Source organism: Streptomyces sp. NPDC059852 (genome assembly GCF_042731455.1).
Lineage (GTDB): Bacteria > Actinomycetota > Actinomycetes > Streptomycetales > Streptomycetaceae > Streptomyces.
Map to the genome: position 1 here is coordinate 1 of NZ_JBHWJK010000033.1, position 55,625 is coordinate 55,625.

The 55,625-nt window shown below is 71.3% G+C and carries 54 protein-coding genes, 2 tRNA genes and 1 riboswitch (1 of these 57 running past the window's edge); of the genes, 20 read left to right on the forward strand and 36 right to left on the reverse strand.

Going from position 1 to position 55,625, the window contains the following annotated elements; genetic code table 11:
* Positions 1–27: 27 nt before the first annotated feature.
* The 4 genes from ACFV46_RS30000 to ACFV46_RS30015 all read right to left on the reverse strand — a co-directional run bounded on the left by ACFV46_RS30000 (position 28) and on the right by ACFV46_RS30015 (position 4,694).
* Entirely contained in the window at positions 28–1,518 is a 1,491-nt protein-coding gene (locus ACFV46_RS30000; RefSeq protein ID WP_385500541.1) for a glycoside hydrolase family 3 protein, read from the reverse strand.
* Positions 1,519–1,527: 9 nt separating this feature from the next.
* Positions 1,528–2,358: a carbohydrate ABC transporter permease gene (locus ACFV46_RS30005; protein ID WP_385500542.1), complete on the reverse strand. Its 831-nt coding sequence runs from the start codon at positions 2,356–2,358 to the stop codon at positions 1,528–1,530.
* Positions 2,355–3,338, reverse strand: coding sequence for a carbohydrate ABC transporter permease (locus tag ACFV46_RS30010; RefSeq protein ID WP_283286261.1), 984 nt, complete (start codon positions 3,336–3,338; stop codon positions 2,355–2,357). Before ACFV46_RS30010 ends, ACFV46_RS30005 begins: the two co-directional genes overlap by 4 nt.
* Before the next feature lie 78 nt (positions 3,339–3,416).
* Positions 3,417–4,694, reverse strand: coding sequence for an extracellular solute-binding protein (locus ACFV46_RS30015; protein ID WP_385500543.1), 1,278 nt, complete (start codon positions 4,692–4,694; stop codon positions 3,417–3,419).
* Positions 4,695–5,051: 357 nt separating this feature from the next.
* Between ACFV46_RS30015 and ACFV46_RS30020 the strand changes: the two genes are divergently transcribed.
* The 6 genes from ACFV46_RS30020 (at position 5,052) to ACFV46_RS30045 (ending at position 12,099) form a co-directional block, all read left to right on the forward strand.
* Positions 5,052–5,816 carry a GntR family transcriptional regulator gene (locus tag ACFV46_RS30020; protein ID WP_376729098.1) on the forward strand — a complete coding sequence of 255 codons (765 nt, stop codon included), beginning with the start codon at positions 5,052–5,054 and terminating at the stop codon, positions 5,814–5,816.
* A gap of 148 nt (positions 5,817–5,964) precedes the next feature.
* Entirely contained in the window at positions 5,965–6,228 is a 264-nt protein-coding gene (locus ACFV46_RS30025; RefSeq protein ID WP_361925920.1) for a DUF3311 domain-containing protein, read from the forward strand.
* Entirely contained in the window at positions 6,225–7,853 is a 1,629-nt protein-coding gene (mctP, locus tag ACFV46_RS30030) for a monocarboxylate uptake permease MctP (protein ID WP_361925919.1), read from the forward strand. Before ACFV46_RS30025 ends, mctP begins: the two co-directional genes overlap by 4 nt.
* A gap of 73 nt (positions 7,854–7,926) precedes the next feature.
* A complete protein-coding gene (locus tag ACFV46_RS30035; RefSeq protein WP_385500544.1) occupies positions 7,927–8,433 on the forward strand; it encodes a GNAT family N-acetyltransferase in 507 nt (168 codons plus the stop codon).
* A 45-nt stretch (positions 8,434–8,478) separates the two neighbouring features.
* Positions 8,479–8,611, forward strand: a riboswitch (cobalamin riboswitch).
* 123 nt (positions 8,612–8,734) lie between these two features.
* Positions 8,735–11,089, forward strand: a complete 2,355-nt coding sequence (locus ACFV46_RS30040; RefSeq protein ID WP_385500545.1) for a ribonucleoside-diphosphate reductase subunit alpha — start codon at positions 8,735–8,737, stop codon at positions 11,087–11,089.
* The gene (locus tag ACFV46_RS30045; protein WP_376729095.1) at positions 11,089–12,099 is read left to right on the forward strand and encodes a ribonucleotide-diphosphate reductase subunit beta; all 1,011 of its coding nucleotides are present in this window, start codon (positions 11,089–11,091) and stop codon (positions 12,097–12,099) included. The genes ACFV46_RS30040 and ACFV46_RS30045 overlap by 1 nt, the downstream gene beginning before the upstream one ends.
* Here ACFV46_RS30045 and ACFV46_RS30050 read toward each other — a convergent pair.
* Positions 12,012–12,251, reverse strand: coding sequence for a hypothetical protein (locus ACFV46_RS30050; protein WP_062668204.1), 240 nt, complete (start codon positions 12,249–12,251; stop codon positions 12,012–12,014). The two genes, ACFV46_RS30045 and ACFV46_RS30050, sit on opposite strands and share 88 nt — an antisense overlap.
* A 92-nt stretch (positions 12,252–12,343) precedes the next feature.
* Between ACFV46_RS30050 and ACFV46_RS30055 the strand changes: the two genes are divergently transcribed.
* Entirely contained in the window at positions 12,344–13,309 is a 966-nt protein-coding gene (locus ACFV46_RS30055) for a helix-turn-helix domain-containing protein (RefSeq protein WP_361925912.1), read from the forward strand.
* On the opposite strand, the gene ACFV46_RS30060 is transcribed toward ACFV46_RS30055, so the two are convergent.
* The 10 genes from ACFV46_RS30060 to ACFV46_RS30105 form a co-directional block, all read right to left on the reverse strand.
* Positions 13,306–14,685: a cytochrome P450 gene (locus ACFV46_RS30060; RefSeq protein WP_385500547.1), complete on the reverse strand. Its 1,380-nt coding sequence runs from the start codon at positions 14,683–14,685 to the stop codon at positions 13,306–13,308. The genes ACFV46_RS30055 and ACFV46_RS30060 overlap by 4 nt on opposite strands.
* Entirely contained in the window at positions 14,682–15,767 is a 1,086-nt protein-coding gene (gene cyc1, locus ACFV46_RS30065) for an epi-isozizaene synthase (RefSeq protein ID WP_376729093.1), read from the reverse strand. Before cyc1 ends, ACFV46_RS30060 begins: the two co-directional genes overlap by 4 nt.
* Before the next feature lie 266 nt (positions 15,768–16,033).
* Positions 16,034–16,684, reverse strand: coding sequence for a peptide deformylase (gene def / locus ACFV46_RS30070; protein WP_361925908.1), 651 nt, complete (start codon positions 16,682–16,684; stop codon positions 16,034–16,036).
* A gap of 74 nt (positions 16,685–16,758) precedes the next feature.
* Positions 16,759–17,739: a hypothetical protein gene (locus tag ACFV46_RS30075; RefSeq protein ID WP_361344814.1), complete on the reverse strand. Its 981-nt coding sequence runs from the start codon at positions 17,737–17,739 to the stop codon at positions 16,759–16,761.
* A gap of 108 nt (positions 17,740–17,847) precedes the next feature.
* Positions 17,848–19,089 (reverse strand): HD-GYP domain-containing protein, encoded by a 1,242-nt coding sequence (locus ACFV46_RS30080; RefSeq protein ID WP_385500549.1) that lies wholly within the window; start codon positions 19,087–19,089, stop codon positions 17,848–17,850.
* Entirely contained in the window at positions 19,086–20,393 is a 1,308-nt protein-coding gene (locus tag ACFV46_RS30085) for an HD-GYP domain-containing protein (RefSeq protein WP_385500550.1), read from the reverse strand. Before ACFV46_RS30085 ends, ACFV46_RS30080 begins: the two co-directional genes overlap by 4 nt.
* 111 nt (positions 20,394–20,504) lie before the next feature.
* Positions 20,505–20,807, reverse strand: a complete 303-nt coding sequence (gene rsrA / locus ACFV46_RS30090) for a mycothiol system anti-sigma-R factor (RefSeq protein WP_151785786.1) — start codon at positions 20,805–20,807, stop codon at positions 20,505–20,507.
* Complete coding sequence (locus ACFV46_RS30095) at positions 20,804–21,499, reverse strand: sigma-70 family RNA polymerase sigma factor (RefSeq protein ID WP_192806204.1); 696 nt, start codon at positions 21,497–21,499, stop codon at positions 20,804–20,806. Before ACFV46_RS30095 ends, rsrA begins: the two co-directional genes overlap by 4 nt.
* Before the next feature lie 257 nt (positions 21,500–21,756).
* Entirely contained in the window at positions 21,757–22,395 is a 639-nt protein-coding gene (locus ACFV46_RS30100; protein ID WP_385500553.1) for an alpha/beta family hydrolase, read from the reverse strand.
* Between the two features lies 1 nt (position 22,396).
* Complete coding sequence (locus ACFV46_RS30105; RefSeq protein WP_385500554.1) at positions 22,397–23,212, reverse strand: SOS response-associated peptidase; 816 nt, start codon at positions 23,210–23,212, stop codon at positions 22,397–22,399.
* Positions 23,213–23,262: 50 nt separating this feature from the next.
* Here ACFV46_RS30105 and ACFV46_RS30110 point away from each other — a divergent pair, with 50 nt between their 5' ends.
* From ACFV46_RS30110 to ACFV46_RS30125, 4 genes are all read left to right on the forward strand, one after another.
* The gene (locus tag ACFV46_RS30110; RefSeq protein ID WP_361925898.1) at positions 23,263–23,985 is read left to right on the forward strand and encodes a M50 family metallopeptidase; all 723 of its coding nucleotides are present in this window, start codon (positions 23,263–23,265) and stop codon (positions 23,983–23,985) included.
* Positions 23,986–24,053: 68 nt separating this feature from the next.
* The gene (gene aroA / locus ACFV46_RS30115; protein WP_385500555.1) at positions 24,054–25,370 is read left to right on the forward strand and encodes a 3-phosphoshikimate 1-carboxyvinyltransferase; all 1,317 of its coding nucleotides are present in this window, start codon (positions 24,054–24,056) and stop codon (positions 25,368–25,370) included.
* Positions 25,371–25,387: 17 nt separating this feature from the next.
* Positions 25,388–26,398, forward strand: coding sequence for a ribosome small subunit-dependent GTPase A (gene rsgA / locus ACFV46_RS30120; RefSeq protein WP_361925894.1), 1,011 nt, complete (start codon positions 25,388–25,390; stop codon positions 26,396–26,398).
* A 129-nt stretch (positions 26,399–26,527) separates the two neighbouring features.
* The gene (locus tag ACFV46_RS30125; RefSeq protein ID WP_151785779.1) at positions 26,528–26,851 is read left to right on the forward strand and encodes a multidrug efflux SMR transporter; all 324 of its coding nucleotides are present in this window, start codon (positions 26,528–26,530) and stop codon (positions 26,849–26,851) included.
* Here the strand turns inward: ACFV46_RS30125 and ACFV46_RS30130 are convergent.
* Entirely contained in the window at positions 26,848–27,468 is a 621-nt protein-coding gene (locus ACFV46_RS30130) for a TetR/AcrR family transcriptional regulator (protein ID WP_376729087.1), read from the reverse strand. The two genes, ACFV46_RS30125 and ACFV46_RS30130, sit on opposite strands and share 4 nt — an antisense overlap.
* 194 nt (positions 27,469–27,662) lie before the next feature.
* Here ACFV46_RS30130 and hisN point away from each other — a divergent pair, with 194 nt between their 5' ends.
* Together hisN and ACFV46_RS30140 are read left to right on the forward strand one after the other, a co-directional pair.
* Entirely contained in the window at positions 27,663–28,463 is an 801-nt protein-coding gene (hisN, locus tag ACFV46_RS30135) for a histidinol-phosphatase (RefSeq protein WP_361925890.1), read from the forward strand.
* Between the two features lie 136 nt (positions 28,464–28,599).
* Positions 28,600–28,992, forward strand: a complete 393-nt coding sequence (locus ACFV46_RS30140) for a CBS domain-containing protein (RefSeq protein WP_361925888.1) — start codon at positions 28,600–28,602, stop codon at positions 28,990–28,992.
* A gap of 71 nt (positions 28,993–29,063) precedes the next feature.
* Here the strand turns inward: ACFV46_RS30140 and ACFV46_RS30145 are convergent, their stop codons facing one another.
* On the reverse strand, positions 29,064–30,515 hold the full coding sequence (locus ACFV46_RS30145; RefSeq protein WP_385500556.1) for a catalase: 1,452 nt from the start codon (positions 30,513–30,515) through the stop codon (positions 29,064–29,066).
* 153 nt (positions 30,516–30,668) lie between these two features.
* Between ACFV46_RS30145 and ACFV46_RS30150 the strand changes: the two genes are divergently transcribed.
* Positions 30,669–31,085 (forward strand): Fur family transcriptional regulator, encoded by a 417-nt coding sequence (locus ACFV46_RS30150; RefSeq protein WP_151785774.1) that lies wholly within the window; start codon positions 30,669–30,671, stop codon positions 31,083–31,085.
* 125 nt (positions 31,086–31,210) lie between these two features.
* On the opposite strand, the gene ACFV46_RS30155 is transcribed toward ACFV46_RS30150, so the two are convergent.
* The 4 genes from ACFV46_RS30155 to ACFV46_RS30170 all read right to left on the reverse strand — a co-directional run bounded on the left by ACFV46_RS30155 (position 31,211) and on the right by ACFV46_RS30170 (position 36,571).
* Positions 31,211–31,284 (reverse strand) — tRNA-Met (locus tag ACFV46_RS30155).
* Positions 31,285–31,341: 57 nt separating this feature from the next.
* Entirely contained in the window at positions 31,342–33,261 is a 1,920-nt protein-coding gene (locus ACFV46_RS30160; RefSeq protein ID WP_361925884.1) for a tetratricopeptide repeat protein, read from the reverse strand.
* A gap of 226 nt (positions 33,262–33,487) precedes the next feature.
* Positions 33,488–33,561, reverse strand: a tRNA-Met gene (locus ACFV46_RS30165).
* Between the two features lie 58 nt (positions 33,562–33,619).
* On the reverse strand, positions 33,620–36,571 hold the full coding sequence (locus ACFV46_RS30170; protein ID WP_361926241.1) for a UPF0182 family protein: 2,952 nt from the start codon (positions 36,569–36,571) through the stop codon (positions 33,620–33,622).
* 167 nt (positions 36,572–36,738) lie between these two features.
* On the opposite strand from ACFV46_RS30170, the gene ACFV46_RS30175 reads away from it, so the two are divergent.
* Positions 36,739–37,281 (forward strand): PPA1309 family protein, encoded by a 543-nt coding sequence (locus tag ACFV46_RS30175; RefSeq protein WP_361925882.1) that lies wholly within the window; start codon positions 36,739–36,741, stop codon positions 37,279–37,281.
* 65 nt (positions 37,282–37,346) lie between these two features.
* On the opposite strand, the gene ACFV46_RS30180 is transcribed toward ACFV46_RS30175, so the two are convergent.
* The 4 genes from ACFV46_RS30180 to ACFV46_RS30195 all read right to left on the reverse strand — a co-directional run bounded on the left by ACFV46_RS30180 (position 37,347) and on the right by ACFV46_RS30195 (position 40,522).
* The gene (locus ACFV46_RS30180) at positions 37,347–38,444 is read right to left on the reverse strand and encodes a PDZ domain-containing protein (protein WP_361925881.1); all 1,098 of its coding nucleotides are present in this window, start codon (positions 38,442–38,444) and stop codon (positions 37,347–37,349) included.
* A gap of 85 nt (positions 38,445–38,529) precedes the next feature.
* Positions 38,530–38,694, reverse strand: coding sequence for a hypothetical protein (locus tag ACFV46_RS30185; RefSeq protein WP_283286296.1), 165 nt, complete (start codon positions 38,692–38,694; stop codon positions 38,530–38,532).
* A 138-nt stretch (positions 38,695–38,832) separates the two neighbouring features.
* A complete protein-coding gene (locus tag ACFV46_RS30190; protein WP_385500559.1) occupies positions 38,833–39,294 on the reverse strand; it encodes a molybdenum cofactor biosynthesis protein MoaE in 462 nt (153 codons plus the stop codon).
* Between the two features lie 109 nt (positions 39,295–39,403).
* Positions 39,404–40,522, reverse strand: a complete 1,119-nt coding sequence (locus ACFV46_RS30195; RefSeq protein ID WP_361344850.1) for an SDR family oxidoreductase — start codon at positions 40,520–40,522, stop codon at positions 39,404–39,406.
* 192 nt (positions 40,523–40,714) lie between these two features.
* On the opposite strand from ACFV46_RS30195, the gene ACFV46_RS30200 reads away from it, so the two are divergent.
* Together ACFV46_RS30200 and ACFV46_RS30205 are read left to right on the forward strand one after the other, a co-directional pair.
* Positions 40,715–42,178 (forward strand): zinc-dependent metalloprotease, encoded by a 1,464-nt coding sequence (locus ACFV46_RS30200; RefSeq protein ID WP_376729083.1) that lies wholly within the window; start codon positions 40,715–40,717, stop codon positions 42,176–42,178.
* Complete coding sequence (locus tag ACFV46_RS30205) at positions 42,175–42,696, forward strand: NUDIX hydrolase (protein ID WP_385500560.1); 522 nt, start codon at positions 42,175–42,177, stop codon at positions 42,694–42,696. The genes ACFV46_RS30200 and ACFV46_RS30205 overlap by 4 nt, the downstream gene beginning before the upstream one ends.
* A 66-nt stretch (positions 42,697–42,762) precedes the next feature.
* On the opposite strand, the gene ACFV46_RS30210 is transcribed toward ACFV46_RS30205, so the two are convergent.
* The 4 genes from ACFV46_RS30210 to ACFV46_RS30225 all read right to left on the reverse strand — a co-directional run bounded on the left by ACFV46_RS30210 (position 42,763) and on the right by ACFV46_RS30225 (position 46,670).
* Entirely contained in the window at positions 42,763–43,518 is a 756-nt protein-coding gene (locus tag ACFV46_RS30210; RefSeq protein ID WP_361925873.1) for an AIM24 family protein, read from the reverse strand.
* Between the two features lie 18 nt (positions 43,519–43,536).
* On the reverse strand, positions 43,537–44,217 hold the full coding sequence (locus tag ACFV46_RS30215) for an AIM24 family protein (RefSeq protein ID WP_062673970.1): 681 nt from the start codon (positions 44,215–44,217) through the stop codon (positions 43,537–43,539).
* 13 nt (positions 44,218–44,230) lie between these two features.
* On the reverse strand, positions 44,231–45,925 hold the full coding sequence (locus tag ACFV46_RS30220; protein ID WP_385500562.1) for a TerD family protein: 1,695 nt from the start codon (positions 45,923–45,925) through the stop codon (positions 44,231–44,233).
* 148 nt (positions 45,926–46,073) lie between these two features.
* Positions 46,074–46,670 carry a M48 family metallopeptidase gene (locus ACFV46_RS30225; protein WP_361925869.1) on the reverse strand — a complete coding sequence of 199 codons (597 nt, stop codon included), beginning with the start codon at positions 46,668–46,670 and terminating at the stop codon, positions 46,074–46,076.
* A 390-nt stretch (positions 46,671–47,060) separates the two neighbouring features.
* On the opposite strand from ACFV46_RS30225, the gene ACFV46_RS30230 reads away from it, so the two are divergent.
* Both ACFV46_RS30230 and ACFV46_RS30235 read left to right on the forward strand, forming a co-directional pair.
* A complete protein-coding gene (locus ACFV46_RS30230; protein ID WP_361925868.1) occupies positions 47,061–48,215 on the forward strand; it encodes a TOMM precursor leader peptide-binding protein in 1,155 nt (384 codons plus the stop codon).
* The gene (locus tag ACFV46_RS30235; protein ID WP_385500563.1) at positions 48,208–49,587 is read left to right on the forward strand and encodes an ABC1 kinase family protein; all 1,380 of its coding nucleotides are present in this window, start codon (positions 48,208–48,210) and stop codon (positions 49,585–49,587) included. Before ACFV46_RS30230 ends, ACFV46_RS30235 begins: the two co-directional genes overlap by 8 nt.
* Positions 49,588–49,597: 10 nt before the next feature.
* Here the strand turns inward: ACFV46_RS30235 and ACFV46_RS30240 are convergent, their stop codons facing one another.
* The 5 genes from ACFV46_RS30240 to ACFV46_RS30260 form a co-directional block, all read right to left on the reverse strand.
* Complete coding sequence (locus ACFV46_RS30240) at positions 49,598–49,807, reverse strand: hypothetical protein (RefSeq protein WP_376729385.1); 210 nt, start codon at positions 49,805–49,807, stop codon at positions 49,598–49,600.
* Positions 49,808–49,938: 131 nt separating this feature from the next.
* Positions 49,939–50,262: a hypothetical protein gene (locus tag ACFV46_RS30245; RefSeq protein ID WP_361925862.1), complete on the reverse strand. Its 324-nt coding sequence runs from the start codon at positions 50,260–50,262 to the stop codon at positions 49,939–49,941.
* Positions 50,259–50,627, reverse strand: coding sequence for a WhiB family transcriptional regulator (locus tag ACFV46_RS30250; RefSeq protein ID WP_062668745.1), 369 nt, complete (start codon positions 50,625–50,627; stop codon positions 50,259–50,261). Before ACFV46_RS30250 ends, ACFV46_RS30245 begins: the two co-directional genes overlap by 4 nt.
* Positions 50,628–50,801: 174 nt before the next feature.
* The gene (locus ACFV46_RS30255) at positions 50,802–51,128 is read right to left on the reverse strand and encodes a hypothetical protein (protein WP_385500564.1); all 327 of its coding nucleotides are present in this window, start codon (positions 51,126–51,128) and stop codon (positions 50,802–50,804) included.
* Between the two features lie 165 nt (positions 51,129–51,293).
* Positions 51,294–53,504, reverse strand: a complete 2,211-nt coding sequence (locus ACFV46_RS30260) for an ATP-dependent DNA helicase UvrD2 (RefSeq protein ID WP_376729386.1) — start codon at positions 53,502–53,504, stop codon at positions 51,294–51,296.
* 183 nt (positions 53,505–53,687) lie between these two features.
* Between ACFV46_RS30260 and ACFV46_RS30265 the strand changes: the two genes are divergently transcribed.
* Positions 53,688–53,930, forward strand: a complete 243-nt coding sequence (locus ACFV46_RS30265; protein WP_062668743.1) for a mycoredoxin — start codon at positions 53,688–53,690, stop codon at positions 53,928–53,930.
* Between the two features lie 102 nt (positions 53,931–54,032).
* On the opposite strand, the gene nudC is transcribed toward ACFV46_RS30265, so the two are convergent.
* Both nudC and ACFV46_RS30275 read right to left on the reverse strand, forming a co-directional pair.
* A complete protein-coding gene (gene nudC / locus ACFV46_RS30270) occupies positions 54,033–54,974 on the reverse strand; it encodes an NAD(+) diphosphatase (RefSeq protein ID WP_361925856.1) in 942 nt (313 codons plus the stop codon).
* A 153-nt stretch (positions 54,975–55,127) separates the two neighbouring features.
* A protein-coding gene (locus ACFV46_RS30275) for a dipeptidase (protein WP_385500565.1) crosses the window boundary here: on the reverse strand, positions 55,128–55,625 show its end. It continues 906 nt past the right edge of the window; 498 of the gene's 1,404 nt are visible here — the last part of the coding sequence; the start codon falls outside the window, past its right edge — the gene reads right to left on this strand; its stop codon occupies positions 55,128–55,130.

A 55,625-nucleotide genomic window follows, 5' to 3' on the forward strand; every position in this document is an offset into this window, starting at 1 on the left:
CCCCCTCGGAGGGGGCCGGCGCCTTCGTCATGGTGCCTGGACGCCCGCGATGACCTCGGCCGCCGCGCGGCCGCAGACGCGGGCCGCGCCGTGGGTGGCGATGTGCAGGGCGCCGCGCGGGGCGGCCTGGGGGACGCCCATCTCGACCACGATCGTGTCGGGGCGGGCCGTGAGCAGGTCGTCCAGGGCCGTCGCCATCCAGGGATGGCGGTGCTCGTCGCGCACGACCGCCACCAGACGGCTGCCGCCCGCCGCCGCCAGCGCCTCGCGGCCGGCGTCCTCGCCGGTGTGGCTGCCCGTGCGGGTGCCGGGCAGGAGACGGCCCAGGTCCGCCGCCACGCCCCACGGGGTCTCGTCGCCCACGGCGATGTTGGCGACCGGTGTGAAGGCCGCGACGTACGGCGCCTCGGTGAGCGGGGTGAAGGACGCGGCGCCCGTCAGCCGCAGGGCGCGGCGGGCGGCGACCAGGCCGATGTCGGGGCGGGCCTCGGCCGGGTCCGCGGTGGCGGTGGCCGTCCAGCGGGCCAGCTCGCGGACGCGTTCGGCGGCCTCCGCGAGCCGTGCCTCGGGGAGCTCGCCCGAGCGGACGGCCGTGACGAGGGCGTCGCGCAGCCGCCGTACCGTCTCGTCGTCGGCGAGGCCGCCGCCCACGCAGATCGCGTCGGCGCCGGCCGCGATCGCGAGGACGCTGCCGCGCTCGATGCCGTAGGTGGCGGCGATGGCCTGCATCTCCATGCCGTCGGTGACGATGAGGCCGGTGTAGCCGAGTTCGCCGCGCAGCAGCTCGGACAGGACGGCGCGGGACAGGGTCGCCGGGCGGTCCGGGTCCAGGGCGGGGACCAGGATGTGCGCGCTCATCATCGCCCGGGTGCCGGCCGCGATCGCCGCGCGGAACGGGGCGAGTTCACGCTCCGTCAGCACCGAGGCGCCGGCGTCGATGCGGGGCAGGGCGTGGTGGGAGTCGACGGCGGTGTCGCCGTGGCCGGGGAAGTGCTTGGTGCAGGCCGCGACGCCCGCCGACTGGAGGCCGGTGACATAGGCGGCGGTGTGCCGGGCGGCCAGGGCGGTGCCGGCGCCGAAGGAGCGCACGCCGATCACCGGGTTGGCCGGGTTGGAGTTGATGTCGGCCGACGGGGCCCAGTTGAGGTTGACCCCGCAGGCGGCGAGGCGCCGGCCCAGTTCGGCCGCGACCTGCCGGGTGAGCTCCACGTCGTCGACGGCGCCGAGGGCGTGGTTGCCGGGGAAGCTGGAGCCGGAGCGCACCTCGAGCCGCGTCACGTCACCACCCTCCTCGTCGATCGCCACGAGGACGTCGTCGCGCTCGGCGCGCAGCTGGGCGGTGAGGGCCGCCAACTGCTCGGGCGAGGCGATGTTGCGGCCGAACAGTCCGACGGAGGCGAGGCCCTCCCCGAGCCGGCGCAGCAGCCAGTCCGGGGCGGTGGTGCCGGTGAAGCCCGGCTGGAGGACGGTCAGGGCATCGCGCGTGAGCGTGTCGGTGCCGCTGGCGATTGTCGTCATCGGGTGGCGTTATCCCTTCACGGCGCCGGCCGTCAGGCCGCTGACTGCCCTGCGCTGCAGGAAGACGAAGAGGATCAGGATCGGGATGGCGAAGAGGGAGGACGCGGCCATGGTCGCGCCCCAGTCGTTGCCGAACGCGGTCTGGAAGCTGGACAGCCACAGCGGCAGGGTCTGCGACTCCGCCTCCTTGTTCAGCACCAGGACCAGCGGGAACTCGTTCCACGCGGTGATGAAGCCGAACAGGGACGTGGACATCAGCCCCGGCGCGAGCAGCGGCAGGATGACCTTGAGGAAGGCCTGGGAGCGGGTGCAGCCGTCGACCATCGCCGCCTCCTCCAGTTCCCGGGGCACCGCGGCGACGAAGCCCCGCAGCGTCAGGATGGTGAAGGGCAGGATCATCATCATGTAGAAGACCGTCAGCGGCAGCAGGCTGTTGAGCATCGACGCGTCCCGGACGATCATGTACATCGCGATGATCATGACCTCCCAGGGCGCCATCTGGGCCAGCATGAAGCCGATGACGAACCCGCGCCGCCCCTTGAACCGCATCCGGGCGAGGGCGAACGCGCCGGCCAGCGCGACGACCAGGGCGAAGGCGACCGCGCAGACGGTGACGATCAGCGAGTTGGTGACGTAGGTCCAGAAGTGGTCGACGCCGGTGGCCCGCTTGAAGTGCTCGAAGGTGACGTCGGTCGGGAACCAGACCGGGTCCTCGGAGATGATGTCGCCGGTCGGCTTGAAGGCCGTGGCGAACATCCAGTACACGGGGAAGACGAAGCCGATGAACAGGACGACGGCCGTGACGTTGGGCCACAGGCGGCCGAAGAATGAGCGCTTCACAGCTCGTCCTCCTCTTGCTTGAGCACGATCCTGAGGTAGTACGCGGTCAAGCCGAGCAGGATCAGGATGGTCAGGACGGCGATCGCGGCACCCATGCCGTAGTGCTGGTTGCCGACGCCCTCGATGTAGGCGTAGACGGGCAGGATCTCGGTGAGCCGGTCGGGGCCGCCGCCGTTGATGGTGAAGACCTGCACGAACGCCTTGAAGACCCAGATGACCTCGAGGAAGGTCGTGGCGTACAGGAAGGGCCGCAGGAACGGCATGGTCACCGTGGTGAAGCTCTTCCAGACGCCCGCGCCGTCCAGGGACGCGGCCTCGTACAGCTCGCTGGGGATGGTGGTCGTGGCCGCGTAGAGGTTGATCGCGACGAACGGGATGGACATCCACACGATCAGCAGGGTGACCACGAAGAACGTGGACATCTGGCTGCTGGTCCAGCTGTAGTCGGCCATCGAGTGCCAGCCCAGCTTGTCGAGCACCCAGTTGACGACGCCGAAGCGCTGGGCGAACAGCCACTGGTAGACGGTGCTCGCGGCGACCACGGGCATCGCCCAGGCCAGCACGAGCCCCATCATGAGCGTCAGCCGCATCCGCTTGCCGAGACGGGCGAGCAGCAGGCCGATCAGCGTCCCCGCCACCATGATCAGGACGACGTTGACCGCCGTGAACAGGATCGAGCGCAGGGTGACGCGCCAGAAGTCCTCGCCGGTGAGGACCTGCTTGTAGTTCTCGACGCCGTTCCACTCGGTGACGTGCTGGATGAGCTGCGCCATGTTGAGGTTCTGGAACGACAGCAGCACGTCCTTCAGCAGCGGCCAGCCGAGCAGCAGCACGGTGGCCGCGCAGGCCGGCAGCAGCAGGAGGTAGGGGACGAACGCGCCCGCGCGCTTCCCCGTCGCGGGTCTGCGCCCGCCGGGGCCCGGCGTCGTCTTCGCCACGTCCACCGGACCGGAGGGCGGCCGTTCGGTCTGCACGGTCATGCTCGCGATCTCTCTTCTCGACCTACCGGAACGAGGGTGCGGGGGCGGCCCGACGGCCGGCCCCCGCACCCGGTGCCCTTACTGCTGCTGCGCGAGGCGCTTGTTGAACTCGTCCTCGACCTGCTTGGCGGCGGCGGCCGGGGACTTGCCGTTCAGCACGGCGGTCATGTACGTCTTCACCGGGTTCGGCGCGTTCTCCACGGCGGCCCACTCGGGGATCAGCGGCGTGGTGCCGCCGCCCGCGGCGGCCGGCGCGGCGGCCTCGGCGACCTCGTTGCCCTTCAGGTTGCTCTGCAGCGACTCCTTGTTGGGGATGACGCCGTTGAGCTTGGCGAGCTCGCCCTCGTAGGTGTCGGACAGGGCGATCTTCAGGAACTCCTTGGCCAGCTCCTGCTTCTTGCTGCCCGCGGCGACCGCGAGGTTGGAACCGCCGAGGAAGACGCCCTCGGGCTTGTCGGCCGTGGCACCGGGGATGGTGAAGTAGCCGATCTCCTTCTCGATCTTCGGGTTCGCCTTGGTGGCGATGCCGGCCTCCCAGCCCATGCCGATGAAGGCGCCGACGTTGCCCTTGCCGAAGACCTCGCCCTGCTGCGGGGTGGCCTCGTCCTTGTCCTTGGGGGCCTTGGACAGGGCCTGGAACTTCTTGTAGGTCTCCATCGCGGCGGCGACCTTGGGGTCGGCGAGGTTGGAGACGTACTTGCCGTCCTGCTCCTTCACGAGCTGGACGCCCTCACCGATGGTGAGGCCGACGAAGTGGTACCAGTTCTGGCCGGGCAGGTAGATCGGCTCGGCGTCGGTCTTCTCGCCGATCTGCTTGAGGTCGGCGTAGAACTCGTCGCGGGTCTTGGGCGTGTCCTTGATGCCGGCGTCGGCCCAGATCTTCTTGTTGTAGAGCACGACACGGTTGGCGAAGTACCAGGGCGCCGCGTACTGCTTGCCCTCGAAGATCGAGGACTCGTTGAGGGACGCCGTCCACTCGCCGCCGATCTCGTTCTTGAGGTCCGCCAGGTCGGCGAGGCCGCCGGTCTTGGCGTACGCCGGGGTCTGGGTGTTGCCGATCTCGAAGACGTCCGGCGGGTTCTCCTCGGAGAGCGCGGTGGTCAGCTTCTGCTGGATGCCGTTCCACTGCTGGATCTCGAACTTGACCTTGGCCTTGGTCTTCTTCTCGAAAGCCGCGGCGACGTCCTTCTGCCACTGGTCGGGCGAGGAACCGTCCATCACCCACACCGTGAGCGTCTGGCCCGCGTAGCCGTCCGCCCCGGCCTTGCCGTCGCCGTCGCCGTCGTCGCCCCCGCACGCCGCCAGGGAGATCATCATGCCCGCGACACCGATCGCGGATATCAGCCTGCGCTTCACGCCACCCTCCTCAGGGATGCCACAAACCCCCCTGCCTCCCCGCACTAGCGATGGGCCGGGACCTGGACCAATGGTGTAGACCAGTACCCGGAGCTTGGACCAGACCAGAAAGGGTGTCAAGGGTGGTGGAATACGCTCCGACCAGCCGTTATGCGACCTACATATGCAGGAACCTTTAAGTAAGAAACCCTCGAAAATGCGGCTCACAGCCGCCATCAGTCGCTATACCACTGAATTCTGTGGACTAGACCAAACGACGCGGCGACGGTATACAGAACAGATCACGGAGCGTACGGGGACAGGCCCCACACGCGCGTGCCACGATGTGAGCCGCAGCCGGAGCCGGGAAGGCGGAGCATGAGCACCGACGTCAGCAGTGCGGAGAACGAGAGCGGCGTCCCCGTCCGTACCGCCCGCGTGCCCAAGTACTACCGCCTGAAGAAGCACCTCCTCGACATGACGGAGACCCAGGCGCCCGGCACCCCGGTGCCGCCCGAGCGCACGCTCGCCGCCGAGTTCGACACCTCGCGCACGACCGTGCGCCAGGCCCTGCAGGAACTCGTCGTCGAGGGCCGGCTGGAGCGCATCCAGGGCAAGGGCACGTTCGTCGCCAAGCCGAAGGTGTCGCAGGCGCTGCAACTCACCTCGTACACCGAGGACATGCGCGCCCAGGGTCTGGAGCCGACCTCCCAGCTGCTGGACATCGGGTACATCACCGCCGACGACCGCCTGGCCGGCCTGCTCGACATCACGGCCGGCGGCCGGGTGCTGCGCATCGAGCGGCTGCGCATGGCGAACGGCGAGCCGATGGCCATCGAGACCACGCACCTGTCGGCCAAGCGCTTCCCCGCCCTGCGCCGGTCGCTGGTCAAGTACACCTCGCTCTACACCGCGCTCGCCGAGGTCTACGACGTCCACCTCGCCGAGGCCGAGGAGACCATCGAGACCTCCCTGGCCACCCCCCGCGAGGCCGGCCTGCTCGGCACCGACGTGGGCCTGCCGATGCTCATGCTGTCCCGGCACTCCCTGGACCGTGCCGGCCAGCCGGTGGAGTGGGTGCGCTCGGTCTACCGCGGCGACCGGTACAAGTTCGTCGCGCGACTGAAGCGGCCGCAGGACTGAGACGACAACACCGCTGCTCAACGGCCCTGTGCCACGCACACGATTCCTCCACATCCGAACCGTGGCCAAGGCCTTCCGCTGCGGTCGCGCCGTCACCTAGATTGCCCGGGCATTTCACAGGCGATCAACAAGGGGACGGAGCCGTCAGATGTCAGATGCCCCAGAAGTGAGCAGAGGCGTGGTGACGCCGACCCGGGTGGTCATCGGTCTCTGCCTGGCCGCGCCCTTCGTGGCGATGCTGTGGGTGGGTTCGTACGCCAAGACCGACCCGCAGTTCATCGGCATCCCCTTCTTCTACTGGTACCAGATGCTGTGGGTGCTGCTCTCGACGCTGCTGACGATGACGGCGTACAAGCTGTGGCAGCGTGACCAGCGCGCCCGCGCCCCGCGGAAGGGCGGTGCGGCGGAATGAACGACGGCGTGAACGGCGTCGCGCTCGGCGTCTTCATCTTCTTCTTCCTGGCCGTCACGGTCATGGGCTTCCTGGCCGCGCGCTGGCGCAAGGCCGACAACGAGCACAGCCTCGACGAATGGGGCCTGGGCGGCCGGTCGTTCGGCACCTGGGTGACCTGGTTCCTGCTCGGCGGCGACCTGTACACCGCGTACACCTTCGTCGCGGTCCCGGCGGCGATCTACGCGGCCGGCGCGGCGGGCTTCTTCGCGGTGCCGTACACCATCCTGGTCTACCCGCTGATCTTCACGTTCCTGCCGCGGCTGTGGTCGGTCTCGCACAAGCACGGCTATGTGACGACCTCGGACTTCGTGCGCGGACGGTTCGGCTCCAAGAGCCTGTCGCTGGCCGTGGCGGTCACCGGCATCCTGGCGACGATGCCCTACATCGCGCTCCAGCTGGTCGGCATCCAGGCCGTCCTGGACGTGATGGGCGTCGGCGGCGGGGAGAGCACCAACTGGTTCGTCAAGGACCTGCCGCTGCTCATCGCCTTCGGCGTGCTGGCCGCGTACACCTACTCGTCGGGACTGCGCGCCCCCGCGCTGATCGCCTTCGTGAAGGACACGCTGATCTACATCGTCATCGCGGTGGCGATCATCTACATCCCGATCAAGCTCGGCGGCTTCGACGAGATCTTCGCCAAGGCCGGCGACGCCTTCGCGGAGCCGAACCCGGCCACGGGCGCCCCGCGCGGGGCGCTCACCCCGCCCGACGCCACCCAGTGGACGTACGCCACGCTGGCGCTGGGCTCCGCGCTCGCGCTGTTCATGTACCCGCACTCGATCACCGCGACGCTGTCCTCGCGCAGCCGTGAGGTGATCCGGCGCAACACCACGATCCTGCCGCTGTACTCCCTGATGCTGGGCCTGCTGGCCCTGCTGGGCTTCATGGCGATCGCGGCCGGGATCAAGGTGCAGAACGGGCAGCTGGCGATCCCGCAGCTGTTCGAGACCATGTTCCCGGCCTGGTTCGCGGGTGTGGCCTTCGCGGCGATCGGCATCGGCGCGCTGGTGCCGGCGGCGATCATGTCCATCGCGGCGGCGAACCTGTTCACCCGCAACATCTACAAGGACTTCATCAAGCCCGACGCGACACCCAAGCAGGAAACCGCGGTCTCCAAGATCGTGTCGCTGCTGGTGAAGGTGGGCGCCCTGGTCTTCGTCCTCACCATGGACAAGACGGTCGCCATCAACTTCCAGCTGCTGGGCGGCATCTGGATCCTCCAGACCTTCCCGGCCCTGGTCGGCGGCCTGTTCACCCGCTGGTTCCACCGCTGGGCCCTGCTGGCCGGCTGGGCGGTCGGCATGGTCTACGGCACGCTCGCCGCGTACGGGGTGGCGACCCCGGCGCAGAAGCACTTCGGCGGCTCCTCCAAGGAGATCCCGGGCATCGGCGAGATCGGCTACATCGGCCTGACCGCGTTCGTGCTCAACGTGCTGGTCACCGTCGTCCTGACGTTCGTCCTGAGGGCCGCGAAGGCCCCCGACGGCGTCGACGAGACGAAGCCGGAGGACTACACGGCGGACGCGGGCGACCCCGGCGTCCAGGTGGAGCTGCCGCCGGCCACGGCGGGCACCTCCCACTGAACCAGCGGGAAGCGGCGGGCCGTCGGAGAAATCCGGCGGCCCGCCGCCCTGTGCCTACGGCAGACTCGGCGGCATGGACATCGTGATCCGGCCGGCGGACCCCGGCGAGTACGGCCTTCTGGGCGAGATCACCGCACGGGCCTACCTCCAGGACGGCCTCCTCGACTTCGGCGAGGACGACGCCTATCTCGGCGAGCTGAAGGACGTGGCCAAGCGCGCGGCGGCCGCCCAGGTGCTCGTGGCCGTCGAGCACGGCCGCGTCCTCGGCGGTGTGACCTTCGTCCCCGACGGCGGCCCGATGGCCGATCTGGCGGGCCCCGGCGAGGCGGAGATCCGTATGCTCGCCGTCGACCACGCGGCCCGGGGCCGTGGCGCCGGCGAGGCGCTCGTGCGCGCCTGCGTGGAGCGCGCCCGGGCCACGGCGGGCTGTGTGCGCGTGATCCTCTCCTCCCAGCGCGCCATGCACGGCGCCCATCGCCTCTACGAGCGCCTGGGCTTCGTCCGCACACCGGAACGGGACTGGAACCCGCTGCCGGAGCTGACCGACCTCACGCTCATCACCTATGAGTTGACGCTCTGACACCAGTACGCCACAACATCTAGGGGTGGCGCGGCAGGCGAGCACAAGATGTATGCTCATGCTCGCTGTCGCCGCAGGGGAATCCGGTGCGAATCCGGAACTGTCCCGCAACGGTGTACTTGTGCATGTCTCATGCGCTTCGTCAGTCCGAGGACCTGCCGACAGTGCGTCCCGGCCACCCGGCCGGTGCGCTCCGACGTCCGGGCCTCGTGGAATGGGCCGGTGGACGCGACGCCCCGTGCGCTCGTGAGCTGCCCCCTGCCCTCCGCAAGGCCCTGTGCCGAGCGAGGGAGAGCCTCACGTGACGATCGCGCCAGCCGAACCGGCCTCAGCGGCGGCCGAACCGGGCAACGACGGTCCCGGTGCCGCGCTGCTGCGGACCCTGACCGAGCTGACCGCCGACCTCCCCGACGCCGACCCCGGCCGGGTCGCCGCCGCCGCGCTGCGCGGCCGGTCCGCCCGGGCCGACGAGACCGAGCTGCGCGAGCTCGCCACCGATGCGGCGGCCGGGCTCATCTCCGAGGACCCCGCGTACAGCCGGCTGGCCGCGCGGCTGCTCACCCTCTCCATCGCCGCCGAGGCGGCCTCGCAGGGCGTCACGACCTTCACCGAGTCTGTCGCGACCGGCCACCGCGAGGGCCTCGTCGCCGACCGGACCGCCGCGTTCGCCCGGACGCACGCCACCCGGCTCGACGCGCTCGTCGACCCCGCCGCCGACGACCGGTTCGGCTACTTCGGGCTGCGCACCCTGCACAGCCGCTATCTGCTGCGGCACCCGCTCACCCGCAAGGTGATCGAGACGCCCCAGCACTTCCTGCTGCGCGTCGCCGCCGGTCTCGCCGCGGACGACACCGCCGGGGCGGTGGACGAGGTCGCCGCGCTCTACCGGCTGATGAGCCGCCTGGAGTACCTGCCGTCCTCCCCCACGCTCTTCAACTCCGGTACCCGGCACCCCCAGATGTCGTCCTGCTACCTCCTGGACTCCCCCAAGGACGAGCTGGACTCGATCTACGACCGCTACCACCAGGTCGCGCGCCTCTCCAAGCACGCGGGCGGCATCGGTCTGTCGTACTCCCGCGTCCGCGCCCGGGGTTCGCTGATCCGGGGCACCAACGGGCACTCCAACGGCATCGTGCCGTTCCTGAAGACGCTGGACGCCTCGGTCGCCGCCGTGAACCAGGGCGGCCGGCGCAAGGGCGCCGCCGCGGTCTACCTGGAGACCTGGCACTCCGACATCGAGGAGTTCCTGGAGCTGCGGGACAACACCGGTGAGGACGCCCGCCGTACGCACAACCTGAACCTCGCGCACTGGGTGCCGGACGAGTTCATGCGCCGGGTGGAGGCCGACGGGTCCTGGAGCCTGTTCTCCCCCGCCGACGTGCCCGAACTGGTCGACCTGTGGGGCGAGGAGTTCGACGCCGCGTACCGCGAGGCGGAGCGCGCGGGGCTGGCCCGCAAGACCCTCCCGGCCCGGGAGCTGTACGGCCGCATGATGCGCACCCTCGCGCAGACCGGCAACGGCTGGATGACCTTCAAGGACGCCGCCAACCGCACCGCCAACCAGACCGCCCTGCCCGGCCACGTCGTGCACTCCTCCAACCTGTGCACCGAGATCCTGGAGGTCACGGACGACGGGGAGACGGCGGTCTGCAACCTGGGCTCGGTCAACCTCGGCGCCTTCGTGCGGGACGGGGACATCGACTGGGAGCGCCTGGACGAGACGGTCCACACGGCCGTCACGTTCCTCGACCGGGTCGTGGACATCAACTACTACCCGACCGAGCAGGCCGGCCGCTCCAACGCCCGGTGGCGTCCGGTGGGCCTGGGCGCGATGGGCCTCCAGGACGTCTTCTTCCAGCTGCGGCTGCCCTTCGACTCCGCCGAGGCCAAAGCGCTGTCCACCCGGATCGCCGAGCGGATCATGCTCGCCGCGTACGAGGCGTCCGCCGGCCTCGCCGAGCGCGAGGGCCCGCTGCCGGCCTGGGAGAAGACGCGGACCGCGCGGGGCGTGCTGCACCCCGACCACTACGACGTCGAGCTCGCCTGGCCCGAGCGCTGGGCCGCGCTGCGCGAGCGGATCGCCGGGACCGGGCTGCGCAACTCCCTGCTGCTGGCGATCGCGCCCACCGCCACGATCGCGTCGATCGCCGGTGTCTACGAGTGCATCGAGCCACAGGTCTCCAACCTGTTCAAGCGCGAGACCCTGTCCGGAGAGTTCCTGCAGGTCAACTCCTATCTGGTCGAGGAGCTGAAGCGGCTCGGCGTGTGGGACGCCCGCACCCGCGAGGCGCTGCGCGAGGCCAACGGCTCGGTGCAGGACTTCGCCTGGATCCCGGCGGACGTACGGGCGCTCTACCGCACGGCCTGGGAGATCCCGCAGCGCGGCCTGATCGACATGGCGGCGGCACGCACCCCGTTCCTCGACCAGTCGCAGTCCCTGAACCTGTTCCTGGAGACGCCGACCATCGGCAAGCTCTCCTCGATGTACGCGTACGCCTGGAAGCAGGGACTGAAGACGACGTACTACCTGCGCTCACGCCCGGCGACGAGGATCGCCCGCGCGGCCCGCGCCACCGTCCCCGTCCAGCAGGTCACCGACCCCGACGCGGTCGCCTGCTCCCTTGAGAACCCCGAGTCCTGCGAGGCCTGCCAGTGATGACCCGTACCCAGAACCTTCTCGACCCCGGCTTCGAGCTGACCCTGCGCCCCATGCGCTACCCGGACTTCTACGAGCGCTACCGGGACGCCATCAAGAACACCTGGACCGTGGAGGAGGTCGACCTCCACTCGGACGTGGCCGACCTGGCGAAGCTGACCCCGGCCGAACAGCACCTGATCGGGCGGCTGGTGGCGTTCTTCGCGACCGGTGACTCGATCGTCGCGAACAACCTGGTGCTGACGCTGTACAAGCACATCAACTCCCCCGAGGCGCGGCTGTACCTCTCGCGCCAGCTGTTCGAGGAGGCCGTGCACGTCCAGTTCTATCTGACGCTGCTCGACACCTACCTCCCCGATCCGGAGGACCGGGCGGCGGCGTTCGCGGCGGTGGAGAACATCCCGTCGATCCGTGAGAAGGCCGGCTTCTGCTTCAAGTGGATCAACGAGGTGGAGAAGCTGGACCGCCTGGAGTCACAGGCCGACCGCCGGCGGTTCCTGCTCAACCTGATCTGCTTCGCGGCCTGCATCGAGGGTCTGTTCTTCTACGGCGCCTTCGCCTACGTCTACTGGTTCCGCAGCCGGGGCCTGCTGCACGGCCTCGCGACCGGCACCAACTGGGTGTTCCGGGACGAGACCATGCACATGTCGTTCGCGTTCGACGTGGTCGACACCGTCCGCAAGGAGGAGCCGGAGCTATTCGACGACCGGCTCGGGGAGCAGGTCACCGACATGCTCAGGGAGGCCGTCGAGGCCGAGCTGCAGTTCGCGCGCGACCTGTGCGGGGACGGCCTCCCGGGCATGAACACCGACTCGATGCGGCAGTACCTGGAGTGTGTCGCCGACCAGCGGCTGACCCGCCTCGGCTTCGCTCCGGTGTACGGCTCCGAGAACCCCTTCTCCTTCATGGAGCTGCAGGGGGTTCAGGAGTTGACCAACTTCTTCGAGCGGCGTCCCTCGGCGTACCAGGTGGCGGTGGAGGGCACCGTCGACCTGGACGAGGACTTCTGAGTCCGGACCGCGTCGCGCTCCTGGGCCTCCCTGATCTGACGGTCGATGCGGCGGTCGTGCACGATCCCGATCACCGACGGGAGGACCAGGAGGACGAACATCCCGAGCACGACGGCCATGGCGAGCAGTGTCTGTGTCTGTTCCGTAGTCATGACACCACTGTCGCGCCGGACACTCCTGTCGAACAGTGGCAGGACTGCCGCGCACCCTCGATTTACTGCCATCCGCGCGGCACAATGGCAGCATGCTGAAGAACGTGGCGGCCGTCCTGCTGGACGGCGTACACCCCTTCGAACTCGGCGTGGTCTGCGAGGTGTTCGGCATCGACCGCAGCGACGAGGGCCTGCCCACGTACGACTTCGCGGTCGCCTCGGCCGAGGGGCCGACGCTGGGCACCCACACCGGTGGGCTGACCCTCTCCACACCGTACGGACTGGAGCGGCTGGAGGAGGCGGACCTGATCGCGGTGCCCGCGGGCGACGACTACGTCACCCGTGACTTCCCGCCCGAGCTGCTGGACGCCCTGGTCAGAGCGGTCGACCGGGGCGCCCGGGTGCTCAGCGTCTGCTCCGGCGTCTTCCTGCTGGGGGCGGCGGGGCTGCTCGACGGGCGGCGGTGCAGCGTGCACTGGCGGCACGCCGAGGAGCTGGCCCGGCGGCACCCCCGCACGACGGTCGAGCCCGACGTGCTGTACGTCGACGAGGGGCCGGTGATCACCAGCGCCGGCACCGCCGCCGGGATCGACGCCTGTCTGCACCTGGTGCGGCAGGAACAGGGCACGGAGATCGCCAACAAGATCGCCCGGCGCATGGTCGTGCCGCCGCACCGGGACGGCGGCCAGGCCCAGTACATCGAGCGGCCGCTGCCCGTCTCCTCGTGCGACACGGTCGGCGAGGTGCTGGCCTGGATGGAACGGCACCTCGACGAGGACGTCACCGTGGAGCAGCTCGCCGAACGCGCGCTGATGTCCCCACGGACCTTCGCCCGCCGCTTCCAGCAGGAGACCGGCACCACCCCCTACCGCTGGATCCTGCGGCAACGGGTCCTGCTGGCCCAGCAGTTGCTGGAGGCGACGGACGAGACGGTGGACGCGATCGCCGGCCGGACCGGGTTCGGCACGGCGGCAGCGCTGCGCCACCAGTTCGTACGGGCCCTCGGGACGACCCCCCAGGCGTACCGGCGGACGTTCCAGGGCCCCGAGGCCGCCTAGCCGCGGGGCATCGTCCGCAGCCTGAGGTCGTGCGGGTGGAGGGTGATGCCGACCCGGGTGCCGTCCTTGGAGCCGGGGGCCTGCTCGAAGCGGTACGACGTCGCCAGGGCCGCCGTGACGAGGGTCAGCAGCGCCATCGAGAAGTGGTCGCTCGGGCACTTGCGGTTGCCGACGCCGAACGGGGCCATGGCGTGCTTCGGCACCTCCTTCGCCCGCTCCGGGAGCCAGCGGTCCGGGTCGAACCGGAGGTGGTCGGCGTACGACCGCGGATCGCGCTGGACCGCGTACGGGCTGTAGACGATGTCGGACCCGGCCGGAATGCGATAGCCACCGAGTTCCGTGTCCGTGACCGCGCGCCGGGTGAGAATCCAGATCGCGGGCCGCAGCCGCATTGCCTCCACGACGACATTGTTGGTGTGCCGCAGGCCGCGGACGTCCTCGAATGCCACCGGCCGTCCCTTGGTCATGGATTCAACTTCCGCCCGCACCTTGTCGGCGTGTTCCGGGTGCTCGGCGAGGACGTGGAGCAGCCACATGATCGTGGATCCCACGGTTTCGGCGCCCGCGGTGAGAATGGCCACGACCTGATCGTGGATCTCCTGCTCCCCAATCGGGTCGCCATTCCCGTCCGTGGCCTCCAGCAATGCCGTCAGCAAATCGTTCGGCTTTTGACCGGATGCCCGGCGTTCGGCGACGATCTCGTCGACGATGAGATGGAAGTCGGCCAGGGCGCCGTTGAATCGGCGGTTGGCCGGAAGGGGCAGCCTGTAAAGCGGCCCGAGCGGGATCACCATCCGCCGGTACATGCCCCGGAAGAGCGTGTCGAGCGCCGCGGACAGCCGTTCGGCGCGCTCGTCCATGTACGCCCCGCGCAGCAGGCAGCGGGCGGCGACGCGCACGGCGATCCGGAACGCCTCGGTGGTGCAGTCGATGATCTCGCCGGCCGTCCAGCGCCCGGTGAGCGCGTGGGCCTCCTCCTCCATGACCGGCGCGTAGCCGGGGATGGCGTCGAGCCGGAAGGCGGGTTGCATGGTGCGGCGCTGACGGCGGTGGCGGGGGCCGTTCGCGGTGGCCACGCCCTCCTTGCCGAGCAGGTCCTCCAGCGACTCCCACAGCGGCCCGGCGATCTCGAAGTCGGTGCTCAGCGCCAGCGCGCCGGTCAGCTCGGGGGTGGTGACGGCGTACAGCGTCTTCGGGCCGAGCTTGATCCGGACGACGTCGCCGTGGTCCCGCAGCCCGGACATGAAGGCGAGCGGGTCGCGGACCATCCGCCAGGCGTGGCGCAGCACGGGGATCCCGCCGCCGGCGAGGGGCGGCTCCCGCAGTTCGGAGGAGGGACGGGAGTCTGTCGTGGGCTGCGTGGACTCGACGGTCATTTCTCACCTGCCGCTTCGTTGCTGACGTACGGGGGCGTGGACCGGTCGTCCCAGCTGTCGACCTTGTACCGGCCGGACTCGTGGTGGAACCAGTAGACGGAGCTGAACCAGTTGCGCATGTCGCCGACGCAGGTGCGCACGGCGGCACCGAGTTCCTTTCCGTGCCGGGTGCCGTCGGAGAGGGAGTCGGCGAATTCCAGGGCCTCGCGTTCGGCGACGAGGAATTCGGAGACACAGGTGTCGACGCGTCGCCGCATTTCCGCGACCGCCTCCTCCAGGGTCAGCCGTTCATGGGTGACGAGACTGATGCCGAGATTGTGGACCTCGTCGCCCGCTATTTCCTTCGGCAGCGAGCAGAGGTCGTTGTACCAGGCGGCGAAATCCTGACTCAGTAATGCGGCCCGCGCATAGGCGGGATGTTTCCGTACCGGGTCCGGGAGTTCCAGCTGAGCGCTCGGCTCCAGCAGATCGGTCCAGATCCGGTGGGCGAAGGTGAGACGGCGCAGCGCGAGGTATTCCTCGACGGTGGGAATGCGGCCCTCGGTGCGGTTCGCGAATTCCCGGTCGTACGCCTCGATCACCGCGTGGAAGTGGCGGGCGAAGCGGGTGTTCCAGGTGGGGGACAGGAACGAGTAGAGCCGCACCAGGCTGTCGGCGAGGCCCGCGACCAGCGGATCGGCGTGCCGGAGGTGGCTCTCGGGCGCGTCGAGGGCGGCGTGCAGCCGCATCCGCAGGCGCCGCCAGTCGGCCGGGCGGCGGTGGACGATGTCCCGGTCGTGCCGGTCGTCCCAGACGAAGAACCACGCGCTGTAGTCGGCTATCGCCTGCAGGACGTCCTCGGGGGCCTCGGTGTAGTACCCCGCCATGAGGTCCGTGTAGCACAGGCCGTCGGCATGCTCTTCGACCTTGTCGGCCGGCATGAGCCGCTTTTCCAGGAGCCAGGTGCGGGTCTTCTCCTGGAGCCGGGGCCAATAGGGATGGAGTTGCCTGGGAAACGCTTCCTCGATCACCGGAAGGGAGAGCGATGGCGGAACCTGTACCGCCGTCGGTGTCGATGTGGTGCCGCGTGAGAAAGCATGCACGAACAAACCCCTCTCAGGCCGCCAGTCGGTCACGCCCCCCACTGCGCCGGGCGTGCACCGTCGTGTATCCCCGCTCTTCCATTCAGCACCACAACTGACCGTTCTGGGAACGGATTTGCATCATTCACTACCCCTACAGGACCGCCGTCCCGCTGTCACCGGGAGAACGCGGTCGAACAGGTGACGGGCATACGAACGGCGCCCGCCCAAGACAGAGGTCACGGGGGGGCGCCGTACGGAAGGTGCCTGTGGGGCGTGCGGGGGTGTCAGTCGTTGGCGACGACCGGGTAGCGCGGCTCGTTCTCGGCCATCTGCCGCAGCGCGTCCTTGCGCTCCCGCTTGGAGAGGCGGTCGATGTAGAGGTAGCCGTACAGATGGTCCGTCTCGTGCTGGAGGCAGCGGGCGAAGTAGCCGGTGCCGCGCACCCGGATCGGGTTGCCCTTCTCGTCCTGGCCGGTCACCTCGGCGTAGTCGGGGCGGGCGAGCGGGGCGTACGCGGTCGGCACGGACAGGCAGCCCTCGTTGCTGTCGTCCAGGCGGCGCCGGTCCGCGGGCAGCTCCACGAGCTTGGGGTTGCAGACGACACCGACATGCCGCACGCCCTCGTCGTCGGGGCAGTCGTAGACGAAGACCTTCAGGTCGACGCCGATCTGGTTGGCGGCCAGGCCGACGCCCTCGGCGGTCCGCTGCGAGGCGAACATGTCGTCGACCAGCTTCTGCAGCTCGTCGTCGAACTCGGTGACGTCCTTGCACTCCTTGTGCAGGACCGGGTTGCCGACGACCGTGATGGGCCGGGAGGTGCCGCGCTCGCGGTACGCCTGCTCGCGCTCCTCGCAGTCCTCCGAGTCGATGACGAAGCCCTCGTCGTCGACGGGGAGCACGCCCGCGTGCTGCTGTTCGGTGTCCTGCTGGGCCATGACAGACGTAAGCCTTTCCTGCACAAACCGGGGATCGGACGGACGGTGATGCTGATACAGGGTACGGCGAATGCTCAGCAGACCTCTTCGAGATCACGCCAGTCACGGCTGTCCGGGCTGTCCGCGACCCAGCCGTCGAGCAGCCCCCGGACCAGCGCGGCCGGCGCGGCGACCCCGCACTCGCGCTCCGGCACCCACAGCTGCCCGTCGGTGCGGTGCCCGAGCGGACCGGGGTGGCCCGGCTCACTGTGGTCGTGCGGGTCCAGATGCTCCCCGTCGCCCTCGTCGGACGGCATCCGCGACTCGGAGCACATCCGGCACAGCAGTCGGACGGACGACGACCAGTCCTCCGCGGCGAACCCGGCGTCGGCGGCGAGCTGCTCCAGGGCGTCCCGGTCGGCCTCGGTGGCCGCCTCGAGGAGCACCACCCAGGTCGGCACCGGAGAGGGCGCCCACAGCTCGATCTCGTCGAAGACCGGGAAGGAGTGACCGGACGACGTGGTGCGCTCCCCGTGGGGGACGCCGTCGTGCAGCACGACCTCGCCCCAGCGGCGCCCGGACGACGGCAGCGGGATCGACAGCACCTCGATCCGGGCGGGGTCCAGCCGCCGCCCCCACACGACCTCGGCCTCACCTTCCGGGGAGAGCCGTACGGCCGCGCTGCCCAGGTCCATCCCGGCCGGCTCACCGGACTCGGTGGCCCCGCCGGGCACCCGCAGGCCGTACGCCTGCCAGGCGCGCCGGGCCAGCGGCCAGTCCTGGAGGGCGGTGGCGGCGATGCCGACGTTCCACCAGTCGGGGGCGCCGGTCTCCCGGTCGAGCAGGGCGACGGCCCGCAGGCCTGCGGCGCGGGCCTGCTCCCAGTCGTGCCGGAACTTGTGCAGCAGGGCGAGGTTGAACCAGGACTCGGACAGCCACGGCTCCAGATCGGCGGCCCGCGTCAGCAGCGCGCCGGCGTCCTCGTACCGGCCGTCGCCGATGAGAGTGAACGCCCGGTCGGTGGCCTGCCGCCAGGAGGCGGAGGGCCGGTGCCGTCCCTTGCCGAAGATCCTCACGATTCCCGCCTGCCAGTTCCGTGGAGTGGGCTGGCTAGTGCTGCCCCCGGACACCCTTTCCTTCGCATCCAACCACGTACGGCTGGAAGGGCGCTCATTACCCATGGGTTACCCAGCCACGGGCATGCTCAGACCGTCCCTGGACAGGACCCGCGCCAGCGATCCGACGACCTCGGGGGCGTACTCCCCCGCCGTCCCCAGGCGCAGCTCCTCCAGGGCTTTCAGTGCACCGCCGGGCCCGGCGTCGCGGGCCTTCTCCTCGTAGGCGTTCACCGCGCGCACGATCCGGGCGGCGACCGGCTGCTCGGCGCAGGGGTCCGCCAGGCGCTCCACGACCAGGGCCACCTGGGGGCTCACCCCGGTCTGCCGGACGACGGCCCCGCCGAGCAGCGCGATCCGCCGCTGCTCCTCGGCGGGCAGCCGGGCCGTGGCCCCGGCCGGCACCGGGTCGACGAGGCTGAGCTGTCCGATGTCGTGCATGAGCGCCGCGTACTCCAGGATCGTGAGCTCCGCCTCGGACAGCCCGAGGTCCCGGCCGACCTCCCGGCTGAGGGCGGCCACCCGGCGGGCGTGCCCGGCCGGGGTGTAGCCGGCGATCTCGGTGGCCCGGGCGAGGGAGGCGATGGTCTGCCGGTAGGTGGTCCGCACGGCGGCGTATCTGCGGAACGACATCTGGGTGAGCAGCAGCGGCACGGAGAAGACCGGCAGCGCCCACAGCCCGACCACGGCGACCGCGAGCGCCATGACCGCGCCCGTCGCGCAGACCGCCGAGCCGATGCCGAGGGTGGCCCGCAGTTCGTCCCGGAGCAGCGGGCCGAACGGCCAGCCGGTGCGGGAGTGCGCGAGGGCCGCGGCGAGCAGGGCGTCGCACAGGAAGGTGAGGGTGAGGACCGCCGCGAGGAGCAGGGCGTAGGAGGTGCCCCGGCCGTGGAAGGCGCCCTGGTTGTAGAGGGGGTGCAGACAGACGGCGGCGAAGCCGGTGGTGAGCACGCGCCGCGCGAGGTGGTCCCGCACGGGCCGGCCCTGTGCGATGTGCGGCACGCTGCCGAGCAGCGAGGCGGCGAGCACGACGCCGACCACCTGGGTCACCCCGTGGTGGGTGGCCTCCCCGCCGGCCTCCCCGAGCAGCGCGTACGACAGGGCGGCCGCGGCGCCGAGGGGGGCGGTCTCCCGGCCCTCGGCGCCGGGCCTGCGGGTCAGTTCGCCCAGGACGACGAGGGCGCCGAAGGCGAGCGCGGTGCCGCGTTCGTCGAGGCCGTCGCGCAGGCAGTCGAGCAGGGAGAGGCCGGCGAGGAGGGCGGCGCCGGTGTGGACGCACCCGAGCAGGAGCGGGGGCCGCGGGGCGGTCATCGGTGGGCCCCGGGGGCGCTGGAGACGGGCGGGCGGGGCGGGGGCGCGCCGGTCTCGTCGGCGGTCACGGCGGGGTGCCAGCCGAAGCGGCGGACGGCCCGGACGAGCGCGGTGACCATCCGGGGGTCGAACTGCGAGCCGGCGCACCGCTCCAGCTCGCGCAGCGCGACGGGGACGGGCCGGGCCCGGGAGTAGGACCGCGTGGACGTCATCGCGTCGAAGGCGTCCGCCACGGCCACCACCCGGGCGGGCTCCGGGATCTGGCTTCCCCTCAGCCCGTAGGGGTAGCCGCTGCCGTCGAGGCGTTCGTGGTGGTGCAGGACGGCGGCCCGGGCCTCGCCGAGGAAGGAGATGCCGCGGACCATCTCGTGCCCGTACTCGGGGTGCAGCTCGATGATCCGGCGTTCCTCGGGGGTGAGCGGGCCGTCCTTGCGGAGCAGCCGGGTGGGCACCCCGAGTTTGCCGACGTCGTGCAGGATGCCGGCGAAGCGCAGCACCTCCACCCGCTCGTCCTCCAGGCCCAGTTCGCGCGCGATCATCATGGAGGCGTGCCCGACGCGCTCGCTGTGGCCCCGCGTGTAGCCGTCCTTGATGTCGACGGCCTGGACGAGGGCGCGGATGGTGGCCTGGTGGGCCGCGTGCTCCCGGTGGTACTGGGCGAACACCCACCACGACACGCACATGGGGAGCAGCACGAGCAGCGCCGCGACCGGGCCGTACGGGCTCTGCCACAGGACGGCCATCATGAGCCCGGCGAGTCCGTGCACGGCGATGGGCGCGAGGGAGCGCGGGAAGAGGCCGCGCCAGGCGCGGCGGGCGGGGACGCGCTCGGCGAGCGCGAGGATGCCGCCGTCGAGCAGGGTGAGGACCAGGCAGAAGGCGACGACGGCGGCCCCGGCGGCGGCGAGCGCGCCGGGGAACTCGGCGGCGGTCACGGCGCCCGGCTCGCCCAGTGCCGCATGGACCTCGGCGGCCGCGCGCACGGCGAGCACGAGCTGGGAGGCCCGCCACAGGCGGCGCATTCCGCGCGGCCGGCGCCCGACGGGCCCGAGCAGCGCGCCCGGCACCGCGACGAGGGCGGCGGCGGGCGGCGGCAGCAGGAACGCCCCGGCCAGCAGCACGGGGTAGAAGGTGCCCGGCAGACGTCCGCGGGCGGCGACGCGTCCCCCGCCCGCGTACAGCGCGGCGAGGAGGGCCACCGCCCACCAGGGCGGACTTGCGAAGGGCACGGGCAGCAGGCAGAGCGCCGCCGCGAGGGCGGCACAGGCGACGTACACGCGCGCCCGTGCCGGCAAGGTCTCCATGCCCGGCCCCTCCCCCAACCGTCACCTGCTCAGCTCACGCGGAGCCTAGGTGGGCCGGGGGGCGGGTGCGGGCGTGTCGCCCGCCATTCGCACGTTCGGGTGACGCGGCGGTCAGGTCTCCTGCGGCGCGGCGGCGACGTCGTGCTCGGGCACGGACTGACCTGAGCGGATCAGGTCGAGCCGGCCCAGCACCTTCGCGCGCAGGTCCGTGGGGACGTCGTCGTGGCCGCAGCAGCGCTTGACGAGCTTCTTCACCGCTTCTTCGAGCCCGTACTTCTCCAGGCACGGCGAGCACTCCTGGAAGTGCTGCTTGAACTTGTCGCGGTCGACGTCCGGCATCTCGCTGTCGAGGAACTCGTAGAGGTGGTCGAGTACCTCGGAGCAGTCCGTCTCGTGCGGCTCTCCGCAGCTCATGAGCCCGAGCCTTTCGCTTCGTCCGACTCTCCGGCGCCGGCCGGGACCAGCCCGCGCTCGCGGGCGTAGTCCTCGAGCATGCCGCGCAGTTGACGGCGGCCCCGGTGCAGCCGGGACATCACCGTACCGATGGGTGTCCCCATGATGTCCGCGATCTCCTTGTACGCAAAGCCCTCTACGTCGGCCAGATACACGGCGATGCGGAATTCCTCGGGGATCGCCTGCAGTGCTTCCTTCACGTCCGAGTCCGGCAGGTGGTCGAGCGCCTGCGACTCCGCGGAGCGCAGACCCGTCGACATGTGCGACTCGGCGCGCGCCAGCTGCCAGTCCTCGATCTCCTCGGCCGCGGAGCGCTGGGGTTCGCGCTGCTTCTTGCGGTACGAGTTGATGAAGGTGTTGGTGAGGATCCGGTACAGCCAGGCCTTCAGGTTGGTGCCCTCGCGGAACTGGTGGAAGGACGCGTACGCCTTGGCGTAGGTCTCCTGCACCAGGTCCTCGGCATCGGCCGGGTTGCGCGTCATGCGCAGGGCGGCCGAGTACATCTGGTCGAGGAATTCCAGCGCGTCCCGTTCGAAGCGCGCGGTGCGCTCCGCGGTCGTCTCCGGGGACGTGCCCACGCCCGTGCCCAGGCCCTCGGGCTGCTCCGCCTGGCCGTTGTCGGTCCCTGCGTCGGTACCGGGAACCGGACCCACCTCCTCAAGATTGCGGGCAGGGCCGAATCCGGCCGTGCCTGAATCGGAGGATAGACGACCTGCCGTGCCTGCCGCCCCTCGAATGGGAGCGGTCTTGGCCGCGTGCAGCACCGTCCAGTCCAGGTCGGCACGGCTGCTGCGACTCGGGCAGAAGGTCGAACCCATGCGGTGGACTTCCTCTCCTACGACGTCGGTGCCGGTGCTCAGCACCGCATGTCCGCCACAACAGAGGCCGGGCCCGCATCATTCCCGAACCTTTACCCCAGTGACCCGGCCCACCCCGCCACGGCGTCCGTGACGAGGGCCACGGCCCCGTCCTGCCCGAGGGGCGCCCGCTTGGGCACGGCGAGGCCGTGATCGGCGTGGGGCACCTCGACCAGTTCGTACGGGCCGTCGGGGAACTCCTCCGGCCTGCCGAAGGGGTCGTTGCCGCCCTGGACGACGAGGGTGGGCACCCCGGCGCCGAGCAGTTCGTCCGCCCGGGACTTCTCAGGCCTGCCCGGCGGGTGCAGGGGGAAGCTGAGCGCCAGCACGGCGTGCGCCCCGAGTTCACGAGCCGTGCGGCAGGCGACGCGGGCGCCCGCGCTGCGTCCGCCCGCGATCACGGGCAGCCCCGGCGCGGCGAGCGCCGGCCACAGCCCCCGCCAGCCGGTGTCCAGGGTCTTCGGCGCGGGCGCCACCTTCCTGCCGGCCACCCGCCAGGGCTGCTCGACGAGGGCGACGCTCACGCCGTGCTCCGGGAGGGTCCGGGCGAGCGCCACGAGGTCGCGGGCCCCGATGCCGCCGCCGGCGCCGTGGCTCACGGCCAGCACGAGCCGGGGCCGGGGCGAGGGGTGCCAGGTGACGCGGGCGTCCCCCGCGTCCGTGGCGATGGTCTCGATGATCTCGGTCGTCACGTCAGAAGAGTGTGCCCTCTTCGGCGCCGTCGAGCTCCTTCAGCAGCTCCGGGCCGTTGTTGCGGACGTTGCTGACGAGGGTGGAGACGGGGTAGGCGCGCATCAGCCCGGACGGCGGCGGCGCGAGCAGGGACCGCAGCTCCTCCGGGTCCTGGCGGGCGGGGTCCAGCCAGGCGTCCCAGCGGTCGGGGGTCAGCATCAGCGGCATCCGGGGGTGGATGTCGGCCAGGGAGCGCGGGCCCTCCTCGGGCGCGACCGCCAGCGGGGCCGTCTCCGCCTCCGTCGTGATCACCGAGCAGGTCACCCACCAGGCCCGCGGGTGGTCGTCCGGCAGGGTCCGGTCCCGCCAGAACTCGTACAGTCCGGCCATCGCGAACACCGAGCCGTCGGCGGGGAGCACGAAGTAGGGCTGCTTGCGCGGCCGTTTGCGCTTCCCCTCCTGCTCCAGGTCCAGCTCCTGGCGGCCGGTGACCCACTCGTAGTAGCCGTCGGCGGGGACGATGCAGCGCCGGGAGGTGAAGGCCCGCCGGTACGACGGCTTCTCGTGGACGGTCTCCGCGCGTGCGTTGATCATCTTGAAGGCGGTCTCGGGCGTCTTGGACCAGCTCGGGACCAGTCCCCACTTCAGCGTGCGCAGCTGACGAACCGGGCGCGGGTCGGCCGCGTCTTTCAGGGGACGGTCGAGGACGACGTGGACCTCCTTCGTCGGGGCCACGTTGTAGTCCGGCTCCAGGGTCTCCTCGGGCTCCCACTTCTCGATTCCGAAGATCGCCGCGAGATCCTCGGGCCCACGACTGGCCGCATACCGTCCGCACATACGTGCCACACTGCCAGATTCCATCCACCCCGAGGGAGCCGATGCCTCACATGGACCGCACCGCATCCGCCTCGCTCGCCTCCCTGTGGGGCGAGGTCTCCGGTACCCAGACCGACCCGGACCTGTGGGTGGTGATCGCCACCCTGGTGGCGGCGCTCGCCGTCGTCGTCCCGCCCGGTCTGTGGCGGCTGTCGCGCAACGCCATCACCATCGCCCACGAGGGCGGGCACGGACTGGTCGCCCTGCTGACCGGCCGGACGCTGACCGGGATACGGCTGCACTCCGACACCAGCGGCCTGACCGTCAGCCGCGGCAAGCCGTACGGCATCGGGATGATCCTCACGGCGGCCGCGGGCTACACGGCCCCGCCGCTGCTGGGGCTCGGCGGGGCCGCGCTGCTGTCCGCCGGGCGGATCACGCTGCTGCTGTGGCTGGCGACGCTGCTGCTGCTGGCGATGCTGGTGATGATCCGCAACGCGTACGGGGCGCTCACGGTGTTCCTCACGGGCGGCACCTTCGTGGTCGTCTCGTGGCTCACGGGACCGCAGGTGCAGGCGGCGTTCGCGTACGCGGTGGTGTGGTTCCTCCTCGTGGGCGGTGTCCGGCCGGCCTTCGAGCTGCAGGCGAAGCGGTCGCACGGTGGGGCGGGCGACTCGGACGCGGACCAGCTGTCGCGGCTCACCCATGTACCGGCGGGGCTGTGGCTGTTCCTGTTCCACGCGGTGTCGCTGTGCGCGCTCCTCGGCGGGGGCCGGTGGCTGCTGGACCTGTGACGCGCTGTGTCACGGGGCGCGGCCCACGGCGCGGCACCGGCGGGACCGCCTGCTTATAAAGTGGGGCCATGGCCCCGAACGACGCATCCACCGCCCTCTGGCCCGCCCCGCACGCGAGCGGAGCCGTCGACGCGACGGTCCACGTGCCGGGGTCCAAGTCGGTCACCAACCGCGCCCTCGTCCTCGCCGCCCTGGCCAGCGAGCCGGGCTGGCTGCGTCGTCCGCTGCGCTCCCGCGACACGCTGCTGATGGCCGGCGCGCTGCGCACGATGGGCGTCGGCATCGAGGAGGGCGTGGGTCCGGAGGGCACCGGCGAGGCGTGGCGGGTGCTGCCGGCGGGCCTGCGCGGCCCGGCCACGGTCGACGTGGGCAACGCCGGCACGGTGATGCGCTTCCTGCCCCCGGTGGCCGCGCTGGCCGACGGCCCGGTCCGCTTCGACGGAGACCCGCGGTCGTACGAGCGTCCGCTGCACGGGGTGATCGACGCGCTGCGCGTCCTCGGTGCCCGGATCGACGACGACGGCCGGGGCGCGCTGCCGCTGACGGTGCACGGCGGGGGCGCGCTGGAGGGCGGCCTGGTGGAGATCGACGCCTCGTCGTCGTCCCAGTTCGTGTCGGCGCTACTGCTGTCGGGTCCGCGGTTCAACCAGGGCGTCGAGGTCCGGCACACCGGCTCCACACTGCCGTCGATGCCGCACATCCGGATGACCGTCGACATGCTGCGCGCGGTCGGCGCCCAGGTGGACACCCCGGAGTCGGGCGGCGAGCCGAACGTCTGGCGGGTCACGCCGGGCGCGCTGCTCGGCCGTGATCTGACGGTCGAGCCGGACCTGTCCAACGCCCAGCCGTTCCTCGCGGCGGCGCTGGTGACCGGCGGCAAGATCCTGATCCCGGACTGGCCGGCCCGCACCACGCAGCCCGGCGACCGGCTGCGCGAGATCTTCACCGAGATGGGCGGCTCCTGCGAACTCACCGAGTACGGGCTGGTGTTCACCGGTTCGGGTGCGATCCACGGTATCGACGTGGACCTCGGCGAGGTCGGTGAGCTGACCCCGGGCATCGCGGCGGTCGCGGCCCTCGCGGACTCCCCCTCCACCCTGCGCGGGGTGGCGCATCTGCGGCTGCACGAGACGGACCGGCTGGCCGCGCTCACCAAGGAGATCAACGAACTCGGCGGTGACGTCACCGAGACCGCCGACGGCCTGCACATCCGCCCGCGCCCGCTGCACAGCGGCGTCTTCCACACCTACGAGGACCACCGCATGGCGACGGCCGGCGCGATCATCGGCCTCGCGGTCGAGGGCGTACGCATCGAGAACGTGGCGACGACGGCGAAGACCCTGCCGGACTTCCCCGCTCTGTGGACCGGGATGCTCGGGGCGTAGGGCTCGGGGACACAGCGATGCGCCGCTACGGCAAGCACACCGACGAGGACGACATCCGCACGCGCCCCGGCCGTCGGAACACCAGACCCCGGACCAACATCCGGCCCAAGCACGAGGACGCCGCCGAGGGCATGGTCCTCACCGTCGACCGGGGCCGGCTGACCTGTCTCGTGGAGGACCGGGTCGTCCTGGCGATGAAGGCACGCGAACTGGGCCGCAAGGCCGCGGTGGTCGGTGACCGGGTGGCCCTCGTCGGTGATCTCTCCGGCAAGAAGGACACCCTCGCGCGGATCGTGCGCATCGAGGACCGCACCTCGGTGCTGCGCCGCACCGCCGACGACGACGATCCGTTCGAGCGGGTCGTGGTGGCCAACGCCGACCAGCTCGCGATCGTCACCGCCCTCGCCGACCCCGAGCCGCGGCCCCGGCTGATCGACCGCTGCCTGGTGGCGGCGTTCGACGGCGGTCTGGAGCCGCTGCTGGTGCTGACGAAGTCCGACCTGGCATCGCCGGACGAACTGCTGGAGCTGTACGGCGCGTTGGACATCCCGTATGTCGTCACCAACCGTGAGGAGCTGGCCGACGGGGCCGCCGCGGACCGGGTGCGCGAGCATCTGGACGGCAGGGTCACGGCGTTCGTGGGCCACTCCGGCGTCGGCAAGACGACACTGGTGAACGCGCTGGTGCCGGAGGACCGCCGGCGGTCGACCGGGCACGTCAACGCGGTGACCGGGCGCGGCCGGCACACCACGACGTCGGCGCTCGCGCTGCCGCTGGGCGGCGCGGACGGCTGGGTGGTGGACACCCCGGGCGTCCGGTCGTTCGGCCTCGCCCACATCGACCCGTCCCGGGTGATCCACGCGTTCCCCGACCTGGAGCCGGGCACCGAGGGCTGTCCGCGCGCGTGCAGTCACGACGAGCCCGACTGCGCGCTGGACGCGTGGGTGGCGGAGGGGCACGCCGATCCCGCGCGGCTCTACTCGCTGCGGCGGCTGCTGGCCACGCGGGAGCGCACGGAGGGCGACTGACCTCCGCGTTGTTTGTCCCCCCACGAGTGCGGTAAGGGCATAATCGCACCGAGCGAGCTCCAAGCCTGGCCAAAGGCTGACGATTCTGACGAAGCGGTCACCGAAACACGGCGTACGGGAGGACAGCACATGGCGTGGCTGCTGGTCATCGTGGCGGGGCTGCTCGAAACCGGCTTCGCCGTCTGTCTCAAACTGTCGCACGGCTTCTCGCGGCTGTGGCCGACCGTCGCCTTCTGCATCTTCGCGCTGGGCAGTTTCGGCCTGCTGACGCTGTCCCTGCGGAAGCTGGACGTCGGTCCGGCGTACGCGGTGTGGACGGGCATCGGGGCGGCGGGCACCGCGATCTACGGGATGATCTTCCTCGGCGACATCGTCTCGACGCTGAAGATCGTGTCGATCTCCCTGGTCATCCTGGGCGTGGTCGGCCTCCAGCTGTCCGGATCGGCCCACTAGGGGGTGTCCGTCAACTGACGGTCCAGCGCCTCCCGTACGAGCTCGGTGACGCCGTCCTCGCCGGGCGGCGGGGCGGCGACACAGGACAGGGCGAGCCGCAGGGCGAGTTCGCAGCCGCGGGCGAGGCCGGCCCGGTCCGGCGGGGCGGTGCCGGACCCGGCGAGCACCGAGACGGCCCGCTCGCGCACCATGGCCACGAAGTCGCCCGGCCCGGGCAGCGGCCCGTCGGCCCTGCGCTGGGCGGGCACGGCCGAGGAGGACGGCACGGCGGACAGCGACGGCGACGGCAGGCGCTCGCTCCAGCAACCGGTGAGCAGGGCGCGGACCAGGGCGTTGTCGCGGGCGAGGCGGGCGGTCCACTCGGCGGTGGCGGTCAGCCGGCCGCGGACGTCGCCGGGGGCGGCGAGGGCGCGTTCGACGCCCGCGAGGTAGGTGTCGGCCTCCCGGCGGACCAGCGCGCGGGCGAGCCCCTCCTTGCTGCCGAACTCGTTGTAGAGCGTCTGCCGGGAGACCCCGGCCGTCGCGGCCACGTCGACCATCCGCACGGCGGACCACGGCCGGCGCGCCAGCGCCGAGTGGGCGGCGTCGAGCAGTGAATCCCGCGCTGCAGGCATCATCGCCTCCTGGGGCGAGCGGCTTAGCGCCCAGATTTGACGGGTGCGGGGGCACTGTCAAGGGTTCGCGACGGCGTACGGGGCGCCCTTCGGCCTGGTGTTCGGAACCCGGGACCGGGCCCCGGGTGGCGCGCGGGGCCGGGTCCGCGCGGGGGCGTGGTGGCCCCATACCGATCACGGCAGATACGGTTCGTTCCATGCCGGACTACCTCGACGATCTCCGCCTCGCCCACGTCCTCGCGGACGCCGCCGACGCCGCCACCATGGACCGCTTCAAGGCGCTCGACCTCAAGGTCGAGACCAAGCCGGACATGACGCCGGTGAGCGAGGCCGACCGGGCGGCCGAGGAGCTGATCCGGGGGCAGTTGCAGCGGGCCCGCCCGAGAGACGCGATCCACGGCGAGGAGTACGGCGTCGAGGGCACCGGCCCCCGCCGCTGGGTGATCGACCCGATCGACGGCACCAAGAACTACATCCGCGGGGTCCCGGTGTGGGCCACGCTCATCTCGCTGATGGAGGCGGGCGAGGGCGGCTTCCAGCCGGTCGTCGGTGTCGTGTCCGCGCCCGCGCTCGGCCGGCGCTGGTGGGCCGCCCAGGGGTACGGGGCGTTCAGCGGGCGCAGTCTGTCCGCCGCGACCCGGCTGCACGTCTCGCGCGTCTCGAAGCTGGCGGACGCGTCGTTCGCGTACTCCTCGCTCAGCGGCTGGGAGGAGCAGGGCCGCCTCGACGGCTTCCTCGACCTGACCCGCGAGGTGTGGCGCACGCGCGCGTACGGCGACTTCTGGCCGTACATGATGGTCGCCGAGGGTGCGGTGGACCTGTGCGCCGAACCCGAGCTGTCCCTCTGGGACATGGCCGCCACCGCCATCGTCGTGACGGAGGCGGGCGGCACCTTCACCGGCCTCGACGGCCGCCCCGGCCCGCACAGCGGCAACGCCGCGGCCTCGAACGGACTGCTGCACGACGAACTCCTGGGCTACCTCAACGGCCGCTACTGACGGCCCTCTTGTTGACCCCCTCTTTGCCTGTCACTCTGGGGATCCCCCCACTTGTGAACTTGTGCATCGCCGACTGGCGCGTCCGGTGCCGGGCAGGAGCGGCGGTGCGGGGGCACTTCAGGAGGTGGCTCCATCCATGCTCGTACGAGACGCCATGAGCACCGTGGTCCTCACCATCGGCCCCACCCACACCCTTCGCCAGGCAGCCGCGTTGATGTCCACCCGCCGGGTGGGCGCGGCCGTCGTCCATGATCCCGACGCGGGCGGCGTCGGGATCCTGACCGAACGCGACATCCTCAACTCCGTCGGTCTCGGGCAGAGTCCGGACACCGAGCGGGTCCAGGACCACACCACCGGCGACGTCGTCTTCGCCACGCCGTCCTGGACGCTGGAGGAGGCGGCCCGCGCCATGGCGCACGGCGGCTTCCGCCATCTGATCGTGCTGGAGGGAGACGAGCCCGTCGGCGTCGTCTCCGTCCGGGACGTCATCCGCTGCTGGGCCCCGGCCCGTCAGCGGGTTCCCGCCTGAGCACACAGGACGGGCCGGGCTCCCCGAGGGAACCCGGCCCGTCCGCCCGGCAGGCGGTCCAGTGCTGGTGATCAGCCGCGCAGTTCCCGCACGGCGACCTCCAGCCGCTTGCCGAAGTCCTCGTCGGCCTGCCGGAAGTTGCTGATCGCGCGCTCGGCGATGTCGTCGCGCGTCACACCCGAGATGGCGTTCGCCAGGTTCTTCACCAGGCGCTCCTTCTCGTCCTCCGACATCAGCCGGTAGAGGTTGCCCGCCTGCACGAAGTCGTTGTCCTCGGCGTGGACGGGCGTGACCGTCTCACCGGTGACCCCGGAGACGGCGACGGGCTGCCACAGCGGGCGGTCCGTCTGGAAGGGGCCGCCGAAGCTGTTCGGCTCGTAGTTCTTCGCGCCCTTGTGGCGGCCGTCGTACAGGTGGCCGTCACGGGAGTGGGTGCGCGCCTCGGTGGCGTGCGGGCGGTTCACCGGCAGGTGGTCGGCGTTGATGCCGACGCGGTAGCGGTGGGCGTCGCCGTACGCGAAGAGACGGCCCTGGAGCATCTTGTCCGGGGAGGGACCGATGCCCGGCACGAAGTGGGCGGGGCTGAAGATGGACTGCTCGACCTCGGCGAAGATGTTCTCCGGGTTGCGGTTGAGCTCCAGCTTGCCGAACTCGATCAGCGGGTAGTCCGCGTGCGGCCAGACCTTGGTCAGGTCGAACGGGTTGAAGCGGTAGGTCGCCGCCTCGGCCACCGGCATGATCTGGACGTACACGGTCCAGGACGGGTACTCGCCGCGCTCGATGGCCTCGCGCAGGTCCCGCTGGTGGGAGTCGGGGTCCTTGCCCGCGAGGATCTCGGCCTCCTCGGCGGTCAGGTTCTTGATTCCCTGGTCCGTCTTGAAGTGGTACTTGACCCAGAACGCCTCGCCGGCCTCGTTGTTCCACTGGTAGGTGTGCGAGCCGAAGCCGTCCATGTGGCGGTAGGACGCCGGGATGCCGCGGTCGCCGAACAGCCAGGTCACCTGGTGCGTGGACTCGGGCGACAGACCCCAGAAGTCGAAGACGTTGTCCGCCTCCTGCGAGCCGGTGTACGGGTCGCGCTTCTGGGTGTGGATGAAGTCGGGGAACTTGATCGCGTCCCGGATGAAGAACACCGGGGTGTTGTTGCCGACGAGGTCGTAGTTGCCCTCCTCGGTGTAGAACTTCACCGCGAAACCGCGCGGGTCGCGCACGGCGTCCGGGGCGCCGAGGTTGCCCGCGACCGTGGAGAAGCGCAGGAAGACCTCGGTCTCCTTGCCCACCTCGGAGAGGAACGCGGCCCGGGTGTACTTCGTGACGTCGGCGGTCACCGTGAAGGTGCCGTACGCGCCGGCGCCGCGGGCGTGCACCACGCGCTCCGGGATGCGCTCGCGGTTGAAGTGGGCCAGCTTCTCGAGCAGGAGCTGGTCCTGGACGAGGACCGGGCCGCCGATCCCCGCGGTCTCGCTGTTCTGGTTGTCGGCCACCGGAGCTCCGGCTTCCGTCGTGAGCGGTCCCTGGGTCACGTACGCCTCCTGCTTGGTTCTGGGTGAGTCGGGCCGTTCCTGTCCCTTGGCCAAACTCGTCACCGATCCTACAATGGACATTGTCTAAGTCAAGTGAGGCTCCAAAGTCACATCTGTTCAGAAGCTGGTCCTGGTGCTGTTAAGGTGTCTGCCATGAGTGACCTTCTGGAACGGCTGCGTGGACGCGGATGGCGCATGACCGCACAGCGGCGCGTCGTGGCCGAGGTCCTCGCCGGCGAGCACGTCCATCTGACGGCCGACGAGGTGCACGCCCGAGCCGTCGCCAAGCTGCCCGAGATCTCCCGCGCCACCGTCTACAACACGCTGGGTGAGCTGGTCTCGCTCGGCGAGGTGGTGGAGGTCTCCACCGACAAGCGCGCCAAGCGGTACGACCCGAACGCCCACCAGCCGCACCACCATCTGGTGTGCGCGCAGTGCGGCACGATCCGGGACGTCCACCCCACGGGGAACCCGATGGCCGATCTTCCCGACTCCGAGCGCTTCGGCTTCTCGGTCTCCGAGGTCGAGGTCACGTACCGGGGCGTCTGCCCGAACTGCTCCAAGGCCTGAGCCCGATCTTCTGAAGCCCCGGCGCCCTAGCGGTGCCGGGGCTTCGCGCTGCCCGGCGGCCGCGGGAGGTGCGACGGGAAACACCAAGGGCCGGAATCCTGAGGATTCCGGCCCTTGGCCTTGAGTAGCGGGGACAGGATTTGAACCTGCGACCTCTGGGTTATGAGCCCAGCGAGCTACCGAGCTGCTCCACCCCGCGTCGGTGAAATGAACACTACGTCAAGGACGCGGACCGAGGCAAATCACTTCAGGCACCTCAGGCCGACAGCTCCTCCCGCAGGGCGTCGCGCAGCCGCGCCGCCCGCTGGGCGACCTCTTCGGGGCCGAGGGTCACCGCGCGGTCGGCCCACCGCTGTCCCTCCGCCAGCTCGCCGCGACGCGCGTAGACCAGGGCGAGGCGCAGAGCCGACCGCCCGTGCCCGGCGTCGGCCGCACGGGTCCACCACACGGCGGCCTCGGGCTCGCTGCCCTCCCTGGCCAGCAGCAGGCCGAGGTTGAACGCGCCGTTGCGCGAGCCGGCCTCGGCGGCCCTGCGGTACCACTCGGCCGCCTCCACCACGTCGCCCCGCGCCGCGGCCAGCATGCCGACCCGGACCTGAGCGCGCCGGTGGCCCTGGGTCGCCGCGCGCTCGTACCACTCCTCGCACTCGGTCTTCTCGTGCACGATCTCCCCGAGCTCGTGCGCGGGCTCCGGCGGGCGCCGTGCGTCGAGCAGGGTCGCCAGCCGGTACGCCGCCTCGGCGCTGCCCGCCCCGGCCGCGCAGCGCAGATGCCGCTCGGCCGTGAACTCGTCGCCGTCCCGCAGACACGCGATGCCGACCTGGAGCGCCGCCTCCGAGTGCCCGGCGGCGGCCGCGCGCTCGTACCAGCGCAGCGCCGCCTCCTCCTCGCCGCGCCCGGCGTGCAGAATGCCCAGGTTGAACGCGGCGTCCACGCTGCCGGCCTCGGCGGCCTTGGAGAACCAGGGCTCGGCACCCGCGGCGTCCCCGCCCTGCAGCAGCAGGATGGCCAGCGCGTTCGCCGCCTCGCGGTGCCCGGCGTAGGCGGCTCTGCGGTACCACTGCTCGGCCTGCGCGGTGCGCTTCTGCTCGGCGCAGAGCAGCCCCAGGTTGTAGGCGCCGTTCACGTCACCGGCGTCCATGGCGGCCCGGTACCAGCGCTCGGCGGTCTGCGTCTCCCCCCGCTCGGCGTGCAGGGCGCCCAGCGCGTTGGCCGCGTTGCCGTCGCCGTCCTGGGCGGCGCGCAGCCACCACACGGCGGCGCTCTCGCTGTCCCCGGCGTCGCGCAGCAGGAAGCCCAGCGCGCAGGCGGCCCGCGGTTCGCCGTCCTTGGCGGAGGTCAGGTACCAGCGTCCGGCCTCCTTGAGCTCCCCCCGCCGTTCGAGGATGGCCCCGAGGTGCAGGGCGGCCCGGCGGTGTCCGCGCGCGGCGGCCTGCCGGTACCACTGCTCGGCCTCCTCCGGCGAGGCCGTGTCCCCGGTGACAGCGTCGTCGGGCCCGTCCCCGTCCGTACGGCCGGCCTGCCGGTCGAGCGCACGGGCCAGCCGGTACGCCGCCTCGCGGTGGCCGCGCTCGGCGGCCGCCCGCATCCAGCGCTCGGCGCCGGGGTCGCTGCGGTGCTCCAGCAGATCGGCGAGCGCGTAGGCGCCGAGCGCGTGCCCCTGCTCGGCGGACTGCCGCAGCCAGTACTCGGCGGCGGGCTCGTCACCGCGCTCGCGGTGGTGCCGGCCGAGGGCGTGCGCGGCGGCGGCCGACCCGGCGACCGCGGCGATCCGCCACCAGCCGGCGGCCTCCTCGGCGTAGCCGCGCTGATGCAGCAGTACGCCCAGGTTGTTGGCCGCGGCCCGGTCGCCCGCGGCGGTGGCCGCGCGCAGATGCGGCTCGGCGCCGTCGAGGTCGCCGCGGCGCAGCAGCATGGCCCCGAGGACGCTCATGGCCTCGACCTCGCCGCGCTGTGCGGCGAGCCGGTGACGCGCCTCCTCGGCGGCCTCCCCCGTCTCGTCGGAGTCCACGGGGCGGACGGGAACCGGGGTGTCGTCGGGCTGCACCAGGTCGCTCACCGGCTGCGAGGCGTCCTCCGTCGGCTGCACGGAATCGCCCACCGACCGTACAAAGTCGGCAGGCTGCACAAACCGCCCTGTCTCCAACAGAGTTGCCTTGTCCCCCATAACGTCCATCGTCGCACCACCTGCAACCTGGGTACACCTGGTATACCGCAGCCAGTGAGGTCACTACAGCGTTTTGTCGACATGCCCACAGAGAGACAAGTCAAACACAAGAGGCCCAACTCACCACGGCGGCGCGTCCATCCCGCTGCCCGGCACATGCGTTCGCACACCACAAAGGCCCGGATCCATGAGGATCCGGGCCTTCGGTGTCGGGCGAACGAATCGCCGACTTCAGTAGCGGGGACAGGATTTGAACCTGCGACCTCTGGGTTATGAGCCCAGCGAGCTACCGAGCTGCTCCACCCCGCGCCGTTGTGTTGCAACCGTACCACGGCGCGGGATGGGCCTTGCGACCAGCCGAGCGTCCCTAGGTGCCGGTGGGACTGCCGCTCGGCTCAGGACTCTTGCTCGGCTTGGCGCTCGCGCCGCCGTCACCGGCACCGCTCGCGCCCTTGTCCGCGGCGTCCTGGGCGTCCTCGGCCCGCCGCAGCGCGTCCTGCAGATCCTTCTGCGCCTTGCCGTACGCCTCCCAGTCACCCTTCTTCAGGGCTTCCTGGCCGGCATCGAACGCCTTCTGGGCGTCGTTCAGCGCGTCCTGGACCGTCGGGTCGCTGGACTTCGGCGGCGGGTTCGTACCGCCGTCGTCGCCCTTGTCCGGCGGCTCGGTGGTCGGCCCCTCGGCTCCGAAGACCTTGTTCAGCGCCTCGTCGAGGGTGTCCTCGAACGCGGTGGCGCCGCCGTAGGACACCAGAACCTTGCGCAGCAGCGGGTACTTCAGCCCGCCACCCCGGACGTAGACCGGCTCGACGTAGAGCAGCCCGCCGTCCAGTGGCACCGCCAGCAGGTTGCCGTACTCGACCTCCGAGTCGCCGCCTCTCAGCAGCCTGATCGTCTCGGCGATGTTCTGCTCGGAGTTGAACTGGCTCTGCACCTGACTGGGGCCGTTGACCGTGGTGTTGGTCGGCAGTTTCAGAATTCTGATCTTGCCGTAGTCACTGGTCCCCGCCTCGGCGTCGACGGCCATGAACGCGCTGAGGTTGTCCCTGCCGTTGGGCGTGAACGTCGTCGTCAGCGAGAACGCCTGCGCCTGCTGGTCGGGCATCTTCATGCTCAGGTAGTACGGCGGCACCGCGCTGCCCGACTTGTTCGTCGGGTCGTCCGGCACCTGCCAGACCTCGCTGCCGCTGAGGAACGTCGTCGCGTCCTTCACGTGGTAGCGGGTGAGCAGTTCGCGCTGGACCTTGAACAGGTCCTGCGGGTAGCGCAGATGGGCCATCAGCCCGCTGGAGATCTCGCTCTTGGCCTTCACCGTGCCGGGGAACGCCTTCATCCAGGTCTTCAGGACGGGGTCCTTGGTGTCCCACTGGAAGAGCTTGACCTCGCCGGTGTAGGCGTCGACCGTCGCCTTCACCGAGTTGCGGATGTAGTTGACCTGGTTCTGCTGGGCCACCACCGCGCGGTTGTCGTTGGTGGCGGTCAGCGAGTCGGCCGTGGTGTCGCCCAGGGTCGTGCGCGAGGAGTACGGGTAGCCGTTCGTCGTCGTGTACGCGTCGACGATCCACTGGATCCGTCCGTCCACGACCGCCGGGTAGGCGTCGCCGTCGATGGTCAGCCACGGGGCGACCGCCTCGACGCGCTCCTTGGGCGTGCGGTTGTACAGGATGCGCGAGCCGTCGCCGATCGCGCCCGAGTACAGGATCTGCGGCTCGCCGAACGCCACGGCGTACGCGGCCCGGTTGACCGGGTTGGAGAGGCTGACCCCGCTGTCGCCCTTGTAGCTGTAGGTCTTCTCACCGCTGTCGTCGGAGTAGTCGATCTCCTTCTGGGGACCGCCGACGATCGAGTACATCGTGGTCTTCTCGCCGTAGTAGACCCGCTGCTCGTACGTGCCGAGGTCGCCCTTGGACGGCAGGTCGGACTCGGTGAAGTCCGGACGGCCCTGGGAGTCGGCGCTGGTGCCCTCGGCGGCGACGGCGCCGTAGCCGTGGGTGTACCGGAAGTGGTCGTTGATCCAGTTGCGCTTCGGGATGCCGTTGAGGTTGATCTCGCGCAGACCGATGACCGTGTCCTGGTCCTTGCCGTCCTTGCTGTACCGGTCGACGTCCAGGTTGGTCGGGAACGCGTAGTAGTTCCTGATCTGCTGGAGCTGCTGGAACGTCGGCGAGACGATGTTCGGGTCCATGATCCGGATGCTCGCCGTGGGGCCCACGTCGTCGCGCAGCTTGGTCTTGTCCTCGGTCTCGCTGGTGCCCGGGTACTCGGTCACCTGCGTGCCGTCGATGCCGTAGGCCTCGCGCGTCGCCTTCAGGTTCTTCTCGACGTACGGCGCTTCCTTGGCCTGCTCGTTCGGCTGGACCTGGAACTTCTGCACGATCGCCGGGTAGAGACCGCCGATGAGGATGGCGGACAGCACCATCAGCCCGAAGCCGATCACCGGCAGCTGCCAGGTGCGCCGCCACAGGGTGGCGAAGAACAGCAGGGCGCAGATGACGGCGATGCAGAACAGGATCGTCTTCGCCGGAAGATAGGCGTTGGCGTCGACGTACCGCAGGCCCGTCCAGTTGTCGGTGGCCTTGAAGTCACTGGACTTGACGGCCAGGCCGTACCGGTCGAGCCAGTAGGCGACGGCCTTCAGCGTGACGAAGATGCCGAGGAGGACCGACAGGTGGCCGGTGGCGGCGGCCGTGGCACGCGCGCCGGGGCTGGTGATGCGCAGCCCGCCGTACAGGTAGTGGGTGAGCGCGGCGGCGATCACGGAGAGGATCACGGCGGCGAAGCCGAAGCCGAGCAGGAACCGGTACCAGGGCAGGTCGAAGGCGTAGAAGCCGACGTCGAGGTGGAACTGGGGGTCCTTCTCGCCGAAGGGCACGCCGTTGACCCACATCAGCCAGGTCCGCCACTGGCTGGAGGCGGAGGCGCCGGCGATCAGGCCGACCAGCGCCGTGATGGCGATCAGCAGCCACTTCTTGTACGGCGCGATGCCCATCCGGTAGCGGTCGAGGTTCTGCTGCTCCATCGACATCGCGCTCAGCGGCGGGCGCAGCCGGTGGGCCAGCCAGATGTTGAAGCCGACCGCGAGGGCCATCAACAGGCCGAAGACGAAGAACAGCCCGATCTTCGTCCAGAGCGTCGTCGTGAACACGGACGAGTAGTTCACCGACCGGTACCAGAGCCAGTCCGTCCAGAACCCCGCGAACATGGTGAAGGCCATGCCGAGGACGGCGAGGACGCCCAGTGTCATGAGCAGGGTCCGGACCCGCCGGGACGGGCGGCCCACTCTCATCCGTGGCCCGGTCGGGCCTCCGCCGCGGTCCGGCATCTGGAAAGCCAAGGTTTCGCACCCCGAAGTTCGCTGTTGGTCTGGGTCAGGCCCGCGTCTTCGTGGACCCTCTGTGGCCCCCCGTGATCGCGGGCCCACACCTATGCAACTTACTCACCCTTTACTCGGTTCCCGATTCCGGCCGGGAACGAGGCAGGATTGTGACCATGTCCAACACTCCCATGGCAGCCAACCCGCTGACCCGGGCCGTTCTCGAGATCGACGAGTACGCCTCCGGACTCGGCTGGGACCAGCCCGCCCGCCTCTTCGCCCTCGTCGACACCGCACGGCTGCGAGCCCAGGAACCCGGCCTCGCCGCCCAGCTCGGCCTGGGGGACGAGCAGGAGTCCACCGGCCTGACCCCGATCGAGCAGGACGAACTTCCAACGGGCCGGCAGCTCGACGAGTTCCTGGGCACGATCGCCTGGCCCGACGCCGTGTCCGGCTGCGCGCTCACCGTGGAGCGCCTGATGCTGCCCCCGTCCGCCGAGGCGCAGGTGCCGCAGGGCCTGAGCGACACCGAGCTGACCCGGTGGGTGGCGGAGCACCCCGACCGCCAGGAGGTCCGTATGACCGTGGCGGTGCTGCGCGACGGCAGCCGTGAGTCGGCGCTGCGGCTGCGGGAGAAGGACACTCCGACGGAGGTCCTGACCGGCTCCGAGCTGGTGCCCGGCCTGGCAGAGGCGCTGGCGGCGACGTTCGAGGACTGAGGACCTCGGTACGGCCGCGGGGGCGCCCCTCGGATGAGGGGCGCCCCCGTGTGGGCCGGGCCGGGTCAGCTCCCGGTGGTGCACTTCGGCAGGGCGGCGGTGTCGCCGGAGCGGATGTCCTTCAGGGCGCCGAGCGCGTCGTCGATGGTGTCGACCTTGACCAGGGTGAGCCCGTCGGGGACGTCCCTGGCGGCGGTGGAGCAGTTGTCGGCGGGGGTGAGGAAGTACTGGGCGCCCTTGTCGCGCGCGCCCACGGTCTTCATCTCGATGCCGCCGATGGGCCCGACCTTGCCGTCGTCGTCGATGGTGCCGGTGCCGGCGACGAACTTCCCGCCGGTGAGGCTGCCCGGCGTGAGCTTGTCGTAGAGGCCGAGGGCGAACATCAGGCCCGCGCTCGGGCCGCCGACATCGGCGAGCTTGATGTCGATGTCGAACGGGAAGGTGTGGTCGGTCCCGGCGGAGATCCCGACGATGGCGCGCTTGGCGCCGCTGTCGTCGGACTCGGCGGTGGTGATCGTCACCTTCTCGGTGCCCTGCGGCGCCCGGTGCTCCTTCTCCGCGGCGGCCTGCTCCTTGGCGGGCACGATCGTGAAGACGACCTCCTGGCCCGGCTTGTGCTCGGTCACCAGCTCGGCGACGTCCCCGGGCTTCTTGACGGCGGTGCCGTCCACGGCCTTGATCACGTCACCGGCGTGCAGCTTGCCCTCGGCCGGACTGCCCTTGACGACGGTCGAGACGATCACCCAGCTCTTCACCGGGATGTCCAGCGCCTCCAGGGCGGCGACCTTCGCGCTCTCCTGGGACTGGCTGAACTCCTCGGCGTTCTCCTGGGTGGACTCCTCCTCCGTCTTGCCGTCCGGGTAGAGGGTGTCGTGCGGCACGACCTTGTTGTCGTGCGCGAGCCAGCCGTAGACGGCCTCGACGAGGTTCATCCGGTAGTCGGCGCTCGTCACCCGCACGGTGGTCATGTTGAGGTGGCCGGTCGTCGGATACGTCTTGCGCCCGGAGATCTGCAGCACCGGCTCGCCGTCGTGCTCCCCCAGGGTGTTGACCGTGGGGCCCGGGGACATCTCGGCGTACGGCACGCGGATGAAGACTCCCGCGCACAGGAGCGCGATCAGCATCAGGGTGGAGGCGAGCATCGTCGCGGTGCGGCGTGGCATGGCACGACAGTACGTGACAGTCCTGTCAGAGCCCCGTCAGGGCCGGGATTCCGGACCGCGCGGGCGCCTCGCGGCGCCGGCCGGATCAGGTGCGGGACGGGGGCTTCTCCATGGCCGCGCGGAAGCGCGCGTACCCGTCGAGCTCCGGCCCGTCGCCGCGGGTCCGGCGGGTCCTGTTGGCCCAGCTCCCCCACAGCCCCGCGCCGATCGCGGCCCCGAGCGGAATCAGCAACCAGGTGAGCGCCGCCATGCGCGCCTCCCGTCCCCACAGAGCTAACCGCAACTGACTGATCAGCAGATTAACCGCTGGCACTGACAACGCTCATGCCAGGGGTGCGGTTACGCAAGCCGGGTGGGGCGGACGGGTTCCCGGAGGCGTGCGGGCGGGTCAGCAGGCGCCGACCCACTCCTCGGTGCCGTCGGAGAACTTCTGGTGCTTCCAGATCGGCACCTCGTGCTTGAGATCGTCGATCAGCTTCCGGCACGCCTCGAACGCCTCGCCGCGATGGGGGCAGGAGACGGCGACGACGACGGCCAGGTCACCGACCCCGAGGTCACCGACGCGGTGCACGGCGGCGAGCGCCCGCACCGGGAACTCGGCGACGACCTTCTCGGCGATCCGCCGCATCTCGGCCTCGGCGCTCGGATGGCAGGAGTACGTGAGGGCGTCCACGTCGGCGCCCCCGTCGTGGTCGCGCACGGTGCCCACGAACAGCGCGGTCCCCCCGGCGGCGTCGTCCCCGACGGCCCGGAAGACCTCGTCCACGGAGAGGGCCGTCTCACGGATGCCGATGAGCTTGACCGGGTCCTGAGCGCCCTGCTCACCGGGGTGATCACTGATAGGTGCCATGTCCCCATCGTGCCCCACGCGCGCGAGGGCGGGGAATAGCGTCATCGCCCGGCACACGCGTGTGGGGCTTTGGAGCCTCCTACAGACGACGCGTGGCCGTCGGCGGGCATCAGATCCTGCGGCGGGCCTTGCGGGCCCTGCGGACCACCGCCGCCGCGCCCAGCAGCGCGACCGTCGCGCCCGCGGCACCGGCGGCCGTCGCGTCCTTGCGGCCCAGGCGCCGTCCGGCGACCGTGTGCCGGCCGGAGACCTCCTCCAGCAGCTCCGCGAGCACCTCCTCGTTGGTCCACTGCGGCCGCCACCCCGCGTCGTGGAGCCGGCTCCCGCTGACCACCCACGGGTACATCGTGTACGCGAGGTCGCCGGCCGGGGAGGGCGTCAGGCCGATGCGGTGCAGCCGGGCCGCCGCGCCGAGGGCGACCGCGGACGGCAGTTCCATGCGCCGGATCCCGCTGAGCTCCTCGACCTCCTCCTGTTCCAGCCATCCGTCGCAGCCGACGGCCAGTTCCCCGTCGACCTTCTCCAGGACGGCGTACTCCAGCGCGCCGCACAGGTCCTCGACGTGGCAGAACTGCCAGGCGGGCCGGGACCCGGCGACCACGAGCAGCCGGGGCGACTCGAAGTACCTGGTCAGGGCGGTGTCGGTGCCGCCGACCAGGACGGCGGGGCGGACGACGGTGACGTTGAGGCCCGGGTGGGCGCGAGGGGCGCGGCGCGCCAGGCGCTCGATCTCCAGCAGGTCGCCGACGCCGGTGGCCTCGGCGGTCGCCCGCAGCTCGGCGTCCTCCGACAGGGGCAGCTCGTTGTCCGGCAGGGCGCCGTAGACCATGGCGGAGGTGCACAGCACCACCCGGTGCACTCCGGCGGCCGCGGCGGCCGTCAGGACGGTCTGGGTCCCCCGAACGTTGTAGGCGGTCCGCGCGGCGGGATCCGTCTCCAGATCGAGGTCGAGCGCCAGGTGCACGACGACGTCGGCGCCGCGCAGCTTGTCCGCGATCGCCGGGTCGCGCACGTCCAGGATGTGCCACTGCGCCGCCGCGCACTCGCCGCGCCGCTCGTCGATGGCGATGACCTGCTTGACCTCCTCGGAGGCGGCGAGCCGCTCCGTGAGCAGGGCGCCGACGCCGGACGCGGCACCGGTGACCGCGACGACGGGACCGCGCACACCGCGCGCGGGAGGGGTTGACGGGTTTCGCGCTGCGCGAACCTGCGGATCGGGGGAACTCACCGGGCGTCTCCAGCGGTTGTCTTCAGTACGAGCGTGAGTGACGCGTACGTACCAGGTGGCATCCATCCTGCCGCAGGCCGAGAGTCGGCGAAGCACCGAGGCCCGATCGGTCACAGGTGTCTACGCTGGGTGGTGTTATCGGGCAGTCGTGCCGCCGGCGCCAGCCGGTGGCCTTACCAGCCGAGGAACCCCGTGAGTGACACCCCATTCGGATTCGGCCTTCCGCCGGAGGAGCCGGACGACGGCGACGAGGGCAAGAAGAAGGACCAGGAGAGCGGTGGTGGTCAGGGACCGTCCAACCCGTTCGGCTTCGGGCTGCCCGGTGCCGGAGGCTTTGGCAGCCCGGGCGCCGACAATCCGTTCGCAGCCATGTTCGGTTCGCTGAGCCCCAACGACCTGGGCGCCGCCTTCCAGCAGCTCGGCCAGATGCTCTCCTACGAGGGCGGCCCGGTGAACTGGGACATGGCCAAGCAGATCGCCCGCCAGACGGTCTCCCAGGGCACGGCGGACGGCACCAAGGACGCGAGCGTCGGCCCGGCCGACCGCAGCGCCGTGCAGGAGGCGGTGCGCCTGGCCGACCTGTGGCTCGACGACGCGACGTCGCTGCCGTCGGGCGCGGGCACCGCCGTCGCCTGGAGCCGCGCGGAGTGGGTCGAGGCGACCCTGCCCGCGTGGAAGGAGCTCGTCGACCCGGTCGCCGAGCGGGTCGGCACCGCCATGGGCGACGTCCTGCCGGAGGAGATGCAGGCCATGGCCGGTCCGCTGATCGGCATGATGCGCTCGATGGGCGGCGCCATGTTCGGCACGCAGATCGGGCAGGCCGTGGGCGTGCTCGCGGGCGAGGTCGTCGGCTCCACCGACATCGGCCTGCCGCTCGGCCCCGCCGGCAAGGCCGCGCTGCTCCCGGTCAACATCGAGTCGTTCGGCAAGGACCTCGGTGTGCCGAAGGAGGAGGTGCGGCTGTATCTGGCGCTGCGTGAGGCCGCCCACCAGCGGCTCTTCGCCCATGTGCCGTGGCTGCGCTCCCACCTGTTCGGTGCCGTCGACGGGTACGCGCGCGGGATCAAGGTCGACACCGCCAAGCTGGAGGACGTCGTCGGCCAGTTCGACCCGCAGAACCCCGAGCAGCTGCAGGACGCCCTGCAGCAGGGCATGTTCCAGCCGGAGGACACCCCGGAGCAGAAGGCCGCCCTGGCCCGTCTGGAGACGGCCCTGGCGCTGGTCGAGGGCTGGGTGGACGCCGTGGTGCACGCGGCCGCGAAGCCGCGTCTGTCGTCCGCCGACGCGCTGCGCGAGACGCTGCGCCGCCGCCGGGCCTCCGGCGGTCCGGCCGAGCAGACGTTCGCCACGCTGATCGGGCTGGAGCTGCGGCCCCGCCGGCTGCGCGACGCCTCCCGGCTGTGGGCCTCGCTCACGGACGCGCGCGGTGTCGACGGCAGGGACGCCCTGTGGCACCACCCCGACATGCTGCCGACGGCCAGCGACCTGGACGACCCGGACGGCTTCGTGCACCGCGAGCAGATCGACTTCTCCGAGCTCGACAAGATGCTCGGCGAGGCGGCGAGCGGCGGCTCCACCGGCAAGCCGGACCTGAGGAAGGGCCCCGAGGACTCCGAGGACGGCGAGGACCGCAAGAAGGACGACGACAGCGAGTGAGCCTGTACGACGACGCGGTCCTGGTGCTCAAGGGGTACGAGGACCAGAGCGAGCTGCGCCAGGTCTACCTCGACCATCTCGCGGCGCACCCCGACGGCCTGTGGAAGTCCTGCTCGGACGGGCACCTCACGGCGAGCGCCCTGGTGGTCGACCCGTCCCGCGGGCGGGTGCTGCTGACGCTGCACCGGAAGCTGCGGATGTGGCTGCAGATGGGCGGCCACTGCGAGCCCGGCGACGCGACGCTGGCGGCGGCGGCCCTGCGCGAGGCCGGCGAGGAGTCCGGCGTCAGCGGCCTGACCCTGCTGCCGGGCGGCCCGGTGCGCCTTGACCGGCATCCCATCCCGGCGCCCTGCAACTGGCACCTGGACGTGCAGTACGCCGTCCTCGCGCCCCCGGACGCCGAGCACGCGATCAGCGACGAGTCCCTGGACGTGCGCTGGTTCGGCTACGACAAGGTGGCGGACGTGGCGGACGAGTCCGTCGTACGGCTGCTGCGCGCGGCCCGCGAACGGCTGTGAGCGCGTGATCGGGAACGGGTGAGGGGCGACCGCCCTCGGTGGTCGCCCCTCGTCCGCGCTCGTCCGTCAGCTCCAGACGTTGCCCTGGTTCTGGCCGCGGGCACCGTGCTGGCCCATGCCGTACTGGGCGGCCAGGCCCGAGCCGATCTGGGCGTTCTGCGGGGGCAGCAGCTCGCTGGGCTGGACCAGCGCGAAGCCGGTGCCCATGAAGCTGAGCTCCCAGCCCTCACCGGTGTTGCCGCGGCGCCGCCACACCCCGGAGGAGTGCGTCTGCGCCTGCATCTGCACCCGCAGCCCGGTGGACCAGGCCACGATCGCGTCCGCGTCGCAGTTGACGTACTTGTCGGGCGTCACCTGCATCATCAGCGGCATGCCGGAGGTCATCAGGGCGACCTTGCCGCGGCCGGTGATGTTGAGCTGGTACTTCCCCGAGCCGGAGATGCCGTAGAGGCTGTCCACGGCGATCACCTCGTGGTGCAGCGTGGAGTCCATCGCCAGCACATAGCTGCTGTCGACGGTCAGCCCGTCCTGGTCGACGTCGACCAGGTGGACGTGCTGCTTGAGGTTGGCGAGGTAGACGATGCCCTGTCCGTGACAGCGCATCAGGTCCAGGCCCTCACCGGTGCGGGCACGCGCGCGTGACTGCTGGTTGCCCTGGAACTCGGCGTCGAACTCGACGAGTCCCTGGTAGGCGACCATCGTGCCCTTGCGGGCCAGGACGTCGTCGTGCCCCTCCAGGGTGACGCGCAGCATCTGCTTGTTCTGCAGGCTCCAGCGGTCCTGGGTCTGCTGGTCGTTGTAGGCGAAAATCGGGCTCTGCATGGCGTTCTCTGCTCCCCCTCAGCCCCGGACCCGGAGGCGGTCGGTACTGTCCTCGCTCGGCTGGACGACGACGATGCCCTGGCCGGAGAAGGCCATCTGGTAGGCCTCGCCGCTGCCCCGTCCGATCAGGGACTGCGCCTTGAAGCTGCGCTTGCCCTTCACCTTGAGGTTCGGCGACCAGGCGACGAGCGCGTCGGGGTCGACGTACGTCTCGTCCTCGCCGCCGCCGCAGTCGACGACGATCGGCTTGCCCCGGGAGGTCAGCGCGACCCAGCCCTGCCCGGAGATCTTGGTGTTCCACAGGCCCTGCCCGGCGAACTTCGCCAGGCCCTTCACCCGCTCGACGCCCCACGTCAGATGGGCGTCGAAGGCGAGGAGGTTGGTGGCGTTGACGGAGATGCCGTCGCCGTTGAGGTTGATCACGACGACGTTGGCGCCGTAGTCGGCGAGGTAGAGCAGGCCGTCGCCGGAGCACTTCATCAGCGGCGCGCCCTCACCGGTGAGCCAGTCCTTGGCGATCTGGCGGACGGCGGGCGGGTTGGGCTCGTACTGGACGAAGCCCTCGTAGGCGACCATCGAGCCCACGCGCGCCATGAGGTCGTGCCCGGTCTGCATGGCGACCTTGACCATGTGGTTGCCGTGGTTCTCCATGCGGGCGGTGACGGGTGCGGGGGCGTAGCCCGCGAGCGGCTGGTTCATGACGGGCTCTCCCTCAGATCTCGTACGGCTGGACGACGACGAAGCTGCCGGGCGCGGCCCGGAACTGGAGGTTCACGCTCTCGCCGGTGTCGCCCGGGTAGGCGTTGCGGCGCATGCGCACCTGGCTGGAGACGACCACCTGCGCGGCGGCCGACCAGGCCACCACGGCGTTGCAGTCGGCGAACGTCGTGGGCGTGACGGGCAGCACCACGGGGGTGCCGTGCGTCTTGACGACGATCGTGCCGGTGCCCGTGAACTGCATCGTGAACAGCGCGCCGCCGGGGATGCCGTGCCCCTCGATCCGGCGGACCTCGTACTGCAGGGACTCGTCGAAGGCGAGGACGTTCTCCGCGGAGACACAGATGCCGTCGCCCTGGAGTTCGATGGGGTGCAGCATCGTGGAGTCCTCGGCGAGGAACACCTGCCCCTGGCCGGTGCAGCGCATCAGCTGCATCTCCTGGCCGGTCGCGTTGCCCACGATCCGGCCGGCGAATCCGGCGCCCTTGTAGCTGAAGTCGACCTTGCCCTGGTAGAGCACCATGCTGCCCTGCCGGGCCAGCACGGGCTGGCCTCCGATGCCGAGGTCGACGCGGACCATCTTCTTGTTCTGCTGCGTCCAGCGCTGACCGGTCGGCGTCTCCTTGAACTGCTGGAGCGCGGCGGCGACACCGGGGGCCTGGGGTGCGCCCTGCGGGGCGCCGTGCGGGACCTGCCCGGGGATCTGTCCGGGGACCTGCCCGTAGGGAGGCTGCTGGCCGTATCCCGGGGGCGGCGTCGGCTGGCCGTAGCCGGGCGGCGGAGCCGGGGCCTGCGGTGCCTGCGGCGCGGCGGGCGGGTAGCCGTAGCCGGGAGGCGGCGGCGCGGTGGGCTGGCCGTAGGGCGCGGGTGCCGGGGCGGGCGGCGGCGGGGTGGCGCCGGGCGGCGTCATGGGCGCGACGATCGTCGGCTGGGCGTGCACCGACGGGGCCGGGCCGGGAGGCGGGGGCGTGGCGCCCGGCGGGGGCGCGAAGCCCTGGGCGGCCGGCACGGGGGCGGGCGGAGCCATGGGCTGCGGGGCGGGGGCCGGAGCCCCGGCGGGGGCGCCGAACGCGGGCGGGGCCGCGGCCTGGGCGGGCGGCGCGAAGCTGGGCGCGCCCGCACCGGCCTGGGGCTGCGGCGGGGCGGCGGCGGGCGTCTCCTCCTCGGCCACCTCACCGCCGAAGTTCCTGAGCAGCGCCTCGAGACCGCCGTCGAAGCCCTGGCCGACGGCGGCGAACCGCCACACGTCCTTCAGGTAGAAGTCGCCCAGCATCACGGCGCGCTCGGTGGTGAACTCCGAGCCGTTGAAGGCGTACCGGGCCACCTCCTCGCCGCCCGCGACGATGCGGAGATAGCCGGGGCCGATCTGCGACATCTGACCGGCGCCGTCGATCGTCGCCGTGAAGGACAGCTTCTGGATCTGGGGGGGGATCTTGTCGAGTGTGACCCGGAACGACTCGGTGTCCCCGGCCTGCGCGCCGAGGAGCTGGATGCTCTCCTCGGGGGACTTCGGCTGGTTGAAGAAGACGAAGTAACGGTCGTCGGAGAGCCGTTCGTCGGCGTCGAGACCGAAGCAGCTGATGTCGAAGGTCAGCCCTGGGCCACCGATCTGCACGCCTACGTACAGATCCGTGCCCGCCGTGAGGTCACTGATCCTGGCCTTGTGGCCGCGTTGGAATTCCCTGGCCATGCGTAACGACCGTCCCCCATCCCGAAGTGAGTGCGTCGCGACAGGCTAACGGCAAACTCGGACATCGGACGAAGCCGGTACAGACCCGGTACACAACTTCCGCGAAGGCGGCGGAGGCCCCTTCTCCGCACAGCGTGGACGGCAGCGGTCACTCGTCGCGGGCGGCGGGGAGATGGGGCAGACGCTCGGCGGCGACGACGCCTTCGAGATAGCCCTTGGCCCGCTCGGTGCGCGGATACGCCTCCAGCAGCCGCCAGAAGCGCGGCCCGTGACCGGGGACGAGGAGATGCGCGAGCTCGTGCAGGAGGACGTAGTCCACGACGTACTCGGGCATGCCCTGCAGCCGGTGGGAGAGCCGGATGCTGCCTTCGGCCGGGGTGCACGAACCCCATCGGGTGTTCTGGTTGGTGACCCAGCGCACCGAGTCCGGCCGGGCCCGGCCGTCCAGATACTGCTCCGACAACCGGGCGGCACGCGCGGACAGTTCGGCGTCGCCGAGGACCTTCCTGCTCTCCTGCGCGGCCAGCTTGTCGAGCATGACGCGCACCCAGCGCTGCTCCTCGGCCTCGGACATCCGGGCGGGGATGAGCACGATGGTGCGATCGCCCTCGCGGTACGCCGACACCGTCCGGCGGCGCCGGGCGCTCCTGCGGACCTCGATCGCGTTCGCCCCCGAGCCGCTCACGGGCGGGCTGGTCGTACTGCGCTGTGGCGTTCCGGCGCGGTGCAGTGGGTCGGCGGACACGCCCCGACGTTACCCGTTGTCCTGGGGGGAAGTCCCGACTCCGGGACGGTCCGATTCCGATCCCTCACCCGGCGTCTGATTTGTACGACGAATATCCACTGCCTGTGGACAACTTTCGGCACCGATCGCCGCGCCGGGGCATGCTGAGTGCCGTCGGGGAGTCACGACCGGGCTCCTCGACGACAGACGGGGACGCACCACGACGACGGCTACGGGGGCCTGTTCATGCATGCCACAGCTTCGACCGATACCAATGTGCCGATTTCCGGTCATTCGCCCGACAGTTCGGCGGAGGCGGGCAGTGAGGCCGGGGCAGGACTTCCGCGGGCGCCCTCGCTGAAACCCGCGCTGAGGCGTGGCTGGCGGGACCTCAATACGGTGCAGTTCGGGATGACTCCGGCGCACGCGCTCACGCTGGGGCCGATGGACACCGCGACGGGCAGTTTCCTCGACCTGCTGAACGGCACCCGGGGACCGGAGCTGCTGCGCGAGGAGGGCCGGCGGATGGATCTGCCCGACGGTCATGTCGACGGACTGCTGCGACGGCTCGCGCACGCCGGGCTGCTCGACGACGCCCGGGGCGGCGGACCCGGAGGCGACTGGCTGCGGCGCAGGAAGGCGGTTCTGGACCGGCTGCGTCCCGATCTGGCGTCGCTGTCCCTGACCACGTCCGAGCCGGGCGAGGCGATCGGCCGGCTCGCCGCACGCCGCTCCGCGCGGGTGCAGGTGCGCGGCGCCGGCCGGGTGGGCGCGGTGCTCGCCTCGCTGCTGGCGGCGGCCGGGGTGGGCGAGGTGGACGTGCGCGACATCGGGCGGGTCGAGCCGTGGGACGTGACGCCGGGCGGGCTGCCCGCGGAGACGGTCGGCGACCGCCGGGACGACGCCGCCCGCCGGGTCGCGCGCCGCCACGCGCCGGACCGGCCGCCGCGCCGCGACACCCGCTCCCCTCGTGGACAGGACACCCACGGCCACTCGCTGGTGATCATCGCCCCGCGCGACGACGTCGGCGTGCACGCCCCGTCCCCGTCCGCGGCGGAGCCCCTGATCGACTCCGGTACGCCCCATCTGTACGTCGGCGTCGTGGAGGGCACCGGCGTGGTCGGCCCTCTGGTTCTGCCCGGCGAGACGGCGTGCGCCGGATGCCTCGACGCGGACCGCGCCGACCGCGATCCGGTGTGGCCCCGGCTGGTCACCCAGTGGCGATCGGGCCGGGGGCGGGCCCGGCCGGTGCCGCCCTGCGACGTCGCGCTCGCGACCACGGTCGCCGGCCTGGCCGCGGCGCACGCGCTGGCCTTCCTCGACGGCCGGATCCCGTCGACGGCGGGCGCACGCTGGGAGGTGTCACTACCGGGTCTGACCTGGCACGCCCGACCGGTGTGGGCGCATCATGCCTGTCCGTGCGGGGCGGCGGACAAAGGTGAGGGAGAACACCCCTCCGCCGAGGGGGGGTCGCACGAGACAATGGCGGAGGAACGGCCGTCGAAGAAGCCACGCCCCGAGGCGGACACCGCACGGCCGGCTCGGATCTGGAGGGCGCATGTCTGATCTTCCGCGCAAGGCGGTCACCCGCACCGCCAAGCTCGCCGCGCTGCCGCTCGGCTTCGCCGGGCGGGCGACCTGGGGACTCGGCAAGCGGATCGTCGGCGAGTCCGCGGAGATCGTCGGCCGCGAACTGCAGCAGCGGACCGCCGAGCAACTGTTCAAGGTCCTCGGCGAGCTCAAGGGCGGCGCGATGAAGTTCGGGCAGGCCCTGTCCGTCTTCGAGTCGGCCCTGCCGGAGGAGGTCGCCGGACCGTACCGGGCGGCCCTCACCAAGCTCCAGGAGGCCGCGCCCCCGATGCCGACCCGCACCGTGCACGCGGTGCTGACGGAGCGACTCGGCGAGGACTGGCACGACCTGTTCCTGGAGTTCGAGGACAAGCCGGCCGCCGCCGCGTCGATCGGCCAGGTCCACCGGGGTGTGTGGCACGACGGCCGCGAGGTCGCGGTCAAGGTGCAGTACCCCGGAGCCGGGGAGGCCCTGCTGTCCGACCTGAACCAGCTGAGCCGGTTCGCCCGGCTGCTGGGCCCCCTGATCCCGGGCATGGACATCAAGCCCTTGATCGCGGAGCTGAAGGACCGCGTCTCCGAGGAGCTGGACTACGGCCTGGAGGCGCAGGCGCAGCAGGCCCACGCGGAGGAGTTCGCGGACGACCCGGACGTCGTCGTGCCGGAGGTCGTCCACCAGAGCGACGAGGTCCTGATCACGGAGTGGATCGACGGGGTGCCGCTCTCGGAGGTGATCTCCGACGGCACCGAGGAGCAGCGCGACCGCGCCGGTCAGCTCCTGGCCCGGTTCCTCTTCTCCGGCCCGGCCCGCACCGGCCTGCTGCACGCCGACCCCCACCCGGGGAACTTCCGTCTGCTGCCGGGCGGCCCGGAGGGCGAGGACGACTGGCGGCTGGGCGTGCTGGACTTCGGCACCGTCGACCGGCTCCCGGGCGGCCTGCCGACGCCGATCGGGGAGTCCCTGCGGATGACGCTGGACGGCGACGCGAACGCGGTCTACGAGATGCTGTGCGCCGAGGGCTTCGTCAAGGAGACGATCGACCTGGAGCCCGACGCCGTCATGGACTATCTGCTGCCGATCATCGAACCGGCCCAGGTCGAGGAGTTCACGTTCACCCGGGGCTGGATGCGCAGTCAGGCGGCCCGGGTGGCCGACCCCCGCTCCCCCGCCTACCAACTGGGCAAGCGGCTCAATCTGCCTCCCGCCTATCTCCTCATCCACCGGGTGACGCTGAGCACCATCGGCGTGCTGTGCCAGTTGGGCGCGACGGTCCGGCTCCGTCAGGAACTGGAGGAGTGGCTGCCGGGGTTCGCACCGGAGGATCCGACGGACGAGGAGGACTCGGCGGCGGAGGCGGCGGAGGCCTGAGCGGGCGGGGCTACCACCAGGCCGAGTCGAGCCGGCCCTCGATCGCGCGGAGGTTGTCGCGCGAGCAGGTGTCGCAGAAGTGGATTCGGACGCCGTTCTCCACGGAGCAGGTCCAGGTGGGCCGCGGCTCCTCGCTACGGGCGCCGCAGCGGGCGCACACCATCGGCCCAGGTTCGGCGTCGGAGCGGTGGTCGCCGTCGCTGCCGGGGGATCTCGTCACCCACCCGACGATAACGCCGGCAGCGGCTGACCGTCCGGACAACGCACGGCGGGGGCCGCTCCGTTCGTGACGGATCGGCCCCCGCGGGAGTCGGTGCCCTGCCGGTGGGGAGACCCACCGGCCGGCGGCGATTACTGCATGACCGCCATGGCCAGCGCGCGGCGGGCGCGCATCGAGGCGCGCTCGGCCCGGCGCTGCATCCGGCGAGCGGTCGCCAGGCGCACGGCCTGTCGCTCCCGCTGCGCCTCGTGCTGGAGGTCGTGCATATGCGCACGTGCCAGGGCTTCTTGGATGAGTTGCATCTCTCGGTTCCTGTTCTGGCGCGCGGTGGTGGCGCCACTGCTGGTGAAGTCTTCAGGCGCGGAGCCTGCGGTCTCGTCGGTGGACGGCTTCATCGGGGCCTGCTTCTGGGGGTCGTGCGTGAGGGGGCGGTCGATCGTTCCGGTGATGTTCATGCCGTGACCGGGTTCTTGCGCGGGCGGCCACGCGGCCGCTTCCGGGCGACGACGACACCCTGGACGAACAGCTCGCCACCCCAGACGCCCCAGGGCTCACGCCGCTCCTTGGCGCCGGCGAGGCAGGCCTCCATCAGCGGGCAGGTGCGGCAGAGGGACTTGGCGTACTCGACGTCCGCCGGCGACTCGGCGAAGAAGACCTCCGGGTCGTAGGAACGGCAGGGGACGGGCACGCCGAGGTTCTCGATGGCGTCGTCGAGCGCGGTGAGCGCGGTGAGGGGGATCAAGGTCGGGTCCTCCGTGGAGCCAGGCTTGGGAATCACGTCTGAAGGCGGTACGGACGGGGCGTGCGCTTCGAGTTGCACGGTTCGTCTTCCTCGTCTGTTCGTTCCGGTCCTGTTGGACCGGTTGGCGGCTGGTACCGGGTCTTGCCTGTCCCGAGGCCCCTTCGCTCTGTCGTCCCTGTTGCAGGACAAACAGAAGGGCCGCGGATCCCGGATGGGGTTCCGCGGCCCTGAAGGCGCCGGCCTGATCGGCGATCAGGCTGGATCACTCCAGGGTTCTGGCCCACGGAAGGCCCACATCTGGTGGTGCTGCGTCGTCTGCTTCCGGAATCCGGCACCGGTCGCCGTAAAGGCATAGGCCTGCGCCTGTGCCACTACTGCCGCTTCCAGTGCCTTGGTCGGTCGCTCATTGCGCTCACGGACGGGAACGCCCGCGAGGGACACGGCGGACGCCGGACGACCGGCACGAATGCCGGACAGACCGGTGCCCAGGTCCGAGGCGCCGAGCATGCACAGGGAGGCGACGACCGAGCGATCGGTCATTTTGGCGGTGCTGATGGAGCTGGCGTAGATGCTGATCACTGGACTCGCCTCCTCTCGGCGTCTCGGGGGACTGGTGTGAACCAGTCCTGCGGGTATGCAAGTACATCACGGATCAGGGGCCTGCGAGAAGGCCTCCGTTCGCGTGGTTAAGAACCTATGGGGATCGCTGGGGCATGCGCAAACTATTTTTGCGACGAGTTCCGCTCAGCCCCCGATCTCGCTCTCCCCGACCTCTTGACCTGCGCATATGGCCAGCACATCGGCTCCGTAGCGGTCGAGCTTCCGTTTGAGGAGACCTGGAATACGGGCCAACTCATCCGGACTGCTCGGCTCCGCCTCGGCGATCGCCATCAGGGTCCGGTCCGTGAAGACGCAGAAGTCGGGCTGGCCGCTGCGCCGCGCCTGGCCCGCCCGCCAGTCACGCAGGCGCTCGTACAGGCCCTCGTTCATGTCGGAGGGGCAGCTCTCGCAGCGCATCAGCTTCATCTCACCCGCGTCGATGAGGGTGCGCCCGCAGACCCGGCAGCGGGCCGGGCTGCGCTGCCTGCGTCTCGGGGCGTCCTCACGCCGGCCGCCGTACCCCCGCGCGTAGCCCCGCTCGACGCCGCCGGCTCCGCCCCCGGCCGCCGCCCGGCCCGCGGCGCCGCCGGAACCGGGGCGCAGCCCGTCCAGGAAACGGCTGGGCCGGCGGTTGGGCCGGCCGCCGGGGGCGCGGGTCAGCGCCCAGGAGACATGGAGGTGGCGCCGGGCGCGGGTGACGCCCACGTACAGAAGGCGGCGCTCCTCCTCGACCTGCTCGTCGGTCTTGGCGTAGGAGATCGGCATCATGCCCTCGGCGACGCCGACCAGGAAGACGGCGTCCCACTCCAGGCCCTTCGCCGAGTGCAGGGAGGCCAGGGTGACGCCCTGGACGGTGGGGGCGTGCTGCGCGCCGGCCCGCTCGTCGAGCTCGGCGACCAGGGCGGCGAGGGTGGCGCCGGGCTTGGCCGCGGCGAAGTCCTGCGCGAGGTGGACGAGGGCGGCCAGCGACTCCCAGCGCTCTCTGACGGCACCGGAGCCGGCCGGCGGCTCGGACGTCCAGCCCTCCGACGACAGCACGGCACGCACCTGCGAGGGCAGGCCGACGGCGTCGTCCAGGAGCGAGTCGTTCCGACCGAAGCGGGCCGCGCCGCGCAGGGCGACGATCGCCTTGCGCACCTCGGGGCGCTCGAAGAACCGCTCGGCGCCGCGCAGCTGATAGGGGATGCCCGCGTCGGCGAGTGCCTGCTCATAGGTCTCGGACTGGGAGTTCGTCCGGAACAGGACGGCGATCTCGGCGGCCGGGACACCGGCGTCCATCAGGTCGCGGATGCGCCGGGCGGCGCCCTCGGCCTCGGCCGGTTCGTCGGTGTACTCGGCGTAGACGGGCTCGGGGCCGGGGTCACGCTGGGAGACCAGTTCCAGCCGGTGGTCGGCGGCGCGGCCGCGGGCCTGGGAGAGCAGACCGTTGGCGAGGCGGACGACCTGCGGGGTGGAGCGGTAGTCGCGGACCAGCTTGACGACGGTGGCTCCGGGGTGGCGGGTGCGGAAGTCGAGCAGATGGTCCGGGGTGGCACCGGTGAACGAGTAGATCGTCTGGCTGGCGTCCCCCACCACGCAGAGGCTGTCGCGGTCGCCGAGCCACAGCTCCAGCAGGCGCTGCTGGAGGGGGCTGACGTCCTGGTACTCGTCGACCACGAAGTGCTGGTACTGGGAACGCACCTGCTCGGCGATGTCCTGGCGGTCCTGGAGGACGGCGACCGTGAGCAGCAGGACGTCCTCGAAGTCGATGACGGCGCGGTCCCGCTTGAGGTCCTCGTAGACGGTGTAGAGCTGGGCGATCTCGGCCGGGTCGCGGGGCGCCTCCCGGCCGGCCTTGGCGGCGGCGAGCGCGTAGTCGGCGGGGACGGTCTGGGTGACCTTGGACCACTCGATCTCGGCGGTGACGTCCCGCAGCTCGTTGCGGTCGAGGCGGATGCGGCAGGCGGCGGCCGCGTCGGCGACGAGCTGGATCTTGCGGTCGACGAGCCGCGGCATGGAGCCACCGACGGCTTTCGGCCAGAAGTACTGCAGCTGCCGCAGCGCCGCCGAGTGGAACGTGCGGGCCTGGACCCCGGCGGCGCCGAGCTGGCGCAGCCGCCCGCGCATCTCCCCCGCGGCGCGGGCGGTGAAGGTGACGGCGAGGACGCCGGCGGGCGGTAGGATGCCGGCGCGCACCCCGTAGGCGATGCGGTGGGTGATGGCCCGGGTCTTGCCGGTACCGGCTCCCGCGAGCACGCACACCGGACCGTGCAGGGCGGTCGCCACCTCGCGCTGCTCGGGGTCGAGCCCTTCGAGCACCGCGTCGGGGGAGTCCGGTACCTGCGGGAAGAGGGTGGAGTGCGTTGCTGCTGTCACACGTTCATGCTGCCAGGTCCCCAGAGACGGCCGCGCCGGTTGTCCACAGGCGGGCAGGGATAGTCGTACGAATGCGGCAGGCGTCACGTGCCCGGCATACCCCGGGTGGGAATGGAGTGCCGCCGCCGTACGTTCCCCCACCGGACGACCTGATCCCCGAGCCATCCGAGGAGCGCGCGAGACATGCAGGGCACTGTGACGATGTACAGCACCACCTGGTGCGGCTACTGCCAGCGTCTGAAGAAGCAGCTGGACCGCGAGGGCATCGCGTACACCGAGATCAACATCGAGCAGGACCCCGAGTCCGCCGCGTTCGTCGAGAAGGCCAATGGCGGAAACCAGACCGTGCCGACCGTGCTGTTCGCGGACGGTTCGACGCTGACGAACCCGTCGCTGGCCCAGGTGAAGCAGAAGATCGCTGTCTGAGCCGACGTCTGATCCAGACCTACGCTCCACAGCTGCGAAGAGGGTGGCGGCCCTGACCGGGCCGCCACCCTCTTCGTCTGCGTCCGTGCGCTTTCCCGCCGGTCAGACGCTACGCGTCGGCAGCTGCTTGCCGTACCAGAGCTCGATCAGCCGGGCCGCGATCGAGATGCCGTAGGGCGGCAGGACCTCGCCCGACTCGAAGGCCGCGCGCAGGTCGTCGCGGGAGAACCAGCGGGCCTCGTGGATCTCGTCGCCGTCGACCTGGATGTCGAAGGAGGTGGCGCGGGCCATGAAGCCGAGCATGAGGCTGGACGGGAACGGCCAGGGCTGGCTGGCCACGTACTCGACTCCGCCGACGGTGATGCCGGCCTCCTCGAAGACCTCGCGCCGCACGGCCTGCTCGATGGACTCCCCCGGCTCGACGAAGCCCGCGAGCGTGGAGAAGCGGCCCTCGGGCCAGTGCACCTGACGGCCGAGGAGGATGCGGTCCTCCTCGTCGGTGACGGCCATGATCACGGCCGGGTCGGTGCGCGGGTAGTGCTCGGCGCCGCAGGCGGGGCAGCGGCGGATGTGCCCGGCGGCGGCGATGACGGTGCGCTCGCCGCAGCGGGAGCAGAAGCGGTGGGTGCGCTGCCAGTTCTCCAGGCCGACGGCGTGCACCATCAGGCCCGCGTCGCGCGGTGACAGCAGCAGTCCTGCCTCGCGCAGGCCCGCCGGGCGCGCCGACTGGTCGATACGGCCGGGCAGGGCGTCCTTCTGCAGGGCGAAGTAGCTGACGCCGTCCTCGTCGATGCCGAGGAAGTAGCGGTGCGCCTCGGTGAGGGGTGCCTCGAACGAGGGGGTCATGACGAGCTCGGTACGTCCGTCCGGCGTCTCGTCGATCAGGACCTGGCCGCCGGAGACCACGAAGCAGCGGGTCGTGGGGTGACTCCACGCCGCCGCCAGCCAGGCCTCGTCGAGCCGGTGGTGGGCGGCGCGGTCGATGCCGCTCGGGGCGGTGAGCGAGACGGGTCGGTCGGCGGTGTGGTCGGTCGAGGTGGTCACGGGTGCTTCCAACTCCCCCAGTGGAACGGTGTGCTTCGGCGGGTGGATCGGCGGGACGTGGGACAGGAGGTGACCGGGGGCGGCAGCGCTCGGCGCTGTGAGGCGGCGTCTCCAGTGTGCCGCGCGCGATGCCGCTCCAGGTGGGGCGGTGCGTCAGGGCGCATGACGCCAGTGCGCGGCGAGGTCGCCCCACAGGTAGGCGGTGGTCTCGACGCCCTTGAGGAGCAGATCGAGCTCGACCTTCTCGTTCGGGGCGTGCCAGCCGTCGGAGGGGACGGAGATGCCGAGGAAGAGCACGGGCGCGCCGAGCACGTCCTGGAGGTCGGCGGCGGGCCCGGAGCCGCCCTCGCGCGTGAAGCGGACGGGCCCCTCGAAGGCACGGCCCATGGCCCGGACGACGGACTGGAGGGCCGGGTGGTCGAGCGGCGTCAGGCACGGCCGGGTGGCCCCGCTGAAGGTGATCTCGCAGCGGATCCCCGCGGGCACCTGCTCGGCGGCCCACGCGCGGACGGCCTTCTCGATGTGGTCGGGGTCCTGTCCGGCGACCAGCCGGAACGACAGCTTCACCATGGCCGACGACGGGATGATCGTCTTGCTGCCGGGGCCCTGGTAGCCCCCGCCGATCCCGTTGACCTCCGCGGTGGGGCGGGC

Coding starts and splice junctions, on each gene's coding strand:
- ACFV46_RS30000 (WP_385500541.1), bottom strand. CDS start 1,518: ATGACGACAATCGCCAGCGGCACCGACACGCTCACGCGCGATGCCCTG.
- ACFV46_RS30010 (WP_283286261.1), bottom strand. CDS start 3,338: ATGACCGTGCAGACCGAACGGCCGCCCTCCGGTCCGGTGGACGTGGCG.
- ACFV46_RS30020 (WP_376729098.1), top strand. CDS start 5,052: ATGAGCACCGACGTCAGCAGTGCGGAGAACGAGAGCGGCGTCCCCGTC.
- ACFV46_RS30025 (WP_361925920.1), top strand. CDS start 5,965: ATGTCAGATGCCCCAGAAGTGAGCAGAGGCGTGGTGACGCCGACCCGG.
- mctP (WP_361925919.1), top strand. CDS start 6,225: ATGAACGACGGCGTGAACGGCGTCGCGCTCGGCGTCTTCATCTTCTTC.
- ACFV46_RS30035 (WP_385500544.1), top strand. CDS start 7,927: ATGGACATCGTGATCCGGCCGGCGGACCCCGGCGAGTACGGCCTTCTG.
- ACFV46_RS30045 (WP_376729095.1), top strand. CDS start 11,089: ATGACCCGTACCCAGAACCTTCTCGACCCCGGCTTCGAGCTGACCCTG.
- ACFV46_RS30050 (WP_062668204.1), bottom strand. CDS start 12,251: ATGACTACGGAACAGACACAGACACTGCTCGCCATGGCCGTCGTGCTC.
- ACFV46_RS30055 (WP_361925912.1), top strand. CDS start 12,344: ATGCTGAAGAACGTGGCGGCCGTCCTGCTGGACGGCGTACACCCCTTC.
- ACFV46_RS30060 (WP_385500547.1), bottom strand. CDS start 14,685: ATGACCGTCGAGTCCACGCAGCCCACGACAGACTCCCGTCCCTCCTCC.
- def (WP_361925908.1), bottom strand. CDS start 16,684: ATGGCCCAGCAGGACACCGAACAGCAGCACGCGGGCGTGCTCCCCGTC.
- ACFV46_RS30080 (WP_385500549.1), bottom strand. CDS start 19,089: ATGACCGCCCCGCGGCCCCCGCTCCTGCTCGGGTGCGTCCACACCGGC.
- ACFV46_RS30085 (WP_385500550.1), bottom strand. CDS start 20,393: ATGGAGACCTTGCCGGCACGGGCGCGCGTGTACGTCGCCTGTGCCGCC.
- rsrA (WP_151785786.1), bottom strand. CDS start 20,807: ATGAGCTGCGGAGAGCCGCACGAGACGGACTGCTCCGAGGTACTCGAC.
- ACFV46_RS30105 (WP_385500554.1), bottom strand. CDS start 23,212: ATGTGCGGACGGTATGCGGCCAGTCGTGGGCCCGAGGATCTCGCGGCG.
- ACFV46_RS30110 (WP_361925898.1), top strand. CDS start 23,263: ATGGACCGCACCGCATCCGCCTCGCTCGCCTCCCTGTGGGGCGAGGTC.
- aroA (WP_385500555.1), top strand. CDS start 24,054: ATGGCCCCGAACGACGCATCCACCGCCCTCTGGCCCGCCCCGCACGCG.
- rsgA (WP_361925894.1), top strand. CDS start 25,388: ATGCGCCGCTACGGCAAGCACACCGACGAGGACGACATCCGCACGCGC.
- ACFV46_RS30125 (WP_151785779.1), top strand. CDS start 26,528: ATGGCGTGGCTGCTGGTCATCGTGGCGGGGCTGCTCGAAACCGGCTTC.
- ACFV46_RS30130 (WP_376729087.1), bottom strand. CDS start 27,468: ATGATGCCTGCAGCGCGGGATTCACTGCTCGACGCCGCCCACTCGGCG.
- hisN (WP_361925890.1), top strand. CDS start 27,663: ATGCCGGACTACCTCGACGATCTCCGCCTCGCCCACGTCCTCGCGGAC.
- ACFV46_RS30140 (WP_361925888.1), top strand. CDS start 28,600: ATGCTCGTACGAGACGCCATGAGCACCGTGGTCCTCACCATCGGCCCC.
- ACFV46_RS30150 (WP_151785774.1), top strand. CDS start 30,669: ATGAGTGACCTTCTGGAACGGCTGCGTGGACGCGGATGGCGCATGACC.
- ACFV46_RS30160 (WP_361925884.1), bottom strand. CDS start 33,261: ATGGACGTTATGGGGGACAAGGCAACTCTGTTGGAGACAGGGCGGTTT.
- ACFV46_RS30170 (WP_361926241.1), bottom strand. CDS start 36,571: ATGCCGGACCGCGGCGGAGGCCCGACCGGGCCACGGATGAGAGTGGGC.
- ACFV46_RS30175 (WP_361925882.1), top strand. CDS start 36,739: ATGTCCAACACTCCCATGGCAGCCAACCCGCTGACCCGGGCCGTTCTC.
- ACFV46_RS30180 (WP_361925881.1), bottom strand. CDS start 38,444: ATGCCACGCCGCACCGCGACGATGCTCGCCTCCACCCTGATGCTGATC.
- ACFV46_RS30185 (WP_283286296.1), bottom strand. CDS start 38,694: ATGGCGGCGCTCACCTGGTTGCTGATTCCGCTCGGGGCCGCGATCGGC.
- ACFV46_RS30190 (WP_385500559.1), bottom strand. CDS start 39,294: ATGGCACCTATCAGTGATCACCCCGGTGAGCAGGGCGCTCAGGACCCG.
- ACFV46_RS30210 (WP_361925873.1), bottom strand. CDS start 43,518: ATGCAGAGCCCGATTTTCGCCTACAACGACCAGCAGACCCAGGACCGC.
- ACFV46_RS30215 (WP_062673970.1), bottom strand. CDS start 44,217: ATGAACCAGCCGCTCGCGGGCTACGCCCCCGCACCCGTCACCGCCCGC.
- ACFV46_RS30220 (WP_385500562.1), bottom strand. CDS start 45,925: ATGGCCAGGGAATTCCAACGCGGCCACAAGGCCAGGATCAGTGACCTC.
- ACFV46_RS30230 (WP_361925868.1), top strand. CDS start 47,061: ATGACTCCGGCGCACGCGCTCACGCTGGGGCCGATGGACACCGCGACG.
- ACFV46_RS30235 (WP_385500563.1), top strand. CDS start 48,208: ATGTCTGATCTTCCGCGCAAGGCGGTCACCCGCACCGCCAAGCTCGCC.
- ACFV46_RS30245 (WP_361925862.1), bottom strand. CDS start 50,262: ATGAACATCACCGGAACGATCGACCGCCCCCTCACGCACGACCCCCAG.
- ACFV46_RS30265 (WP_062668743.1), top strand. CDS start 53,688: ATGCAGGGCACTGTGACGATGTACAGCACCACCTGGTGCGGCTACTGC.